The organism is Ensifer sp. EB106-03-01-XG145, from assembly GCF_058792075.1.
In genome coordinates this window covers 1-57,671 of sequence record NZ_JBYTEC010000022.1, presented here as the reverse complement: position 1 = coordinate 57,671, position 57,671 = coordinate 1, and the positions used below count along the sequence as shown (strand labels likewise).

Genomic DNA, 57,671 nt, shown 5'->3' with positions numbered 1-57,671 from the left:
GGCGGATCGGTCGGAACTATGCGGCCATACAGGCGACGGATTTCCTCCGAGTCCCAGTCCAGGAAGGTGGCGGATCGCTCGATTTCGGCTAGCACTTCGGCGTAGGTCCGACCGGATTCGGCCGTGAAGATTGGTGCGATGTCCTTTGCACGTGCCCGAACAAGCGCTGCCGCTCGGCGCATTACAGCGGCCCTCTCCGATGGAGGTGTTTTGCGCCAAACCTCGAAACCTCTTGCCGATGACGCCAATGCGTTCTGTAGATCTTGCGCGGTCGCCTTTGGCACCTGACCCAAGATGGACTCGTCACTCGGGTTCTCCACGTCGCAGAGGGGCTCTCGGTCGTAGATCCACTCGCCATCGATCAAAAGGCCGATCCGCGGGTAGGTGTATTGCTGTTTTTCAGTCATGTCGTCGGTCCTTAGAGGAACTTGGTCGATCCGTGTTCGATCGGCCCTGAACGGGTGTTTCAATGCGTTGTCGCGAGGAATGCGAGAACCTCGTCCTGTGCGATAACTGCTCCTCGAGCGCGTTGACCCCACGTCTGCCCCCCGATGTGGGGCGTCAAGATAACGTTGGGCAGCGCAGCCAGACGGGGTGGGATTACGGGCTCTGAATCCAGGACGTCGAGCGCTGCGCCAGCGATCGTATTGTTCTCGAGGGCCACTATAAGAGCTTCGGTGTCCACTAGATTGCCTCGGCCAACATTGATGAGGCGTCCCTTTGGCCCGAGTGCAGCCAGCTCTCGAGCCCCGATGACGTTCTTGAGGTCCGGGGTCCCGGGAACGGCCAGCACAAGCACATCACTTGCTGCTGCGAGCGCCTCCCAGCCGTCGTAAAGGGCCGCGCCGAGACCTTCGTTAGAGCCGCGCTTGAGACCCGCAATCTTCATCCTCGCAGCGGACGCCCGAGCGGCAATGGCTTGCCCGATACGGCCGCTGAGGCCGCCGATGCCCACTGTCATGCCAACCGGGCTATCGCCGACTTCAAATCGACCTTTCTGCCAATCACCGCTACGAGCGAACGCGTCTGCGCGGACAAGGTCTCGACACAGCATGACTGTCAGTGTCATGGCCAAATCCGCGACATCGTCAGTCAGTGCTTCTCCCACGCACCGGACCTTTACACCTCGAGCTTCCAGAGCGGAGATGTCGATCTTGTCGCTCCCCGCACCTTGAGAGATCACGAATCCGAGGTTGGGAAGAGCCGCGGCGAGATCGGCACTGCAGCCGCGCGTGGCGCTGGTCATCACCACGCGAACTTCTCGTCTGTCAGCTTCAGGAAGGCCGGACACCGCTTCGGGGGCGGGTACGATCCGAACGAGATCGGCCTCATCGAGCTTGGGGTAGGTCATGCCGGCGAGCGGTGGAAAAGCGAGGATTGGTTTCATCGTTTCAGACTGTTGCGAGGGGTTGAGTCATATTGACGCTAATGGCGGACGGGCAGGGCAGCAACGTCGTCGCAGCGCGTGCTATAACGTTGAGTTATTCCCCTTCCTGCCGAACCTCCTGTTAGAGATCCACATAGAAGACGGCACTGTTCCTGCTGCCTGCAGCCATGTCCGCATCCGTGCCCAAAAACGCAGTCATGAACAAACGCTGGCCCGTCTCGCCGCCCAGGGTGCAGGAGATCGCGGAGCCATCGAACTTTATACAGTCGGCAATCACCCCACCGTCGAGAACGCGAACGAACTCTCCGGTGTTATAAATACCGGCCCAAATGGCTCCCTCCTCGTCGGCGCAGATGCCGTCCGGTTGCCGGCCATCGAGGTCCGCGAATAACCTTCGGTTGCTCAGCACCCCGTTGGCATCGATATCGAACGCGCAAATCCGGGCTTTCCACGTCTCCGCCACCACCAACGTGCGCCCGCCGTTGATAATCACCGAGCCATTCGGAAAATCGACGTCTCGGGCCGCGACGGTGATCGATCCGTCCGGATCGACACGGTGGAGATTTGTCGTACGGGGAGGGGCGTTCGCAACGAAGTCATATCCAAAGTCGCCGACGTAAATTCGGTCTTTGGCGTCCACCGCGAAATCGTTCAGCCACCAGTCGGTATGCGCCGACAGGTCTGCATACTCGGTAAGAGTCGTCCCGCGATACCGAAGTAATCTACGGTCCTTCGCGGATACGATTATCAAAGAGCCATCGGATAGGAAGTTTAAGCCGGAGGGCCTGTTAGGCACCTCGAGGTATGTCGACCTCTCCCCGTCTGCTGTGAGCGAATGGACTTTGTGATCGAAGACATCCGAAAGCCAGAGTTGACCATCCCGCCACTTCGGAGCCTCGAGAAACATGAACCCGTCTGCAAGCATTGTGGGCGTCTTAACCGGCATCGCTATCTCCTCCTCCCGTTGCTGGACGGCCTACCAGCCACCGTCGCAGTGTATGTCCTGTCCACTGATAAGGTCAGCCTGTGAACTGGATAGGAAGACGGCGAGGTTCGCGATATCCACGGGCTCGATCCGGCGCTTGATGCTCTGACGCTCGAGAATCCACTGGTGATACGCTTCGCGCTTCTCACCGAAATGTCGCCACTCGGCGTCGGAGATGACAGCGCCGGGCGATATGCCGTTGACCGTGATGTTGTACTTGCCGAGTTCTCGGGCCATCGACTTGACCAAACCGTACATCGCGCCCTTAGAGGCCACATACGGCACAAAACCTTCCCAGTTGCCGTTGAGCGTCAATGAGGTGAGATTGATGATCTTACCGTACATCTTCTGCTTCATCTGCTTGCTACAAGCACGCGCCAGCACGAAGGCTGCCGTGGAATTGACACGGACTTCCTCCTCGTATTCCGGGATCGAAAACTCCTCATGGGGTTTATTGACTACGAACGCCGCATTGTTGACCAAGATGTCGATGCCACCGACTTCCTCAGCGAGCTTGATGGCCGAAGCTTCCAGTTCGTCGAGTTGGTTCAAGTCTACGCCGAAGTAGCGGACGCTTTGTCCCAGCCCCTCCAGAGCGTCGGGGTTGGCGTCGGGGCGATCGGAGGCGATGACTGTCGCCCCCTCCTGTATGAAGCGCTCGACCAGTGATTTGCCGATCGTGCCGAGCGCGCCGGTGATCAATACGGTCTTGCCTGTCAATGACGGCATTTTCTCCTCCTACTTTCCTCCCTAAGTACTTTCCATTTTGAGGACGGATTGAGAACCTCCATTCTTCTGGTTGGCGAACCAGATATAATAAAAAGTTATAACCCATATGGTCTTAGCGTTTGGGAGCGCAAGTTGAACGTGAGATCGATGCTGGTTCGTGCAAAATCAAACCCAGTTTCATCAAACCAGGTTTTTCGACATGACTGATGTCCAACGCGATCTCGTCCATATCTTCGGCACCCATGCGGCAATGATCGAATACGATCAGCTGGATGAGGACGCTCGTTGGGCAGCCAAGAAGAGTATTTTGGACACCCTTGGCGTCATTCTCGCAGCGAGCGGCATGGAACCTGCCGTTAAAGCTGTTGCCGAAATAGTTGCTGAGACCGGAGGGAACCCCGAGTGCACCGTGCTTGGGTTTGGGGGCAGGGCTCCCGCTATCATGGCTGCGATGGCAAACGGCGCGCTTGCACACTGCCTGGACTATGATGATCAAACGCCGTGGGGACAGCACACCGCCAGCTCTATCGTTCCGGCCGTCTTCGCCCTGGCTGAACGAAAAGGTGGCGTGCATGGACGGGATATGATCGCCGCCGTCGCGGTAGGTCAGGACATCTTCGGCCGCCTTCGCTGCAATGTCGGATGGAAGAAGGACTGGAACCTTTCGACGGTATTGGCAGTGTTCGCGGCGTCCGCGGCGGCCAGCCGAGTGATTGGGCTGTCTCCTGCGAAGACGGCAGCGGCGATGGGTATCGCTACCATGCAGTCGTCTGGAATCATGGAGATGGTCGCGGGTAGGGGGAGTGACCTACGCGGAATGTATGCCGGGTTCTCCGCTAAGGGGGCCGTGCTGGCCGCGATGATGGCCGAAAAGGGAGTGACGGGCATAGATAAGGCCTTCGAAGGCCAATACGGCTTCATGAACACCTATTTTGGCGGTCGCTATGACCGCGAGAAGATAGTTGCCGCACTTGGCAAGGAGTTCCTGGGGAGCGGCACGCTCTACAAGCGATGGCCCTGTGTCGGAACCGCGCACAGCCACATGAAAGCTGCGATCGATATCGTTAAGCGCAACAACCTACAGCCAGCTGAGATTGCAGAAATCCGTTTGCATGTGGGCGACTATCACGACCTGATGTGTCAGCCTTTGGAAGAGCGGCGTGCGCCCGCAACACTCGCCGACGCCAAGTTCAGCCTCCCGTATCTCGTATCGGTAGCCATCGTGCGCCGGGGAATGAGCGTGACGGACTTCACGGAGACCGCGCTCCAAGACGAGGACGTCCTGGCCATTGGTCGCAAGATGACGCTCGTCCGTGATGCGAGCCTGGACTGGAAGCTGGAACTGCCGCCCGGCCGCGTGGAAATCATCACACAGGATGGCGCACGCTGGCTGGAGGAGGGCCGGATGGTGCCGGGCAATGCAGACAATCCGATGAGTTGGGAGGATGTCGCCTCGAAGTTCTTCGAGTGTGCCGCAGTCTCTGCTCGTCCGGTTCCTGAAGAAGTTTCGGCGAGAGCCGTAGCCCTCGCCGAACGTTTGGAAACCCTTGAAGATGCGACTGAACTGGTCAGGTGCCTCGCCTGACCAGGCAGTTCGCCCGTTAGATGCCTGCTGTCTGGCCGCCGTCCACAATCATGGCATGTCCGGTGACAAATCCCGCAGCGTCGGAGCAAAGCCACAGAACGGTACCCGCGATCTCTTCCGGACGCCCCATGCGTCCGATCGGCTCTTGGGCGATCATGAAGGCTCGGCCTTCCTCCGTGTCGTTGGTGTAGCGGGAGATCATGGGAGTATCGATGATGCCAGGGCAGATCGCGTTAACGCGGATGCCTTTGTCCGCGTATTCCAGCGCAGCGACCTTGCTTGCGGCGACCACTCCGAACTTCGAAGCGCAGTAGCTGGATTGATTTCGGATGGCCAGGACGCCCGCCCCGGACGCGGTGTTCACGATCGCTCCGCTGCCCTGCTTGAGCATGATTTCGATCTGGTATTTCATGCAGAGGAAGACGCTTTTGAGGTTGACCGAGATGATGCGGTCCCAGAGTTCCTCGGAAATATCTCCGATCGGCTGTGCAGGCTGTTCGATGCCAGCGTTATTGTGAGCCGCATCGAGCCGCCCGAACGCTTCGATAGTCTTATCGAGCGCACCCTTGACCTGTTCGCCCTTCGTTACATCGCAGGTGATCGGGAGGACTTTTCCGCCAGCGTCGCGAATGTTGGCGACGGTTTCGTTTAGCGCTGCCTCGTTAATGTCGACGGCGGCGACCGAAGCGCCTGCCTTTGCGAAAGCCAGGGCGGTTGCCCGCCCAACGCCGCTTCCGGCTCCGGTAACGAAGGCAACCTTGCCGTTAAAGTCTACTCGTGGAATATCGGTCACGAAATGTCACTCCCAGTGTTTCAGGCATTGAAAGAGACCGCCCGTCGACAGACAGGCGGTCTGGACTTTGACGGATCAACCGCCGGTCTTGGATTTCGACTTGTTGCCGCCAACGGTGTAGATGGCCGCGGCAACAACGACCACGATCCCTTCGATCAGGCCCTGCCAGTTTGCCCCGAGGTTCAGGATGTTGAAGCCGTTCGTCAGCGAGAACAGGAGGAGCGCGCCTGCCAGAGTCTTGATCACGCTACCCGCGCCGCCGAACAGAGACGTCCCACCGAGAATGGCGGCCGCAATGACGGTAAGCTCCGCGCCTTGAAGACCCGCGGGATTGATCGACCGCAAACGGCTTGCGAAGAGGATGCCGGCAAACCCTGCTGCCCCGCTGCAGAACACGAAGGCCATGAGCTTGTAGAGCAGGACATTGATGCCGGAAAGCCGAGCTGCTTCCGAATTTCCGCCGACGGCGTACACCCGGCGGCCTACCATCGTGAAGGTCAACACAAACCAGACAACTGTGGTGAAGATGGCGAGGTAGATAACTGGGTTTCGCAAGGTCAGCTCACCGCCCGACGCCCAGGCCAAGAAGAGCATGGCAACGCCACCCAGTGTCATGCCGACAGAGGAGGGGCGAACCGGAGCTTTGGCGCTCAGCGTTCTGGCTAGACCAATTGCACCCAATGCCAGCAGCACGACGCCACCGACGAGGATCAGCCAAAAGCCTTCGTGGCGACCCCCTTCGAACGCCTTCATGGTGGCGATTACGTTGGGGTCGGACACGGAAAGCGAGCGGCCGTCTGTGTAGATAAGGACAAGGCCGCGTACGGCGGTCATCGTACCTAGAGTGACAATGAAGGCGTTGATGCCCAGAAATTGGACGATCGAGCCGTTGATCAGGCCGATGACCATAGCCACTGCCATAGCAAGGGCTGCGGCGGGAATGAAACCAATCGCATCGGCGTTGCCGATGAGGATTACCGCTGACAGCGCGGCGACGGAGGCAACGGAAAGGTCGAAGTTTCCGCTGATCAGTACAACAGTCATCGCCACCGCCATGATGGCCATCAATGATGATTGATAGACCACATTCGACAGGTTCAGCACGCTGAGGTAATTCGACTGGCCGAGGTAGCTTGTGAGCAGCGCTATCGACGTGATCAGCAGCAGCAAAGCGTAATAGACGCCCCGTTCGCGCAGACCAAAAAGGCGACGCCAATTGGTCGCAGGTGATACCGGGTGGATCTGCGGAGCCTCCGGGAGCTTCTCGACCGGATTGTGCGTAATCGTGTTCATGGTGTTTTCTCGCTTTTTCAACGATGCCGGTTAGTGGGCTGCCGCTTCGACCGAAGCAGCCTGCCCGCCGGCGAGCAGAAGCAATTCGTGCTCAGAAGTTTCGTGGGCGTCGCGAACGGCTACACATTTACCGTCTCTCAGAACGATGATGCGATCCGAAACTGCCAGGAGTTCCTCGAACTCGGACGAAACAATGATGACCGATAGGCCCTGACTGGCCAGCTTACGGACAAGCTTCAGAATGTCCGTCTTTGCCCCGATGTCGATGCCGGCCGTTGGCTCGTCGAGAAGGAACAGCTTTACGTCGCTGAACAGCCACTTGGCGATCGTTACCTTCTGGGCATTGCCGCCACTAAGTTCGTTAACGAGGATGTCGGGAGAACTCGCCTTGATCGACAGCATGCGGATGGCTTCCCACCCGCGCTCTCGTTCACGATCCTCGATGGGCATGGCGTTCATCACGGAAACGCCGCCAAGGGCTGGCAAGGTCGTGTTGCGCCAGATCTCGAACTCGGGAACCAGGCCTTGAGCCATGCGGTCCTCGGGCACCATCCCCATGCCGGCTTTGACTGCCGCTCCGGTATTCCGAGGGACAACTTCGCCATCTAGGAGAACCGTTCCGCTCGCGTTACGGTCAGAACCATAAATGGCATGCAGAAGCTCGCTTCGTCCCGATCCAAGGAGACCGGCCACGCCTATCACCTCTCCTCGAGCGACATCCAGCGATATCGGGCCAAACCTGCCCTTGGAAGCCAGGTTCTGCAACTGCAGGCGCGCGGTGCCGGTGGCTGGTGTCCGATCCTGGGCTTGGCGCTCAAGGGCGACAATCTGTTTGCCGACGATTGCTTCGGCAATGCGATCTTCATCGAGGTCCGCCGTGTTGGCGCGCAAGACAGCAGTCCCGTCGCGCAAAACAGTGACCTGGTCCGTCAGCGCCATCACCTCGTCTAGGAAGTGGCTTACGAACAGGATCGCTTTGTTCTCTCCCTTCGACAGCCGGCGAACGGTCGCATAGACCAGCTCACGCTCTTCCGCAGCCAAAGACGCGGTAGGCTCGTCCATAACGATCAGATCGGCTCCGGTACCGACCGCCGTCATGATGGACACCATTTGGCGTTCTCCGATGGAGAGGTCGCCGACCAGCGCGTCGGGATCGAGGCGATAGCCGATGCGCTGGCAGAGTTCTTCGTACTCTCGGCGGCTGCCCGCCGAGAGACGCCATAGTCCGCGGTTCCCGAGAAAGATGTTCTCGATGACCGATAGCGTGGGAACGAGTGGAATGTGCTGGTGGACGGTGGCAACCCCCATATCGTTGGCTGCCTTGGGGCTATCCCACCTCACCGGATTGCCGCGCCATATGATTTCCCCCACGGTCGCCCAATATGCGCCCGACAGGATTTTGATCAGCGTGGATTTGCCAGCGCCGTTCGCGCCAAGCAAGCCGTGAACCTTGCCCTGCTCGATGTCGAGATCGACACCGCGCAGGGCGAGTGTGCCATTGGGAAATCCCTTAACAACACCACGTAGTTGCATGATAGGGTTATCGTGTTGCAAAGGACACCTCCCATCCGTCAATCGAAAGATATCACCACTGCTCAGGGCAGGCGTCGATGGTTTCCTTCGTGATCGGCGGCATCTCGTAGGTCACGAACCGACCTTTGGGAGTATCGGGCTTGGTCGCAGCTTCATACATGGCTTCGAACATGAGCTTGCCAAGCAGCTTGGGCCGGGTGCAAACCGAGCCATACATTTCGCCGGCGAGTATCGCGGAGTAGCCGAGCTTTGAGCCGCCTCCAGTCGCGATCAGTGTGGGCTTGGAATTGGACGCATCGATAGCGCGTGCGCAGCCGATCGCCATATCGTCAGCATGGCTGTAGATGAGATCGATGTCGGGGTGAGCCGTCAGGAAGTTCTGGCAGACGGCCTCGCCTTCATCAGGCGTCCAGTTCGTCGGCTGTTCGGCAACGATTTCGTACTTAGCGCCCGCCTTGTCCAGGGCCGCTTTGAAGCCGTCGGTATCGAGCTTGACGATCGTGTAGGCCGGGTCACCCATAACGATGCCGATTTTGGCCGTCTTGTCCTTAGGCAGTAGGCCAGCCGCCATCTCGCCGGCAACAACACCGGACTGATAGTTGTCCGTGGCTACCAGGGCGGAAAGCCCCGGATACGGCTCCTGCAGCTTGCGCTTGGCGGAATCGCCGACCTGGAGAGCGATGGCGACGATAGGGATGTTGGCGTCATTCACCTTGTCGACGAAGCCTTCCGCGACAACGGAATCGAGCGGGAGGAAACCGATGGCATTCACCTTCTGAGACAACAGGTCGTCGAGGAAGTTGCCTTGCTTTTCGACGCTTCCACGAGGGTCGAGGACGACCGTCTTGACGCCCTTTTCCTTGGCCGCTTGTTCGAAGCCCTCGGCAGTCATGACGTTGTATGGGTACTCCAGGCTTGCCGGTACGTAACCGAACGTCAGGTCTTCCGCCATCGCCGAGCCAGCGAGGAGAAGGGTTGTAAGAGCCACCGCCGATGTCCGGAAGATCGATCCGGAGACGGACTTGGAGTGGGTGCGGTATCTGTTCAGCGTAGCGTGCATGGAATCCTCCCTCATGCGTGTTGGGTCGCTAGTAGACAAATAAAATCTTGGGTTTGACGAAGGCGGCGGATACTCCCGATTAACCGCGCTTCGTGCCTCCTGTTAAAATTGGGTAACACGCTAGAACCGTTCAAAACAGTGGGGCGACGGGGAGGGTATAAGCGCAGGTTATAACGGGCCGCATGAGGCAAAAGGACCGTTTAATTTTGACGCGGTCGGAGCCGTCGTGCCCCTTCGAGATATAACATCAAGCTATATCTCCCCGTGACGGAGTCTGTTTCGACCCAGATCGTCATTGTGCCGCTACTTCCGATCTGCGAGCACAAATCGAGCTGTTCTTGAGCGGCACTTGGCGAGTTTATTAAAGACCGGGTTTCGGCCTCGGTGAGGTGGAGGAAAAGATGAAAGGTCTCGTATTTCTGGGCGAAGGCAAGATGGAGTTTCGGGACTATCCCGATCCGGTTCCCGGTCCCGATGAAGTGGTCGTGAGGATCAAGGCTTCTGGAATGTGCGGAAGCGATCTCAATCACCTCAATGAGCCCAAGAGACGCGAAGACCAAATCGTCATCGAAGGCCACGAGCCGTGCGGCATTGTCGAAGAAGTCGGATCCGCCGTCCGGCCCTGGGAAGCGCGCGTGGGCGATCGCGTCATGGTCTACCACTACGACGGCTGCCGCACGTGCCCCAATTGCCGGACTGGATGGATGCAGAATTGCGATCACACTCGGATCGCTTTCGGAGGCAATAGCCACGGTGCACATGCGCCCTTCATGAAGGTGCCGGCGCATACGATCATCAAGCTTCCCGAGCAGCTTTCCTTCAACGCGGGAGCGGCGGTTGGATGTGGAAGCGGCACGGCATACGCCGCCTTGAAGAGGATCAACTTGCTGGCGGATGAGACCATCGCGATCTTCGGGCAGGGGCCTGTCGGGTTGAGCTGCACCGTGTTCGCAAAGGCGTTCGGCGCACGTGTTATCGCGCTGGACGTCGGCGAAGAGCGTCTGCAGATGGCGAAGGATTTCGGCGCAGATTTTGTCATCAACCCCATGAAGGACGACCCCGTGAAGGCCGTACGCGACCTCACGAAAGGTGGTTTGGGAGCCGACAAGGCAATCGAGTGCAGTTCAAACTCGGTAGCACGCCAGCAGGCGCTCCAGGCTATCAAGCGATGGGGAACCACTTGCCTGGTGGGCGTTCACGGCTCGATGCAGTTTGAATGCAACGAACTCATCAGCAACCAGAAGAACCTCGTTGGGTCGCTTACCTTCAACAAGAACCTGCAGGACGAGTGCGCGAGCTTCGTCGCCGAACGCGGCATCGATGTCGACGCGCTGTTCACCCACGAGTTCCAGCTCGATCAGGCCGTTGAAGCCTACGCTCTCTTCGAACAGCGAAAAATCGGGAAGGGCGTGTTCGTCTTCGACTGAAGCCATTGGCCTGGCAGGAGCAACTCCTCGCCCCGCGAGATTTAGCGCCTGAGCCGTAGCAACAAACAACTTCAACCACATAGCCGATGCTCGTCAGCATCGCGCGCTGACGCGCGTCCATACGCGTGAATTCAGGAAGAACCCATGAAAATCGGATCACCAAAGGAGACCGCCGACCTCGAGGCTCGGGTGGCGCTAACGCCGGAAAGCGCCGGTCAGCTTGTCAAGCTGGGCCACGAATGCGTGGTGGAGAGCGGTGCCGGCGAGAAATCAGGCTACACGGACGAGGCCTACCGCTTGGCTGGGGTCGATGTTGTTCACGACGCTGCGGCATTGTTCTCGACATCGGACGTGGTTGTTAAGGTGCGACCGCCGCAGCCCGAAGAGCTTGATCTTATGGCCCCGGGGCAAACGCTCATCTCGTTCTTCTACCCGGCCCAGAACCAAGCGCTCCTCGAGCACGCGGTTGCGAAGGGCGTAAACGCGGTCGCGATGGACATGGTGCCGCGTATATCCCGCGCTCAGAAAATGGATGCGCTGTCCTCGATGGCAAACATCGCCGGCTATCGCGCAGTAATTGAAGCCGGCAACAACTTCGGTCGCTTCTTCACCGGCCAGGTCACCGCGGCGGGTAAGGTTCCACCAGCGAAAGTGCTGGTGATCGGGGCGGGCGTGGCCGGTCTAGCGGCAATCGGCACGGCGACTTCGCTCGGTGCGGTCACCCTGGCTTTCGACGTTCGCCCCGAAGTCGCCGAACAGATCGAATCCATGGGGGCCGAGTTTGTCTATTTGGACTTTGCTGTGCAGCAGGATGGGGCGGCGACCGGAGGATATGCCGCGCCGTCGTCACCGGAGTTTCGCGAGAAGCAACTCGCAAAGTTTAGGGAGCTAGCGCCTGAAGTCGACATAGTGATCACGACTGCGCTCATCCCCGGTCGGGACGCTCCCAAGCTTTGGCTAGCCGATATGGTCGCGGCCATGAAGCCTGGGTCCGTAATCGTTGATTTGGCTGCCGAACGTGGCGGTAATTGTGAACTAACGCGTCCCGACCAGCGGATCGTCTCCGAAAACGGGGTGGTAGTGATCGGCTATTCCGACTTCCCGAGCCGAATGGCCGCCCAGGCATCATCGCTCTACGCCATGAACATCAGGCACATGCTGGCCGACCTGACGCCCGGAAAAGATGGGCAGCTAGTTCATAACATGGATGATGACGTTATCCGCGGCGCGACTGTCGCCCATCAAGGGGCACTTACGTTTCCGCCGCCGCCACCAAAAGTGAAGGCAATTGCAGCACAGAAGCCACGGGAAAAGGCGAAAGAGCCAACAGCCGAGGAGCGACGGCAGAGAGAGTTGGCGGCGTTCAAGACGCAAACCAGGAACCAGGGGCTTCTTCTAGCAGTTGGCACTGCCTTTTTGCTCGTCCTGGGCGCGTTTGCCCCGCAAAGCTTCATGGCGCATTTCGTCGTCTTCGCTCTGGCATGCTTTGTCGGCTTCCAGGTGATCTGGAACGTCTCCCATTCACTACATACCCCGCTGATGGCCGTCACCAATGCTGTCTCCGGGATCGTCATTCTCGGCGCACTGCTTCAGATCGGCTCCAGCGATTGGTTGGTCACGACACTGGCGGCCATCTCTGTGCTTATCGCCACCATTAACATCGTCGGGGGATTCCTGGTGACACGGCGCATGCTCGCCATGTTCCAGCGGTCTTGATCTGAGGGGAAATCATGGCAATCGGTGTTGTCTCCGCGGCTTACATCGCCGCGTCCGTTCTTTTCATCTTGTCGCTCGGCGGCCTTTCCGGACAGGAAAGCGCAAAACGTGCGGTGTGGTATGGTATCGTCGGGATGGCGCTCGCAGCTATCACCACCATACTAGGACCCGGGGTCGGGAATTGGTTGGTCATCGCAGGAATGATCGCCGGCGGTGCTGTACTGGGCTTTTTCGTAGCCAGCCGTGTCCAGATGACCGAAATGCCCCAACTGGTGGCGGCGCTTCATTCCTTTGTCGGACTGGCAGCCGTCTTCATTGGTTTCAACGCGCATCTGGAAGCAACTCGTATTGCCTTCATGGATGAAACCACGCGCGCGTCACTGGATGGATTTGCTGGCATCCTCGCCCACAAGACCGCCGTGGAGCTTTCGATAATGAAGGTCGAGGTCTTCCTCGGCGTATTCATTGGAGCTGTCACCTTCACGGGATCGGTGGTCGCGTTTGGCAAGCTGGCAGGTAAGGTCGATGGCAAAGCGAAGAAATTGCCGGGCGGCCACTTCCTCAACGTCGGAGCGGCCATTCTGTCGCTCGTTCTTCTGATGATCTACGCAAACCAAGGTGGCATCTGGCCGCTCGTAGCCATGACGCTGCTCGCTTTCTTTATCGGGTGCCATCTCATTATGGGGATCGGCGGCGCGGACATGCCGGTCGTCGTTTCGATGCTCAACAGTTACTCGGGTTGGGCCGCGGCTGCGATCGGGTTCACCCTCGGGAACGACCTGCTCATCGTTACGGGCGCACTGGTAGGGTCATCTGGCGCAATTCTCTCGTACATTATGTGCAAGGCGATGAACCGGTCTTTCGTCTCCGTCATTCTCGGAGGCTTTGGCGCGGTTAAAGGGCCGGCCATGGAAATAATCGGCGAGCAAATCGCAATCGACGCCGAAGGTGTCGCATCGGCTCTCAACGATGCAGAGAGCGTTGTCATCGTCCCTGGCTACGGAATGGCCGTTGCCCAGGCCCAGCTGGCAGTCTCTGAATTGACGCGAAAGCTTCGCGCTGCCGGAAAGACTGTCCGCTTCGCCATTCATCCGGTCGCCGGTCGCCTGCCGGGCCACATGAACGTCCTCCTTGCGGAGGCAAAGGTCCCATATGACATCGTTCTTGAGATGGACGAGATCAATGACGACTTTGCGAGCACAGACGTCGTCATCGTCATCGGTTCCAACGACATCGTGAATCCTGCGGCCCTCGAAGATCCGAACTCACCGATCGCCGGCATGCCCGTTTTGGAGGTCTGGAAGGCCAAGCACGTGTTCGTTTCGAAGCGTGGGCAGGGGACCGGCTATTCGGGCATCGAGAACCCGCTGTTCTTCAAGGAAAACACGCGGATGTTCTACGGGGACGCGAAAAAGTCGATCGACGGCTTGCTGCCGCTGATGGGGTAGCGGTCTCCTCCTATCGGCGATCTAGCCTTCCCGCTCCGTGAAGCTAAGTCGCCGGGTCAAAATCGCCTGCGGAACCCAAGAGATCGAACGCCGCCAGCCGCAAGCTGCGGCGTTCGATCGATGCATGTTCATGCTCGTCCGTTCTCAAGTCTCTGGAAAGCCGGGGCGTAAGGTGACGGGACCTCCCGTGCTGCGTTTTGCGTTGCAAAGGAAGTTGCTAACAACACAAGACCGATGACCGCCGGCAACGCGCCTTTGATACTCCGCGCACCAAGATGCGCCATCCCGGAGAGGATCAAGTGGTAGAAAAAGCCGGCATAAGCCAAGTCGCTAAGCGGCAAGTTCATCCGCGACAGAACCGCCAGCGGGCCGAGTATCTTCACGATGATCATGAACGCCATCAGATATGGCGCTCTGTACCCCAAATCGGCCTGAGCCTTCGCCACGAACTCTGCCTTGGTTAGGTACAAGAGAGCTGATGATAGATAGAGCAATGCCAGCAATGCTGTGCTGATCCAATAGGTGTAAAACAGATCCACTGATGCCTTCCTTTCGTGCAACAACTTCTCCGCTTCGGGGACATTTTGTGTCTCAGAAACGCTTGAACTGAATTTGTGGAGAAGGGTAGATTCTGGCAAGTAGGATGAAATCAAGACAGTAAGTATCAAAGGCCATACTAATGCCCGAGAATGACTTTTCGATGCAGGATGAGATGCGGCGCGCCTTCGCGATGCTGTCGGGTAAATGGAAGCTGGAGATCATGTGGCTCCTGCACCACCGGATCTACCGCTTCGGTGAGCTCCGCAAGGCCATCCCCGGTATCACGCAGCACATGCTGTCGGCGCAGCTTCGCGAACTAGAAGCCGATGGCTTGGTAACGCGCACCGTATTTGCTGAGGTGCCTCCGCGCGTCGAATACGAAATGACACAGAAGGCCCGCGGCCTCGGCCCAACCATGGATGCGCTGGCTAAGTGGTGGGAGGAATACGGCAAAACCATTCCCAAGAGGCCAGGCACGCGTGGGCGCACGCCAAACAAAATTGCCTACCCACCGAAATCGAAATAGGTAACTCTCATGAAGCCTTTCATTACATGCCTTATGTTGACGTCTCCGGATGGAAGCTTGCATCCAAGCCGATGGACAAAGTCACCCGATGGCGATCGATCAGACTTCGCGAGGGTCTGCGAAAAGCTTCGCGACGATTTGAACTGTGACGCTTGGATGGTCGGCCGCGTTACGATGGCCGAAATGTCGAAAGCCGGTCCCCATGCGCCGGGTGGCCCGTATAGTGTTGAAAGGCCTCATCACTTTGCCAATCGCGAAGCAAAGAGCTTCGGCATAGCGATCGATCGATCCGGAGCGGTTCACTATAAAGGCCCGGATTTGTTCGGTGATCACATTATCGCGTTGCTCGGAAATGATGTGCAGGACAGCTATCTCGCTGAGTTGATGGCAGATGGCATTTCGTATGTCGTGGCTGAGACTTCCGAACTCGATGTGGGGGAAATGCTGGGGGTCCTTCAGAAGGAACTCGGCATCCAGCGAATAGTCCTGGAAGGGGGGGCTGCCACGAACGGCGCTCTCTTGGCTAGCGGTCTGGTCGATGAACTGAACTTCGTTGTCGCACCTGCTTTGGAGGCGAGAACGGGCACCGACAGCGTCGTCGAGTATGGAACCGACGGCTTGGCTGGCAAAGTTGAGCTCTCGCTGGTCGAATGCCAGCAGCTCGGTCATGGGGTGGTCAACTTGCGGTACGCTGCAACGAAGCCAGCGACCTAAATCCCTTCCGCCGACGGCGGATGGAGCTAGACCCGTCCCTGAACGGCGACGGGTCTGCACGTGCGCAGCGACGTGGGTCGCATACTTCTCCGATTGGCACGAGTTGTCAGAAACGAAGCAGGGTTTTGATGGCGCGACGTTCATCCATCGCGCGATAGCCCTCTGCGACATCCGTGAGTGGAAGCTCAAGATCGAAGACCTTTCCCGGATTGATCTCCCGGCTAAGGACGAGATCCATCAAGTAGGGCAGGAAGCGGCGAACGGGAGCGGGCCCGCCCAGCAGGCTTTTTTGCTGAAAGAAGAGGCCTTGGCCGTCAAACTGGACGCCGTGGGGAACTCCCACAAAGCCGATTTTGCCGCCGGGGCGCGCGCAATTGATCGCCTGCGTCATGGATTCCTGGGTGCCCACACACTCCAGCACGGACTCCGCTCCAACGCCCTTAGTCAGCTCCTTGATGCGTTTCACGCCATCATCGCCACGCTCCGACACGATATCGGTTGCGCCGAATTCAAGTGCGAGGTCCTGGCGGGACTTGTGACGGCTCATCGCGATTATTCGGGACGCGCCCATCTGTTTGGCTGCAAGGACGCCTAGCAGCCCGACCGCGCCGTCGCCGACAACGACGGCCGTCGAGCCTTCTGTGACGCCGGCGGCGTCGGCGGCATACCATCCTGTGCCAAGAACGTCAGATGTCGCAAGAAGACTTGGGATGAGGTCGTCGGATGGCAGGTTGGCCGTAGGAACAAGGGTTCCATCGGCAAGTGGAATCCGGGCTAGGGGAGCCTGAGCGCCCGACATGAACTGCCGTTGCTCGCACGACGATTGGAATCCGAAGCGGCAGTGAGGGCATGTGTTGTCCGATAGGCAAAACGAGCCGACGACGAACTGGCCCGGTCGCACGTTTCTTACGGCACTTCCGACTTCTTCGACTATCCCGCAGTACTCGTGGCCCATGGCCATAGGCTCTTTGACTTCATTCGCGCCGCGGTAAGGCCAGAGGTCTGATCCACAGATACATGAAGCCGAGAGCCGGATGATGGCGTCGGTCGGCTCGAGAATCTTGGGTTCAGCGACCTCCTCGCATCGAACGTCCCCAGGCCCATGAAGAACTGTTGCAAGCATTGAACGCACCTCCTGTGAAACGGCGGCCCGGCTCCAAAAACGAGCCAGGACCGCCTACTTTGAGTCTGAGAATACCTTGTATGCGTGTCCTCCGATTAGAGGCGTGGACCCGCATGCACTTATGAGCCTCCCTCATGAATGGAAGGATATGGCGAAGGTTTACTCGGCGAGAGCCTGGTCTTTTTTTCGGCGTAGGGAAGGAAGCAGCATTGCCCCAAGAGCAAGTGCAGCGATGGCCAGGAGGACCGCGCTGACGGGGCGCTCGACGAACACGAGCGCGCTACCACGCGATACGACCATTGCTCGGCGCAAATACTCTTCCAGCATCGGTCCCAGGACGAAGCCGATCAGCAGGGGAGCCGGCTCAAGGGCAAGTTTGAAGAACAGGTATCCCAAGAAGCCGAACAAGACCGTCTCAAAGACGTTGAATGCCGAATAGTTCACCGAGTAGACGCCGATGGCGCAGAAGACGAGAATTGCCGGATAGAGGTATTTGTATGGAAGCCTCAGCAACGACACCCACATGCCAATCAGTGGCAGATTGATCACCAGCAGCATCAGATTGCCGACCCACATGCTGGCAATCAGCCCCCAAAACAGCGCTGGCTGAGCCTGCATGACGCCCGGGCCTGGCTGAATGCCATGAATCATCAGGCCGCCGATCATAAGAGCCATAACGGCGTTAGCGGGGATGCCGAGAGTGAGCATGGGAATGAACGAGGTCTGCGACGCGGCATTGTTCGCGCTCTCGGGTCCTGCTACGCCCTCAATCGCACCAGTGCCGAACTCGTGGCCGTACTTCGAGACCTTCCGCTCGAGCATATACGAAGCGAAGGTGGACAATGCCAATCCACCGCCCGGGAGGATGCCGAGGATTGAACCAACGGCGGTTCCGCGGAGAACTGACGGCGTCGCCCGCTTGAACTCTTCCTTGGTGAGCATCAAGCTGCCGACTTTGGCGACCGTACCGCTCCGGTTTTCCGGGTTCTCAAGGTTACGGATGATCTCGGCCACGCCGAAAATTCCCATCGCCACGGCAACGAAGTCGATCCCTTCGAAAAGTTCGAAGAAGCCGAGCGAGAACCTTACCTGTCCGCTCTGGACGTCGGTGCCGACAAGACCGAGCGCAACACCGAGCACGAGCATCGCGATCGATTTGAAGATACTGCCTTGCGCCAGAACCGTCGCGATAATGAGACCGAGAAGGATGAGCGAGAAGTACTCCGCTGGTCCAAAGGACAGCGCGAGGTCGGTCAGCAGAGGACCGGAAGCGGCGACCACAAGCGTTGCGACCGTGCCAGCGAAGAACGACCCGATTGCCGCCGAGGCCAACGCCGCTCCGGCCCGACCCCGCTTGGCCATCTTATGCCCCTCCAGCGTCGTCACGACGGCCGTGACTTCCCCTGGCAAGTTCAGGAGGATCGCCGATGTGGAGCCGCCATATTGAGCGCCGTAGTAGATACCTGACAGCATGATCAGTGCGGTTACCGGATCCAGGGTAAAGGTCAGCGGAAGAAGAAGGGCAATGGTCGCCAGCGGACCGATGCCGGGCAGAACCCCGATCGCCGTTCCGATCATACAGCCGATGAAGGCAAAGCCGAGGTTATGAAAGGTCATCGCGACCGATAGGCCGAGGGCAAGATTCTCGATCATGGCTCGTTTCCCTCAGAACTCGGTTAGCGAGGGCGGCAGGAACGAGACGTTCAGGCCGAGTCCAAGAGTGAAAATCGCCCAACAGATTGCGACGAGCGCCACCGTCAGGCAGATGATCCCCCGAATTGTCTGATCTCGGTCGGCTAGGCCGCTGATCACGACCACCACGGCGACGGAGACAGCCATCCCAACACGTTCAATTAGCACGCCGAAGGCGGCCATCGCCCCGAGAATGAGAGCCATCTCTCTCCATGCCCAGTTCTCCAGGGGATCGTGATCGCCCTTTAATCCAAGCACCGCGATGGCTGCGCCTAACGAACCCAGCAAACCGAAAACGAGCATCGGCATATAGCCGGGACCCATCTGTGCGGCTGAGCCGATTTCATATTCTTGATTGAGATAGAGGCCGACACCCGCGACGGCGACCAGGAAAGCGCCTGCCGTTACGTCCTTGGCTCCAAAAGGACGGCGTGGCGCTGGAGCGGATTGATCGTTCTGCATTTGAGTGTTCCCCTGTTCTTATGTTTGTCAGTGGAAGGAGCGGCCGCCATCTACCGCGAGCGCTGCGCCCGTGACGTAGGAAGACTCTGACGACGTGAGGAAAAGGAGCGCTTGCGCGATCTCCTCTGGCGCGGCGAGACGCTTGAGCGCGTAATTGCCCACGTTCGCGCGGTAGCCATCCGCCATCGGCGTGTCCACCATGCCCGGAGCGACGCTGTTGACGCGAATCTTTGGCGCGAGCTCAGCCGCGAGTGCGCGGGTCAAGTTCACGACACCGCCTTTGGACGCCGCATAGGCGGTGTGACCGGGTGCATTCGGAAGAAGGCCCTGCGCCGAAGCGATGTTCACGATCGTTGAATGGTCATGCAACTGCATGAAGGGAATGCAGCTTCGGGCGACGATGTAGGTGCCGGTCAAATTGACTTCTATGATCCGACGCCAGTCGTCCGCAGGCACTTCGGTCGCCAGGCCCTTGGACATGATGCCCGCCGCATTGACCAGCCCGTCGAGACCGCCCATGTCGGACGCTGCTTTCGCCACGGCTTTGGCCACTTCGGGTTCATTCGTGATATCTACGCTGCAAAAACCGGCTTGGATCTCGTCGGCGACTTTCCGTAGCGCTTCTGTGTTCCTGTCGAACAGCGTCACCTTGGCACCTTCCGCCGCGAACAGCGCGGCGGTGGTTCGGCCGATGCCGGAGGCGGCCCCGGTGACGATTATCTTGCGGCCGGCCAATCGCGCGGAACGTCCGTTTGCCTGACTTGAAAGAGGTGATGCAGTCATTGTTATTCGCTTTCTCGTATCAGTTTTCTTGGGTGTGGTTGCGCCCGCGCGTGCCGGAGCGCATCGGTCACCTCATGATGAAAGGATTGGTCGGGCCTTCGCTCGCAGTTGAAAGGAAGACGCTCTTGGTCTCGAGATACTCGTTGATCGCCTCGATACCGCTTTCGCGGCCCAGGCCGGATTTCTTCATTCCACCGAACGGCATCATGAAACTGTAGGCCCGGTAGGTGTTCACCCAGACGGTGCCAACCTTCAGCGCTTTGGTCATGCGCATCGCGCGACCGATGTCCTGCGTCCACACTCCAGCCACGAGCCCATAGGCGATATCGTTGCCGATCCGCGTGGCTTCTTCCTCCGTATCGAACTCGATGATGGACAGGATCGGACCGAATACTTCTTCCTGAGCGATCCTCATGTCGCTTGTGACATCTGCGAAGATCGTCGGCTCGACGAATTGACCTGCGCCAAGCCCTTCTCCAGTTGCCCTGTTGCCACCGAGGATGCAGCGAGCCCCGTCCTTTCGCGCCACTTCGATGTATTCGAGCACCTTCTGGAACTGCGGGGGCGTGGAAATCGGGCCGACGTTCGTGTTCGGATCCATCGGATCGCCCATGCGAATGTATTTGGCGAGATCGACGAGCTTCGCGGTGAAGATGTCCTTGATCGACCGCTGAACCAGCAGGCGTGAGCCCGCCGTGCACATCTGTCCGGCTGCTCCGAAAATTCCGGAGACGACACCGGCAGCTGCGAGGTCGAGATCGGCGTCTTCGAATACGATATTGGGCGATTTCCCGCCCAGCTCCAGCGAGACCCGCTTCATGTGCCTGGCAGCGGTCTCGTATATTTTGGCTCCGGTCAGATCCGAGCCGGTGAACGTGATTTTCGCGACGTCCGGATGTTCGACCAGGGCAGCACCGGCATCATGTCCATAGCCGGTGACGACGTTGAAGACACCGTCAGGCATCCCGGCCTCCTTGACCAGGGCCGCAAGTTCAAGTGTGCTGGCCGAAGCGAATTCTGATGGCTTCACAACGACCGTGCAGCCCGCGGCGAGGGCGGGTGCGCATTTGACGGTCGCAAACCAGATCGGCGAGTTCCAAGCCGTGAGAGCAGCAACGACGCCGATGGGCTCGCGCATCGTAAATGCCATCGTGTCCGGCTTTTCGACAGGCACCCATGCGCCTTCAATTTTGTCGGCCAGGCCGGCGTAGTAGTACCAGCACTCAGCGACGCCATTCAGCTGGCCACGTACCTCTGCGAGGAGTTTGCCGTTGTCCCTCGCTTCGATCTCGGCGATGCGCTCGGCATCTCGCACTACGAGATCGCCGATTTTCCGCATTATCCTACCGCGCGCGGTCGCGTTTAGCTTCGACCAGGGGCCAGTTTCGAGCGCATCACGTGCCGCCTTCACAGCGCGGTCGACGTCACCGCGGGTAGCCCGAGCCAATTCGGCCCACGGCTTGCCGTGGTAGGGATCGACACTCTGGATGCGCTCCCCGTGTTCTCCGTCGGTGAATTGCCCGTCTATGAAAAGTTGGTAGTTGCGCATCGTTACTCCTGTGATTTCGCATTCGGGGTACGGGATCGCGTTTCGCCGATGGGTGCCCGCCGCGAAAACGGGTCCCATCGGCGACTGCACAGCGATTCAGCCGTACGCCGTTAGTTTGCTGGTGGCTGACGCCGCCGCCTCAGTTGTTCAGTCGAATGTTGTTCTCGGTTATGACCTTGCGGAACTTGTCCTGCTCGCCCTTGAGAAATGCCGCGAGTTCATCGCCCGTCTTGATGTCGGTCTGGAAGGACAACGGCGTGAAGCGTTCCTGGAATTTGGGGTCGTTGACCCCTTTGATGATCGCTGCAGAGAACTTCTTCACCACATCGTCCGGCACACCCTTTGGTGCAGCATAGCTGTACCAGACGCGTGAATTGATCTGCGGGTAGCCGATCTCCGCTGTCGTTGGTACGTCGGGCAGGTTGACTGTCCTGGCCGGCGAGGTGACCGCAAGGACACGCAAGTTCGGATCGTCCTTGAGCAAGGCCGCTTCTCGCGCCGAAGCAAAGATCATCTGCGTGAAGCCGCCGGCGAGGGCCTGGATGCCCTCCGGATTGTTCTTGTAGGAAACGTGGACACCCTTCCCCTGGGCTTCCTTTAGGAACATCGTCCCGGTCAGGTGTCCCATCGTGCCGACGCCGCCACTGGCGAACGTGACACCATCGGCCGACTTTGCCGCGGCCATAAGCTCGTCGATATTCGTGATTCCGGCCTTGGCGGAAACGATCAGCGCCATCGGATATCCTCCGATCTCCACGATCGGCACGAAGTCGTCGAGAGTGTATTGGAGATTGTCTCGAAGGACGGTTTGAACGACGCCGGCGGTGATGAGGCAAAGGATGTTGTAGCCATCGGGCTTTGCGCCGGCGACGGCTCTTCCCGCAACCGTCGTCGATCCACCTGCGCGATTTTCGACGACGACCGGCTGTCCAAGTTCCTCGCTTGCTGTCTGCGCCAAGAAACGGCTGAGGGTGTCGTCGTCGCCGCCTGGGGCGTTACCGATATTGATCGTGATTGGGCGCGCGGGCCACTCGGCCGCAGCGCCTGCATCGGATACTCGAGACAGCAGTCCGGCCGAAAGACCGGCCGCCGTGCCAAGCAATACGTTTCTTCTCGAAATCATAAAAACCTCCCCTGATAGTCCATCCCAGCCGCGATCTTGCTGCGTCCGACCTCTGTCTGACGACCGCGACGCGCATAAGTCGAACCCGTCAAGCCAATTCTGTAAAGGTGAAAGCCGGGCCTGCGGGCAAACGTTATAATCTGGAGTTATATGGCGGTTTTTCCACGAGCCGGCCAAATGGGCTGGCGAAGCTTGTTCTTCGGTCGTCGTTTGCTTGTGATTTTTGGGCTGGCGTAGCTGTGGTTTCGCCCCTTATCGTGAGCGCGTGAACTCGCTATTTGGTGAGTTGCAGTTGAATTGTGCAGATAACCGAGGATGGAGTGGTAGTGACCGAGATGTCAGCGGAAGATGAGAAGTATCGAGCGCCGGCGCTCACCAAGGGCCTCGACATATTGGAACTGCTGGCATCCGCGAACGACGGGCTCACACAGGTTGAAATCGGGAAGATGCTCGGACGGACGACGTCAGAGATTTTTCGGATGCTGGTCGTTCTGATCCAGCGCGGCTATGTGGAGCTGAGTGGGGACGATCGCTATCAGTTGACGACGAAGCTGTTCGAAGTTGCTCATCGCCATCCTCCGATCCGCCGCCTTACCGCAATCGCCGGCGAGGCGATGCAAAAGCTCGCAAATCGGATTAACCAATCGATCCACCTATGCATCCTGCAAGGCGGGCGACTGCTGGTGATCGCGCAGGTCGATTGCCCCGACAACAACCTGAATTCTGTTCGGCTGGGGGCGCAAATTCCGATCTTCGATTCCGCGTCGGGCCGCGTGCTGGCAGCGTTCATGGACGACGCCGCTCTCGAACATTTATTGACGCTGGCCGGGCCCGAGCCGAAGGACCGTCGCGAGAAGTTTCTGGCTGACCTTCCGGGCATTCGCGCGGCTGGATACTGCGAGGGTCCATCGCTCACGCTTGCAGGCGTGACCAATCTCTCCGCGCCGGTTTTCGACTACACCGGGAAGGTGGTTGCCGCCGTCACCACTCCATTCATCCACCGACTTAACAGCCCACTCAACGTTCCCGTTCCCGAGGCACGTAACGTGCTGGTCGAGACATGTAAGGACCTCTCGAAAAGGATGGGCGCGGGGGCAGCCGCCAGCTAACGACTGGACATCGTCTGTTCGAATTGAAGGGCTCGGTTCATCTCCGGGCCCTTTTGTATTTGAAACTAGATTCCGCAAATAAAATGTTGACGAGAACTTCAGCATATGAAACCGTATTTCATATACAAAATTTCCCAGCATTGGAGGAGGCACAGGTGCGACGTTTTGAGGGTAAGGTTGTTGTGGTGACGGGAGCAGGCAGCGGAATAGGTGCTGCCACCGTTCGCCGTCTTCACTCCGAAGGAGCAACCGTCATTGCGGTCGATGTCACCGCGGAAAGCGTTTCGAAGGTCGTTGCGGAGCTTGGCGATCGGTCGAGGGTCGAGGCGATCGGTCTCGACGTCTGCGATCATGATGCAGCGACCAGGACAGTAGCCGACGTCCGTCAACGATACGGCGCATTGAACGGCCTCGTGAACTGCGCGGGTATCAAAGGGGTGGGAAGTATCGTGGATGTCGAGCCTGAGGGGTTCGGTCGCGTCATGGCGGTCAACCTCGAGGGTACTATCAACCTATGCCAAGCGTTCGTGAAGGCTGTTAAGGACGATTCCGGTGACCGTGCAATCGTGAATATCTCTTCTGGCGCGGGCGTCCTGGGTGTTGCCAACAGGTTGCCCTACGTGGCGTCGAAGTTCGCTGTATCGGGTATCACGCGCTCGATGTCGCCCGAACTGGGACCTCTGGGAATCCGTGTGAATGCGGTCGCGCCCGGAATGACCAAAACACCCTTCACCGAATACATGCTTCAAGACCCGGCGGCCGTTGAACGCGTTAACGCAAAGCATCCGATTGGCCGAATGGGAGAGCCGGAGGAGATAGCAGCCGTCATCGTCTTCCTTCTGACGAAGGACGCAAGCTTCATGACGGGCGCGATCGTTCCGGTCGACGGAGGGCAGACCGCCTGCCTTTGAAAGGCTGGCGGTTGACCAACGAGGGAGGATGCGTTGGCCGATATCCGACTTTTGGTGGACTGCAAAAACAATCTCGGCGAAGGCCCTGTTTGGGACGTTCGCGAACAACGTCTCTACTGGGTCGACAGCACGGCAGGAGAGATTTGGTCCTGCCGTGCCGACGGAAGCGACGTTCGGACGTTTTATGTGCCGACCTATATCGGCTCCATGGCCTTGCGTGAGAGTGGAGGGGCCGTGTTGGCGCTCGCCAGCGGCTTTGCTCTGTACGAATTCGATACCCAGAGGATCGAGATCGTCGGAAACCCCTTTGGCGATGACGCGGAATACCGTTTCAACGACGGTAAGGTCGATCGACACGGCAGGTTTTTCGCTGGCTGCATGGGCTACGACTTCGATCCGCTGGATGTAACGATTCCGAGGAAGCCGGCCGACAACGGCATGCTTTACCGACTCGATCGGGACCTTCTCATCACGCCGGTCGACTCGGGCTTCATCTGCTTCAACGCGCCGTGCTGGAGCCCCGACAACAAGACCTTCTACTGCGGAGACTCGGAGCACAAAGCTCTCTGGGCCTACGACTACGATGCGGAAACGGGCGACGTCAGCAGCAAGCGCCTCTTCGTATCGGATGCGGGCTACGTCGGCACGATCGACGGAGCGACGGTCGATGCCGAGGGCTTCATTTGGAACGCCAAAGTTCTAGCGGGCCGGATTGTCCGCTATCGGACCGATGGGAGCGTCGAACGGGTCATCGACGTGCCGGTCCGAAACATCACAAGCGTCATGTTCGGCGGACCCAATCTGGACGTTCTCTACTTCACAAGCATGGGACGCCCGATGCGTGGCGTCCCATCCAAGGAGCCCGGAGCAGGAGGGCTTTTCGCTATTCACGGTCTCGGGGTCCAAGGGCTTCCCGAGACGCGGTTCGCCGGCTGAACGGCACTGAGATCAACAAATGAGGATGAAGCTGAAATGACGAATACCGTCGATCTTTCGCGGGAACTTGCCGACTTCGCGGCCAACACGAGGTTCGCGGACTTGCCACCAGAAGCGGTTGAAGCTGCCAAGAAGAGTGTCCTGGACACGATTGGCGTCATGCTGGCGGCGAGCGGAATGGAGCCCGCGGTCAGGCCGATCATTGAACTGGTGCAGCAAAGCGGGGGCAATGGCGAGGCGACAATCCTCGGTTACGGCGATCGAGTTCCAGCGGGTTCCGCAGCTTTCGCGAACGGCGCTCTAGCACATGGACTGGATTTCGACAGCCAAACGCCTTGGGGAGCCCACGCCGATAGCTCGATCGTTCCGACGGTACTTGCTCTGGCCGAACTGCGCGGGAGTGTTTCGGGGGAGGAACTGATCGCCGCCGTCGCCATAGGGCAGGAGATATTCATTCGCCTCCGCTGCAACGTAGGTTGGCACATGGATTGGAACCTCTCGACCGTTGTCGGATGCTTCTCTGCGACCGCGGCCGGCGGATCGATGTTCAAGCTCGACGCAACGCAGCTTGCCAACGCGTTGGGGATCGCCAGCCTGCAGTCCAGCGGAACCATGGAGCAGATTTTTGGCCTCGGCAGCGATCTGAGAGGCATGTATGCCGGCTTCAGCTCTCAAGCCAGCGTGAATGCGGTGAGGCTGGCTGCTCGCGGGATGACGGGCATTCGAAATCTGTTCGAAGGTGAGGCCGGCGTCTTCAAGGTTTACTTCAAGGGCGAGTACGACCGCGAAAAGATGGTCGCAAACCTCGGCAAGGAATTCCTGAGCGGAGGGATGACTTACAAATACTGGCCGGCCGTAGGCAACGCCCACACGTATATCCATGCAGCGATCGAGTTGATGAAAGAGAACAGCGTCGACCTTGATCGGGTTGCCGAGGTCAAGGTCTACGTCGGTGACTTCCAACAAAGGATGTGCTCACCGCTTGAGGAGCGCCAGGTCCCCAACACGCTCGTCGACGCAAAGTTCAGCTTGCCTTTCCTCGTAGCGCTTGCGCTGGCGAAGGGTCGGATGGACGTCGGAGATTTCACGGGCGAGGCGCTGAAGGATCGCACGGTGCTCGCGTTGGCACGGAAAGTCTTGCCGGTCCCTGACAGCAGCTACAATTGGACTTCGAAGCTCCCAGACGGGAAGATCGAAGTCGTACTCGACGATGGAACGAGCATTTCCCGCTTGGGCTCGCGAGTGCCGGGCTCGGTCGAATTGCCGATGACCTGGGAGGAACTCTTCCAGAAGTTCGGTTCGTGTGCACGCGCAGCGATTTCGCCGCTGTCAGCGGAAGCAATCGATCACCTATGCGGTGCGCTCAAGGCGCTGGACCGCATCCAGGACGTTCGCGAAATCGTCGAGGCTGTCGCTGCAGTCAACAATTCCGCGCGGAGGAAGTCCGCTTAATCCGGGATCGGGGGCACGGCCCCCGGCACCAAACGAGCCATGTATCTCAATGGGAGGAGAGCAGCATGACAAACTTCGAAATTACAAGACGCAAATTCCTGATGACCGGAGTGGGGGCGGCAGCGACGCTGGCGGTATCGACCCCTGCCTGGGCAGCTTATCCCGATAAACCGGTCAAATGGATCGTGGGCTATCCGCCCGGAGGAGCAACAGACACCGTGGCGCGTCTGATCGGGCACCCGATGTCGGCGGCGTTGGGAAAACCGATCGTCGTCGACAACCGACCAGGGGCGGGTAGCTCGGTTGGGGCTGCGGCCCTGGCAAGCGCTCCTCCGGATGGATACACGGTCGGAAGTGCCGACAACGGGACCCTGATCATCAACCCGGTCGTCTATCCCAAAATCCAGTATGATCCCGATCGCGACTTCCGGCCCGTGGGCATGTACGCGGGCATCAATTTGCTGCTGTGCGTGCCCAGCAGCTCCCCCATCAAAACCGCGGCAGAATACCTGGACAAGGCTAAGGGGGCCCCGGAGCCAGTCCTATATGCCAGCCCCGGGATTGGCACACCGCTTCATCTCGCAATGGAGCGCCTTGCCCGCGATGCGAATGTTCACCTCAAGCACGTCGCGTACAAGGGCATGGCACCAGCGCTCAACGACGTTTTGGCCGGGGTCGTCGACAGTATCGTGATCGACTACACCACCGCCAATGCCCAGATAAAGGACGGAAAGATTCGAGCGCTGGCCGTCTTCTCGGAAAAACGTCTCGCGGTCCTTCCTGACGTTCCCACCATGGCTGAGCAGGGTGTTGCGGGGTTCTCCGCCGGGGCGTGGCATTCGCTGATCGTTCCCAAGGCAACGCCAGATGATGTGGTTGCCACACTGTCTCAGGCACTCGGTCAGGCGCTTCAGGACCCTCTCGTGAAGACCCGCTACGGTGAGCTTGGACTCGATATGCCTCCCAGCGATCCGCAAAGCATGGCTCAACGGTGGGAAAGCGACAAAGCCACATGGCAGCCGTTGATCCGTTCGTTGAACATCAAGCTCGACGGGTAGCCCTGAACTTGTCGTTGTCCGTCTGATGTAGACCCTCATGCGGACAACGATTTATGAAATTTCCTCATCACTACAAGCGGTCGTCGGCCCCTAATCCGCGACCTCGCACCCTGTTATTTGTGAACGGAGTACCTCCAGCGAATAAGCTTTGGCTGGGTGGTGCTGCGAACTCAATTCGTCGCTGATGGGAGGATCGGCGCTCAAAAAGGGATAGAGATGAAGCGCAGAATTTCCTCCAGCCTGGCCTATGCCTTCGCAGTCGGGTCAGCAGTTCTAGCCGGCGGCAATTTCCTGATGGCAACGACGGAACCCACCCCTGCCGTCGCGGCCGCAAATTCGGTTACATTCCCCCCGTTGGATCAACTGGTCCATTACACGACAGTTCGAAGGGGAGTAACCCGCGAGCACATGCTCACCACACCGGAGGCCCTGCGCGCGCTCAAGGCAAATCAGCCCGTCACTGTTGGAACACATGTGGTTCTCGTGGACTATCAGAGCGATGTTCTGCATCGATATCTAGTGGCTCAGAAAATCGGCGAGGGCTCCTCAGAGTGGGCATATCAGTGGTTCTGGCCCGACCAAACTATCAAAGCCGACGAAAACGTAGCCCAATGCCACTCCTGCCATCGCTCACGCGAGGATGAACAGTTCATGTTCACGTTCAACGATGCCCTTTCGTTCGAACAGTGACACATCAACTCGCGGAGATCGACACGATGCGGAATTTCGTCCTTCAACGCGCAGGCTTGCCGATGGCCATGCTCGCGCTTGTGCTGTTATCGCTCGCCTATTGGTGGCTCGGCAACATCCCTCACGAATTGTTCGGTACGGCGCTGTTCGCGCTGTTGTCGTGGCACATCAACCTCAATCGGGCGTGGTTCAGGAACCTGACGCGCGGTTCCTACGATGCGCGACGCGTCTTTATCGTACTTCTGCACGCAGGGCTTATCGTGAATATGGCATTGCTGCTGATCACAAGCGTGATGATATCGGAAACGGTGTTTGCCTGGGTACCTGGCCTCGACAGCAACGATCTACGAGAAATCCATCGGTTCTCCGCCTATTGGATCGTGATGGCGACTGGAGCCCACGTTGGTCTCCATTGGGAACGGGTGCGGGCAGGGCGGTTTGGCCGTTTAAGCCTCGCGGGTAGCAGGATTGCGACCATCGCTTCGTATGTGCTGGCAATCGTCGTTTTATGCCAGGGCGTGGCCAGCTTTCAGCATCTGGGGATGTGGACCAAGCTGACCTTCAACTACAGTCTCGAGTTCTGGGATTTCACATCCTCTGTCGCGCCGTTCTTTGGAAATTGGCTCATGGTTTTCATGCTGCCCGCTATCGTAACACACTTCTTTATGAAGGGCTGGCGTGGCTTGAGGAAGACGCGACGTCCGCGGGCTGCTGGTCTGCAATCGAGCTCAGGTCTAGCTATGCCCGATGCCTGAGCGCGTCGACGAGAGCCGCGAACGCCGGTGATGATTGGCGGCGGCTGGGGTAATAGAGATAGTAGCCGTCCCAAGGTGGAGAAAAACCTCGAAGGACATGCTCCAGTTGGCCGGCGTCGATGTAGGGTTGGACGATCTCCAGAGGAATGTATGCGAGGCCGAATCCGTCGAGCGCTGCTTGAAGACCGTTGAAGGTGTTGTTGAATGCAAGTTGTCCATCAACGCGGATTCTGATTTCCTGGCCGTTTTCTTCGAACTCCCAAGCATACAGACCACCAGAACTCGGTAGCCTGAAATTTATGCAGGTATGGCCGACCAAGTCTTTGGGGTGTGCAGGGACCCCGTTCGCCTTGAAGTATCCCGGCGACCCGATCACCGCGAGGCTGAAATCAGGTCCGATCCGAGCTGAAATCATGTCTTTCGCGAGATGTTCCCCCATTCGTACGCCAGCGTCGTATCGCTCGGTGACGATGTCGGTCAGTCCGTTGTCGAGGATCAGTTCCACCTTTATGTCCGGATATTGAGGTAGGAACTTCCGTAGCTTTGGCCAAAGGACGTGGCTTATCGCGTAGTCGGACGCAGAAATCCGAATCGTGCCAGCCGGCTTGTCCCGCAGGGCACTGAGGGCCTCGACCTGAGCGTCGATTTCGTCGAGATGCGGTCCGATCCCCTTCAACAATCGCTCGCCGGCTTCGGTCAGCGATACAGCACGGGTAGTTCTCGTGAGGAGCCGCAGGCCAAGTCGCGCCTCAAGCTGGCGGATTGTATGGCTTAGCGCCGACTGCGAGACTCCAACCTTTGCGGCGGCCCGGGTAAAGCTGCGTTCTCGGGCGACTTCAGCAAAGGCCGTCAGGTCACTTATCGACTCTCGTGCCACTGATGAATCCTGTTCATGTTGAAGGAGGTATTATTAGGTTCCTTCTCTTAAACGCTACTGAACTAAAATCACGGCTGCGTGATCCACCATCAGGCCTCGACCCGACACCAAATCTCAATCGGCTCCCTTCGCCCCCGAACGCGTCGCGACCGATCGGGATACAATCCGGGCATGAGACTGGTAGGCTCGATCCCTTGAGAACGTATGGCCGTGATGAGATCGCCGCTGATCATGACGTGTGACGCGGCCCCCCGAGTAAGCCTCTCCAGCCTACTTGCCACATTCACGGTGTCCCCGATGACCGTGTACTCCAGTCTTCTGGCATGTCCGGTGTTGCCGACGACAACTTCGCCGTAGTGCAAGCCGATCCCAATTTCGATGGGCTCCAGTCCCGCGTCTGTCCTTTCGCGGTTCCACGACGCGATTTCCGTAACCATCCCCTCCGCACAGGCCAGTGCCCGCATGGGGTCATCGTTTCTCGGATCAGGCGTTCCGAAATGCACCATGATTGAATCGCCTATGTACTTATCGACGGTGCCTCCATGGTCGAACGTGACCTTGGCGAGGCGGCTGTGAAACGCCCGAAGCAGGAGCATGATCTCGTCAGGAGATGATCGCTCGGAGATTGCCGTAAATCCAACCATGTCGGCGAAGAGCACGGCCGCGCAGTGTGTGCTCGATCGGTCTAGCCCGGATATGTCGGTAGAAAGAGCTTCAACGATATTGGGTGAGAAATATCTTGCAAGATTGGACCGCTCTTTCTCCGCCGCGACCTGTTTCCTGACCAACTGTCTGGATCGCCAGACGGTGACAGTGAGCATCAACGTCACCAAGAAGATAAAAAGGATTTGGGTGTACCAGAAAGTGAGACTAACGGTTTCGCGGCCGAGGAAACGTGCAATTACGGCCTCGGGCGACATCCCTGTATCGAGCGTATCGCGCGAACTGGAGAGCACGGAACCTGGTCGAGTCGCGACCCATGCGAATCCCACCGTCCAGGCTAATGCGGACATGAAGCCGGTCAGCAGCACGAGCCACGGTGAGTAACTCAAGGCCATGCTTACGATATAGATGCCGATATAAAGGAAGTTCGGCAGGCGCGAATTGATTTGCGGGGTCCAGCCTTCGACGTAGAACGGCGGGGGCACCACCAGCAAAAATGTGAGTACGCAGACATCCAGTAGAACGAAGAGTGCCAATATGAGCTTGCGCTGAACACCGCTCTTCACGAGAAGGCGCGGCAAAGCGCCGAGAACACCGAAGGCTAGTAACGCCGAAAGATAACCGCTGGATCTCTCGAACGGCAGGGTGAGAGCCCACAGCGACAGCACCACCAGGGCTGCCGTTCGCCCCCAGAAAATGGTTGTCAGCCCCCTCAGTTCTTCTTTGCCGAGTTCTTCCTCAACATGCCGGCTCGTGGGATCGCTCGACTTGGGCCATGGACGCCGGAACAACCGAAAGAGCGCTGAGACCGACAACGTTGCCGAAACACCCGTCATATTTATCGAACTCCTGCTAAGCCATCGGTGTCTGGTTTTCGTCTGCCAGATCGGAAGCGGAGATAGGCTTCCCTTCTGGAATAGCGGCCGCTTGGTTTATTTGGTCGGCTGACTGAAGCCTCAGTGGTCCCAAGAAGGGGCGATAGGCGCTCGCAAGGGATCAAGCCCACCGTGCTCTCTTCTCCTGGATTCCAGCGCCCCAGCGCAACGGTAGTCGATGTAGGACCAGTAATCGGCTCGAATTAGGGGGCTTCTTTCGATAACCGTAATCAGCGCCACTCATCAATTGGGGTGCGCAATGGCAGGTAGCCTACTTTCTGACGTGAGGACACCCGCACCCATTCGAAGTCTATCTCATTAATAGCGAAGCTTGCGCATGTTGCGGAGACGACCTGCGCGCGGGTTATAGGCTCTCGTTATGCCCCTGGTACGGCGTATCGGCAGAAGGCCATGCCGAGAGCGGGCCAAGGAGGCGGCTCTGTTCGATTGGGACGAATTCAGACTTGGCCGCCGCCGTCTGCCGCCCATGGCCTGCAATCGGACAACAGGAAAGGGCCAACGGGGTATAGCCGACGCCAGCACCGGTGAGATGGATCAATTGGGGCGAAACACTCGTGTTCCCGCAACTACGATCTTTGATATCTCAATGCGTCCACCACCACCTTGAATGCGGGGGAGTTTTGATGCCGGCTCGGATAGTAAATATAGTAGCCTGAGAAGGGAGGGGACCAGTCGGACAAAAGTGCGACCAGACGTCCAGCTTCAATATGTGCGGCAGCTAAATCTTCTGGCAAAAATGCAATTCCATACCCAGCCACTGCAGCATCCACCATGGGATAGGAAGTGTTGAACGTGAGTTGCCCGTCGACCCTGACGCGAAGCTCCTGTCCCTCCTTTTCGAATTCCCAGGTATAGAGCCCCCCGCCTGTTGCCTGCCGCATGTTGATGCAGTCATGTTGCATCAAGTCCTGCGGATGTTGGGGAGTAGGACGATCCGAAAGGTACTTGGGTGAGGCGACGGCCAACATGCGCCAGTCAGGTCCAATCCTGACCGCGATCATATCCTTTTCGATGCTCTCACCCAATCTAACGCCCGCGTCAAAGCCATCCTCCACGATATTGCGCAGGCCATTGTCACGGCTCAATTCGATCTTGATGTCGGGATACTTCGCCAGAACGGGCTGCAGTTTTGGCCAGACGATGGTCTCGAAAGCGTGATCAGAAAGCGTGATCCTGATCGTTCCTGCCGGGGTATCCCGTAGCGCCGTGAGAGCCGCCAGATCGCTCCGGATCGCCGATACCTTGGGGGATAGCGACTGAAAGACGCGATCCCCGGCTTCGGTCAACGCGACGCTTCGAGTTGTACGCGTGAGGAGCCTCAGCCCCATTCTGGTTTCAAGTCGCTTGATCGTGTGGCTTAGTGTGGACTGGGTTATGCCAAGTTTGGCGGCCGCCTTCGTAAAGTTTCGCTCCTCGGCGACGGCAAGGAACCATAGGAGGTCATTGAAGTCTTCTTTGGCCATCGCTTCCGCTTGATGCTACCGCAACTGATTTATGCCTCCCATCGATAGATGTAAGCGAAACACGCCAACTAATCCATAGCCGTGTCCTTTGATAGCGTTTGTTGTGAGACAGTTTGCCTTTGTCTCGAGGCCGTTACGCGCACCCAAGGAGACCGATATGGAACTCACCATCAATGGGACAAAACATCAGGTGGAGATCGAACCCGATACACCGCTGCTTTGGGTACTTCGAGACGAACTCGGGATGACGGGTACAAAATATGGTTGTGGGCTCGCCCAATGCGGTGCCTGCACGGTGCTTGTTGACGGGCAGGCAACGCGATCGTGCGTCACGCCCGTGGAAAGCGTCGCGGGCACTCAAATTATGACGATCGAAGCTGTTGCCGATGATCCGGTTGGCCAGAAGGTTGTCGAGGCTTGGGTCTCCAATCAGGTCGCTCAATGCGGCTACTGTCAGTCTGGCCAGGTCATGGCGGCCACCGCGCTTCTGAAGCAGACGCCCAAACCCAGTGACGACGACATTGCCGGCGCGATGGTCAACCTCTGTCGCTGTGGCACCTACAATGCGATTGCCGCGGCCGTCCGCGACGCCGCTCAAGCTTGATCGGAGGTGGACTATGAATGATATGACACCAATTCTCCGCGAGATTCTGGCCCATGAGGACGGCAAGCCTTTCAAGGTATCCCGTCGCGGCTTTCTTGGCGCGTCGTTAGGCGCGCTTGTTCTCGGCGTTTCGCTTCCGGCGAGCCGTACCCGTGCGTTGGCGGCAGCGCCTGCAGCTATCACACCCGGCTCTCGGGTTGCTGCGTTCCTGGAGATCCGGCCCGATAGCACGGTCCTTTTCCGCAGTGCCTTCATCGAAGGAGGGCAGGGGATCTTCACCGCTATGGCGCAGATCGTCGGTGAGGAGCTAGATGTCGACCCCGCGAACTTTGCCGTGGAGGGTGCACCACCTGGCCCCGACTATCTCTTGACCGGCGGCGGACGTTTCACGGGCGGCAGTATGTCCGTCCGCATGAGCTACGACACGATGCGCAAGCTCGGCGCTTCCGCACGGCATATGCTCCTTCAGGCGGCGTCAGCAAAGCTTGGCGTGCCTGTCTCCGAGCTCTCGACTGAGCCGGGCAAGGTAATCCACGCTGCATCAGGTCGCACGATCACCTACGGCGAAGTAGCTGATGACGCAGCCGCATTGCCCTTGCCTACCGACGTGCCACTTCGTGATCGGGCGGACTTCCGCTGGATCGGCAAGCCGTTCGCGCGGCTCGACGCACGGGACAAATCGACTGGAAAAGCGAAATATTCCATCGATCAGAAGGTAGAGGGGATGCTCTACGCCGCTGTCCAGCACAGCCCGCGACTGGGTGGTGAGCCGGAGGCAATGCAGAATGAAACCGACGTTCGCGACATGCCCGGCGTACATTCCATTCACACACTTCCGGGGGCAGTTGCCGTCGTCGCGACCAGTTGGTGGCGGGCTCGGCGCGCTGTCGAGACATTGCAGGTCACCTGGACCGAGACCGCTTCCGCTGCTTCGCACCCAATGCCGGCCGATTTCTCGTCGGAAGCGCATATGACGAAGTTGAAAGCGCTGTCTGGCGACGGCGTGGCATTCGAAACGGAGGGCGATGCGGCTGCCGCGCTCGCGGGTGCAACGCGTGTGGTCGAGGCAGTCTACGACGCGCCTTATCTCGTGCACGGACAACTCGAACCCCCTTCCGCGCTTGCGCGCTGGAACGAGGATGGGTCGCTCGAGTTATGGATTCCCAACCAAGCACCCGAGATGTTCCAAGCGGATGCCGCGAAGATCGCTGGCATCGCTCCGGAAAAGGTCATCATTCATTCGCCGATGCTGGGCGGCTTCTTCGGGCGGCATTTTCTCTATCAGACAGCGAATCCATACCCCCAGGCCATCCAAATTGCGAAGGCGGTGGGGCGACCGATCAAACTCCTTTGGAGCCGTGAGGAGGAGTTTCTGCGTGATGCGCTCCGGCCGATGGCGGCAGTCCGTTTCCGTGGCGGGCTTGATGCCAGCGGCAACCCGGTGGCACTCTCGGCGGTCGCGGTCGGAGAAGGGCCCACGGGCCGCTGGTTTGGTCGCCAGCCCGACAAGGTCGACAGTTCCTCCGTCGAGGGTATCGCTGGCAAAGTTTATGCCATCCCCAACCGGCGTGTCGGTCAGATCCACGTGGATGACCCGGCGATTATCGGTTTCTGGCGTTCCGTCGGCCATTCCATGAACGATTTCTTCTACGAGACGTTCCTCGATGAGTTGGCGGATGCAGGTCAGCAGGATCCTTACGAACTGCGCCTCCGTCTCCTGGCTGGCAGTCCGCGTCACAAGACGCTGCTGGAGGCTGTGGCCGATCTTGCTGGCGGGTGGAAACGAGGTCCGTTTGTTGCAGAAGACGGCACCCGGCGGGCGAGAGGGGTTGCCATGGCATCACCCTTTGGCAGCGAAGTTGCGACGATCGCCGAAGTATCGCTAAGGGACGGTGATATCGCCGTCCACGATGTGTGGGTGGCGATCGATCCGGGCAGCATCGTCAATCCCGCAATCATCGAAGCTCAAATGAACTCGGCCGTCGCCCTCGGGCTTTCGTCAGCCCTCTTTGAGGAGGTCGTCTACGTGGATGGCATGCCGCAAGCACGCAACTACGACGGCTATCAGATCCTGACGCCGGACCGCATGCCGCGTGTCCATGTCCGGATCGTAGAAAGCGGTGCGCCCATGGGCGGCATCGGAGAACCAGGCCTGCCCGGTGTGCCGCCGGCGGTGGCCAACGCCCTATCCGTGCTCGCCGGCAAGCGCATCAGAAGCCTGCCTCTATCCAAACTCGATCTCAAGGAAGTCGACGGTTGAAGACGCTGATCCTTGCCTCAATGGCCTCTCTCATCATCTCAGGCGTTTGTGCGCCTGCTTACGCCCAAGGACCGGACGTGTCGCCGGGCGAACGTCTTTTTCAGCAACGCTGCGGTGCCTGCCATCAACTTGCCACCACCCGAAACGGTGTTGGACCCCACCTTCAAGGTGTCGTCGGCCGGCCGGCAGGAAGCGTCGAGTCTTTCAAGTATTCGCCCGCCCTTAAAGCATCGGGAGTGACATGGACGCCGGAGACGTTGGAAACGTTCCTGACAAACCCTGGCGCAATGGTCCGCGGTACGCGAATGACGCAACGCTTCAGTAACGCGGAAGAGCGGCGTGCGATCGCTGAGTTCCTTGGCACGCACTAGGGTTTACCGCGCGATGGACGAACGCCCCGCGATCAAGGCACTGTTGCGAGTTTGAGACCGAACAAGGCAGCCGGGCGGGTAATCCGCCCGGATTGCTACCCGGCGCTGCGCGGGGAGATACGGAGGGGGCTTTTCCGCTAAACCTGGCACCGAAGAGCGGCCCGTCGACCATATGGATCTGATGTGAACGATAGCCAAATTCACGTTCTGCCAACACCTGTCAGAGCGCTTCTAACCGATGAACCCATTGATCTCCTTACGTTCGCCGCTCACTCGTTCAACGGGGGGAGGGTTGCCATCGCAACACTCGTCGAAATCCGTGGGGGGGCCGCGCGTGCACTCGGATCACACGTGATCGTCCTTGGAGACGGTCGCTTCGCTGGGTACGTGTCCGGAGGGTGCGTGGAAGCTGCCGTCGCCGCTGAAGCACTGCTCGCCATTGCCGACGATTGCGACCGTCTCGTGTTGTTCGGTGAAGGGTCTCCGTTCCTCGACGTCGTGCTGCCTTGCGGAGGCGGGATTACGATTGCAATCCACGTTTTGCGGCGCGTCGAAGAAATCGAAATAGTTCTCGAACGCTTGATGCAGCGTCAAGTTACGGCTCTTCGATACTCGCCGGAACAACAGTCGCTTGTGCTAGCCGAACAGGCACACCGATCGGGGTGGGTGGGGGACGACTTCTTGACTGTCTACCGTCCCCGAACAAAAGTTATTGTGGCCGGCCAAACGATCGAGGTGCGAAGCGTCTCACGGATCGCCGAATGTTCGGGATTCGAGGTTGCCGTTCTGGCTCCGGATAGTGGACCGCGTTTTATCCGGGCGGTCGCCGACCCATTTTCGGCCATTGTGCTTCTGCACCATGACTTGGAACAGGAAATTCCGATGCTGGAGGCGGCGCTGCAGACCACATGCTTTTACCTTGGCGCTCTGGGTAGCAGGCGGACGCACCGACGGCGTCTCGACCGATTGTTGAGACTGGGGCACAGCGAGATTGAGTTAGCACGCATCAAGGCTCCGATCGGCCTGTTCGGCCCCGCCCGAGACTCAGTCTCGCTCGCGCTTTCGGTACTTGCGGATGTGGCGGCGTCTCGCTCGCTAGCGGCCGGATGATGGAGGGAGTTTCAAGTGGAGACTGGATTTCGAACCACCGGGTACACCGGTTGGATAAGTATATAGTGCAGGCAAGGGTGAGGCGAGAATGCAACAGATAAGGTTGGGCGCGCTTAAAGAGCTTTCAAGTCGTTGACGTAAGATAAAACCCGGGCAACCCTTTCAATATGCAAGCACGAATGAAAGCCCGACATGACTGACTGTGTAATTCCGATTTCCGCGCAAGCCGATCTATTTCATTCAACTTTTCCCACCTATGTCGATATCTCCGATTTCGTTGATACGCCTAACCATTCGGAGGGCGAGTCCTCCGAGATAGTGCCCACGACAACGCTCGTCGGTCGAAGCCAAGTCCACCACGGTGATGCCGCAGACATTTTGCCGACGATCGAAGGTGAAAGCGTTGGTCTTGTAGTGACCAGTCCCCCTTACAATATCGGGAAGTCCTACGAAAAGCGGACCTCCCTGGCGCAATACATCGACTTTCAGAGGTCCATCATTCAGGAATGCCATCGTGTGCTGCGGTCGGACGGCGCAATGTGCTGGCAAGTCGGCAATTATGTCGGGGGCGGAGAAGTCCTGCCGATCGACAGCATGATCATTCCTATCTTTCGCGAACTCGGCATGAAGGTCAGAAACCGCATCGTCTGGACGTTCGGCCACGGTCTTCACTGCAAAAGCCGCCTTTCAGGACGCCACGAGACAGTCGTCTGGGCCACGAAGTCGGACGCTTACAAGTTCGACCTCGATCCAATCAGGGTCCCGCAGAAATACCCCCAAAAGAAGCACTATAAAGGCCCGAAAAAGGGAGAACTGAGCGGAAATCCCAAAGGGAAGAATCCGGGTGACGTTTGGGACGATATCTCCAACGTGAAGCATAACCATCCGGAAAAGCTGGATCATCCGTGCCAGTTCCCCGAGGCCCTGATCGATCGCCTGGTACTCGGACTTACCGCGCCCGGGGATTGCGTACTCGATCCGTTCGCTGGAACGGGTACCGTGGGCGCTGTGTGCAATCGTCTCGGGCGGCCGTCGATTCTGATAGAGCGGGAGGAGCGCTACGTGAAAATGGCCGCGCGCAGGCTTAGCCGTGGGCTAATGGTGAAGGCGTCATTGTAGTCATTACGCCTGCGACGGATCGCCCGATGTCGATCGGCCCGGAGTGTACCAGCGGCCCGTGATGCACGTGCAAGAAGGCAATCCAATCATCTGGCGGGCCTTTGAGTTTTCAGTGCTGGCGTGACGGGCGCGTCAAAAAAAGAAGCAATCGACCATCCGGTGGGAATTCATCGGCGTGTTGCGATTTCGCTGCAAGGGCAACTGAGGGCGCAACGAGGGGGCTTCGATCTCCTTGTGAACGGCATACGATGTGCAATGGACGGCCAGCACCGCAATCCAACGACGTCTCGATACCTTCATCGTTCAGGCTCAAGGGCAACGAAGGAGCATTGCGGCGCGAGTTCCAGGCCTTGCCTTCGCCACGCCGCGAAGCTTCCTACACGTCCTTGAACATGCTTTCCGCAGAATCGGAGTTTAAGCGGCTCCAAAACTCGACCGCATATCGATCGGTCATGCCGGCGATAAAATCGCATATGGTGCGGGCTTGAACGCCTTCATCACCGGCATCAAGATACCGCCGCCTGACGTCGTCCGGCATGAGCATATGCCCATCACACTTTTTGTCAGAAAGCGCGTCGAACAGATCCGAAACCAGCTGCGTGCCCCGATACTCGCCAAGTTTAACACGCGACGAGTTTATGATCGCGTTATACGTGTAGCGCTTCAACACTTCCACGCGCATGTGCGTGTCCTCGTCGAACCAAACCTTCGACAAGGCCGGGCAATCCTTGTTGAATTCGAACCGTACGCCCTTGATGAATTCGTGCACCAGCCAGGACGACAGCTTCGTGCGACGATAGGCGTCCGCGCTAAGTCTGTTCGACCGCTTCACCGCTTCGATAAAGGTGAGGAGCTCGTCGCCGTTGTTCTCTTCATTTTTAGGGACAATTCCCTCAAAGATATCAATGAGGGTGCTATGGACCTCGCCACTGGAAACAGTCTTCTTCAAGGCTTTCCCGACCCGTTTTGCAACCGTTTGCAGGACCGTATCATCACTCGCCAAAATTGTCGCCGGGGTGAGAAAACCGGCTTTCAGGCTATCCTCGAGGTCATACACTGAATAAGCGATGTCGTCCGCCAAATCCATGATGGCGCATTCTAGGGTCTTGAATTCCCCCTGTTTCGGCGCGGCCGTTCCTCGAAGGATTTTTGTCTTGATATCATCAACGATAAACTGCTCGGACTTGTAGTAACCCTTTGCAATGTCACTCTTTTCGTCGCGCTCCATGGGGATGGGTTCATCGTACTTCAGCACGGCCGCGAGCGTCCGGTAGCACAAGTTCATCCCGGCCCGGTCATCGCCTTCGATTGCCTTGGGATACCGCTCTTTTTTCTCAAGGCGGGCCAGTATTCGGAGCGTTTGGGCGTTGCCCTCGAACCCTCCGAACTTCTTCATCTTCTGATCGAGCGCTCGTTCGCCGTTGTGGCCGAAAGGCGGATGTCCGATATCGTGAACGAGCCCAGCTGCCGCACAGAGCCGACCGTCTATCCGGCCGCCCGCCATCTGATCCTTGTAATCGTGATTTAGCCGGTCTGCTATCCCTTCGGCTATCTGCGCGACTTCAAGGGAATGCGTCAGCCGATTTCGAAAGAAATCAGATTCATGGCCAGGGAAAACCTGGGTTTTCCCCTGCTGCCGGCGGAAGCTGGCGCTGTGGATGATTCTTCCGTAGTCCCGGACAAACGGCGGCCGGTAGTCAGCTGCCTGCGTATCTTGCGCGACTACCGGCCGTTCCTCGTCACCAGCTTCATACATCTGCATTATTGCTTGGAGCCTTCGTTGGATGCGGCCTTCTCTTTGGCATCTCTTGCAGCGGCCTTGGCGGCCGCGCGTTCCCTGCTAATTCGTACGCCTTCGCGCACCACATCCATTTCCTTTTTCACGTCGTCGCGGACATCCAGCATAACTGCATACATCATCGTCTTCCTCCGTTGCTGCGGCTCAAGGACGAGTGGCCCCGAATCCTGAGCTCATGAATATAACACATTTGTTTACGTTTCGTTCACGTTTGCCCGAATTTTGTTGGGAAAGCGTCGGGTGTCGTTTTGACCGTCCTTATACAAGGCTCGTGCGAAAAAATGCCTGCGACAATAGCGATTTTACGGGTTTTGATCTGAGGGGTCTAAAATTTTGGTGGGCACATTAGCTTTCCGAACAAGGTCGGCCATGTGACTCGACCGGCCGACCATGCCATCCAGTTCGATGCCAGTATCAACTGGCAAGCTTGCGACAAGCTGTCTAAGCGCTTCCAGGCCACGATGTACATCAAACCTGAGCCACGTAGCGGGGTCGCCAGGAACCAAGGTTAGACCGAGTGATTGGCTGACGCCGGTATGGAGTTGGACGACCCATGTTCGGGAGCCGTCATAGACCCACTCGAATCGAACACTGCCAAGCGCCGACTGCAGGCGTCGATGGACCCCCCGGACGCTGGCGAAGACCTCGTCGGGGAGTTCCTCGGGTCCGGTTGTGCCGAGCATGAACGTTTCGCCGGAGCCACGGGCTCCCTCGACAATCAAGACGCCGTCCGATTGCTCGATGGCCGCACCGGAAAACAGCGCATTGACGGACTGTTGAGCCAGCACCGATGCGAGATCCGTCCCACTTGGATCCTCCGCCTGAACAAGGCGGAAGGGGTCAAGCCACCCCTTCGCGGTCGTAAATTTGCCGGGAACTTGGACGGTCGGGCTTGTCCGTATCCATCGTTCCGCCGATCCAGTATCAGATCCAAAGCTGAACGGAGCTACGCGTCGAGAGACAACGGTGGTCTTGGGAACGGGCAGGCCGACCGCGTCGGCAACCAGCAGTCCATAGACCTTGTCCCCGACCATCCGGCTGAAGTCGTTTGGCCAACTGACCTGCCCTGTGTGGTCAAAGTTATTGACGTCGCCGTATTCCCAATAGATGACGTGCGACTGACGCCACCCCCGGCGTCTCGGGTGCAGGCTGAACTCGATGCGGGCGTTCTGGCTCGCGCCAAGGTCAGGATCGAAACCGTAGATGTGCTTGAATATGGATGTCGCCCAGGGAAGGGGAAGACTGGCGAAGCCCGGACGTTCCACGCCTCTGGGTGTAGTGTCCGGCCTGAATTCGACCAATCCCCCGACAGCAACGCCTGAGACACCGCCATCGGAAACGTCGATAGTTTCGTTCGCAATCGTGAACGCGCCCTCCGTCGCCATTCGACGGATCGCCGAAACGGCGTCGTCAACCGTCCGTAAGCCATACAAGAACTCGCGACTTTGCGCCTGCTCCTCGCTGAAACTGCGAATGTTGACCGTGCCCTCCGCGCTGCGCTCGAACAGGGCTTCGATGGCTGAAGGTAACGAGGAAAAGGCTTTGTTCGGCGTAAGGTCAGCCATCCGGCAAAATTGCTGGAGTGGTTCGCCGTTCGAGGGAGCGAAGCTGACAAATTGGGCAACGTTGAAATGTTGCGCCAGGTAGTCCAGTTTTTGGTCCTTGCGAAAAGCCGGGACGGTTTGATGGTTTCGGTCTCCGGGCACCGATCCAGTCATTCACTCGTCCTCTCAGGCATGCACACATCCTATTACTGGCACTAGGATTCCACGGTAGCGCCATCACCGACAAATAGCAAAATTGGGGAGACCTGCGGTCCCCAGAAAAGTTGAACCGAGTCCCGTCGGTTTCCGATGCGAGTCAAGTCGCCAGCGTCGGTCGCCAACTGGCAGCTGGGCGGCGGCGTTGCTACGACCTGCCACGGCGTCGGTCGGGCGCATTCAGATGGCGTTGCGGGCATTCTATCGGCGTCTGTTGGCCCGCGCCGATTGAAAAGGATGCCCCCAGCGTCAACTCCCGCCTGACGGTTTCTCAGACCTAGAGTGGGGCAAGGCATTACCGCTTGGGAGGATATCGGCTCAAGGCCCCATACGCCTAGTCTCGCCCGGCCAACGAACAAGGGGGGAATTCCGTCATGAAAATGACCCTGATCAATATGACTGCCATCGCGCTGAGTCCGCCGGCGATCTCGGGCGCGGTCGTGTGGGGCGTCGAGTGCGAAGCGGGCTGATGATAACGTTGGCTGGATACAGGGAGTACCCTAGAAGCTGAATGACAGCTGCTTGTTCGATATGGAGGACTCCCTGCGCCATACCCATGCGTCGAACTCTCGACGAGAGACGGACAGGAGGTCGGCCGCGTAGCAGAAAACAGACTTGAGAAAGTCGTAGTCGTCTTCCATGACCCCAACCCGTTTTGCGAACGTCCGGACATGCCGGTCAACGGCGACCGAGTCCATGCCGACGAGGCAACCAACGTAGTCGACGGTCTTGGGACCAATGCCCCGAACGTCGCGGAGAGACGTCACGAACGCCGCGTCTAGCAAGGAATCCTTGAGATCGACGACGTTTTCGACGGAACTGGCATTTAAGAAGGACACCAACGCGTCGAAACGCTCAATTTTTTCGGCATGCTTCCAGTTCAGAAAAGTCGCCGTTTCGCCCCTCTGCACCAATCCGAAAAGCGACGACACCCGATCATGGTCTGGAAAATTCTGCAAAATCAACGCAATGCGGGGAAGCACGACCGAGTTGTAGTTCAATCCTGCTTGCAAGATTGAGTCTGCGAGAAGCGCTCCCATGTGAACATATGAGGGGCGCACTTCCTGGTTCTCGAAATCCACTCCGAGTTCTTTTGCGTAATCGGCAACACGGCGTGCCGCGACGAGCATTTGTACTGTCGACGATTGCATCCTATCCGACCTTTGCCATGGGACCCGCGAGACCGGCGTCCTCTAACGCATGGAGGCGCTCAACGCAATTCGGACATGCGCCACATGGAAAGTCGCTTGCCGCCTGGCAGGAATAGGTTCGGCCGATCGGCACTCCATAGCGGATCGCTGCCTGGACGACTTCGGTCTTGGACGAATGGCGAAAGGGAGAAACAAACCGTACCGGGCCAATGCTGTCGATTAGACCGTCGAGGCTGTTCATGAACTCAGCGGTGCAATCGATCTCCTTCGCATGATTGCTGTCGATGAACCCGGTGAAGACCTCCAGAACGCCCATCGTCTGGGCGCGAGCCGCGGCCGCGGCAAAAAATAACATCGTGCGATACGGCACGTAGAGGTCGTCGTCGCTGACTTCGTCTTGCCAGAGGTCGGCTTCCTTGATCAAACGTGATGAAGAACCCCGGAAGATATCCGAGATATCAAAGCGTTCCGGTCTGCGCATTGTCTGCGGGAGAACTTCGTTCACCCGGTTCCACTCCATCTCTACGCAGTGTTGTCCATAATCGAAAAAGACCGGAAATACGTCCATCCCCTCGGCCAGAAGAGAATAGGCAACGGTGGTGGAGTCCAGCCCTCCTGATGCCAGCAAGATCACACTTCTCATCATGCGGCGCTCCACAGCTTCGCGATCGCGCTAAACAAACCGTTCAGGCAAATGTCCAAGTCGTCAGAGTAACTCGCACTTCCGCCGGCGACCATGGTGTTGTTGTTCTCTCTACGAGCGTCGAATGTAATGACCGGTTTCCCACGTGCCATGGCGAAGCCCATCTCCACCAAGGTGCCAGGGTCCCGTTCAAGCGGAACGGCAAATACCACCTGGCACTCCTCAAGCAGAGCCAGGTCGCTGGCGCACATGGCTTGAAGGAGGGCGGGAGGGCTTCCCAGTGGAAGTTCGCCATTTTCCTGAATTGGTCGGCGGACCACGAAGTTGTGGTAACGAAGCGCGGCTACCGCGCGGTCCACTTCCGGCTTGTCGATATAGGAGAAATCCGGAGCAGCCAGATAGATCCGAAACAGAGGCCGCACATGCCAGGGCAGGATCGTGCCGCCCAGATCGCGGAGTTCTTGGAGAGAGAGTTTTAGCTCGCGCCTAACATCGTCTCGAAAATCGTCAGGGTAGGTCGTTTGCGAATACGATGTGGCAGCTCTTGCACCGCGCCAGGCGGCCTCCTCCCACCCGAGGTCACGATATCCGACCAAGACGGCAGAATAAACGTCCCCGACGCCGACAGAGTTGACCGTCGAAGAGAGCAGTGCAGGGATCATCTCGACCGCACCAGTCCTTACGTCGAACAGGCGGCTTCCACCTCGATTTTCCTTGAGAAGGAACACCTCAGCATGCAGGCCAGCCACGGCCTCGAGCATGGGCTTTACATCTTTCGAACCGAGGCGCTCGAAGAGCGGTGAAGACGTGGAAATTATCATCGCCCTCAGGCGTCCCGCAAAAGTCTCAAACGCGGCAAAGTCTTCCGCGTCGTAGGCGATGTCGAAGCTGAAGCGCGCCGATTCGGCGAAGAAGCTCGCAATCTCGCTGAGATGAAAACTGCCAGGGAACACCAAGACCTCGGTATAGGGCACGAGTGCGGTGCCCACGTCCAGAATTTCGACGGATTTCTCCTCGCGAAGCAGGTCCTCGTATCCTTGATCGGACACCTCGGTGGCGTCGCCAATGACCATGACATTTGGGGACCCCGTCACTTCCCCCAACCAGATAAACTCGCTGCAGCCGTGCGCTATCAGAAAATCGCGCGCTTGCTGCATTATGTATCGTGGGCACACTGCGGCCACCGAATAGGGGATGCCACTGGCCCATAGGCCTCGAGCAGCGTGAACGATGCCACCAAGCCGAAGCTTGCATTCCGCGCCCGGGCGGGCTGTCGTGAAGTCGACGATGACTTCGCCGACCACCAGGAGAGGTACCGGGGCCGACACCTACTGGGCCGTAAAGTCTGCGGACACAAAGGGGACCGGCAGCACACGCGAGCCCGTGACGACTCCAATATAGGAGTTGCCATCCCTAATGCAGCCGGCAAGGTAGTTGTACTGCGTTGGCAGCGCCCCGACCTTGACGCCCTCGGCGGTCACCGCGAACAGGCGGCCGTCGAGTACCAGGAAGAGTTCGGTTCCGACCGCCGGGACGGTCGACGTCGCGACATAGAAATCGCACTGCGCTACCTCTTCAAGTACGCAGGAAAAGGCTTGGCGGCAACGGTCAACACCGCTTGCGCCACCCGTTCCATCAGAATTTCGAGCGCCAGAGTAGTCCGACAGGCGGCCCGATCTTCTGCTTCCCATTTGGTGATCCTCCGATGATTTTATGCGTGAAGTCTTTGGAGCAAGCTGGAACGATTCTGGTGTCTTTGCAACCTGTGCTGGCCGTCTCGAGGTGGGCGATCTGCAATCGCCGCGGACGGACCTCGATTTTGATTGGGCGGGAGGAAGGGCCACGTGTGCATGGCATCTCGCCGCCTTTGCGAAATTCGGGAGAGGGGCAGGAGTACGACATCGACACGGCGGCCCAGTGCCGCTCACTTGAGTGTTCGAATTCAAGGCTGTAAGAGCCGTTCATGCAGCAGACGAGAACAGAGCCGCTGAACTCGCCCCTTGTCGTGGCATTGGCCTACGAGGGCCTGTGCACCTTTGAATTCGGTATCGCGGTGGAGGTCTTCGGCCTGGAGCGGCCGGAGATGGGGCCGAACTGGTATCGTTTCGCCGTTGCATCCTCGGAAACCGGACCGATGCGAGCCGCCGGCGGTGTCCGGTTCGTTGCCGACGGCAATCTGGATCTGTTCGCCGAAGCGAGCACCATAGTTATTCCCGGGTGGAGAGGCGTCGATAGCGAAGTCCCCCTCGAAGTCATCGAGGCACTTCGACAAGCGAACAAGCGGGGCAGCCGCATCCTATCCATCTGCTCTGGTGTATTCGTGCTGGCCGCCGCTGGTTTGCTTGACGGCAAGAGAGCCACGACCCATTGGCGTTACACTGAGGCTCTAGCGGAGCGGTATCCGAAAATTGGTGTCACGCCGGATGTCCTCTACGTTGATGAGGGCGACATCCTGACTTCGGCAGGAAGCGCAGCCGGGCTTGACCTCTGCCTTCACCTCGTAAGACGTGATTTCGGCACGGCGGCTGCTAACAAGGTCGCACGACGGCTCGTGGTGCAGCCACACCGAGATGGTGGTCAGGCGCAATTCGTGGAGAGTCCGGTTCCGACGCTTTACGAAAGCGGACGGCTGGGACCGCTGCTAGACTACCTCCGACAGAACATTGCTGCCCGCCACTCCGTAGGTGACCTCGCGAACCGGGTAGGGATGAGTAAGCGGACTTTCCTACGGAGGTTCGAAGCGGCGACTGGAAAAACACCCGCCCGCTGGCTTCTCGACACACGATTGGCCAATGCCCGCGATCTCCTTGAGAACACCGACTTCCCGATCGACGGCGTGGCCGAAAAGGCCGGGTTCGGCTCCGGAGCGTTATTCAGGCACCACTTCCGGGAACAACTCGGTACAACTCCGATCGCGTACAAGCAGGCCTTCGGCAAGAAACTGCCTTCGACTCGATAGGTGAAGAGACCGCGACGTCTTGAATTTCTTCTTGGAGCCGAGGGGGAATTGCGGACCTCAGTTGGATCTCGTTCCGATCGGGCAGGGGTAATTATGGACCCCAACTGGGTTTACTCGTCCCGATAAACGGGGACGTCGTGTCCAGCAAGCCAATATCCCTCTTTGGGAATGTGGATGAAGTCGTCGCTTTCCCAGAGTGTCCTGCCGATGAAGCGAGCTGGATCGCTTGTGGTCACCTGAAAACCACTGGCGCGTATACGCTGCAACAGATCGCTTCGCTCGAGCGGACGACCAGCTTCTTTCAGAATGTTCTTAGACCTTGCGATGACTTCCGCGGTTTGGCTGCCTTTACGGAACCTCTTTTTCTTCCTGCCGTCCGCCTCGCTGTTACGTGGCCCCTCTGGCACGAGGGAAGGGGCATCGGTCAGGAACTGCCGAAGGGACTCCTGAGCTTCTTCGGCTTTCGCGAGTTTTGCGTCCAGAACCTGTCGGGCTTTCCTGAGTTGCTGCACTTGCCTGACGACGAGCCGGTACGCCTCCTGCATTCCAAGCTCGGATATGTGTTCGTCTTGGTCTGGGGATTGCTGTTCCATCTCACGTGTCCGGTATTGATCGCGTCCAATGTGGTGCTAACCTGAACCTGTCGGCTCACCCGAGTCGGACAGCCTAGCGACTTGTCTCCCCATCCCCATAGGCCAAGCCAGAGAAAATGAGGAAAGAGATGAATACCACGAAGTTAGAATAGCCAATAGCTAAGCGGGTCGTTGTCTACCGTTTTCTGAGGTCGGGTTCATTTGACGAACCCGAACGGAGCCTGCCTGATGGCGCGAACGTGTTGTGGGGAAGGAGTTGGGCGGCTTGCACTCGCAATGCAGCCGCCCCGCACACTCGGCCACGCAAATAGCGGAGTAAGATGCTCCGAATCAATACCACGCAATATGGTCGGGGGCCAGTGTCGCCGCGCGGGAACTGTCCGTTGTCCATGTCAGTGTAACGTAGAGGGCTGCTCCCTGTGACGTCGACGGGTGCATACGATCGAGACGTCGTTGCCAGGTTGGTGGATCTGATCGGGACGAGGTTGTCCGTCCCCATTCAACCGTATCCATGGGAGGGTCTCGCAGACGTTCTCTTCCGGGCAGCCTGCGCCAACGGTTACCAAGGGACATCTATACTGGGCCGGGCGTTAGGGCTCCAATCAACAAAGCGAATGACGCCCGAAGGTCTCGCCCGTGCTAACATCGAGCATCGGGCGGTCGCAGATCTCCTCGGAACCCAAAGGTCGACAGACGCAATTGGGCTCATGTCTCCCAAACTCGATGAGGCAGGGACGAGAATACTATTCTTTGGCCGGGAGGTTCGGGCGAAGGGTTTCTTTGTTTCACATCGGAGACTCGCGCCACGCTCATTGCGACTAGAACCGTATCAGCGCGCCGTTTGGAGCGTCGCCGGTCTGGGTTTCGATCCTGAAACCCGCGAAATGCTGTTATCCCGGTGCCCGATTTGCCGCGAGGGTATGGGCTTCGATATAGCGATCGAAATCGACATCTGCTCCTCATGCCATGCTCAGGGCAGGAAGGTGGACCTTTGCGAGTATCCGCAAGAGCGGGTGCGTGTCGACGATGAGGAGGCCCTGTCCTTTGCCGCGAACCTCATTGACCCCCGGGTTCCCGCAGACGACACCGAAGCTCGGAAAGTGGCTCCCGACCTTAGGCAGTTCGGACCAGGACAGTTGTTCCAGCTCATCGTCGGAATGGCGACGAGTCTTGAGCGCAATTCGGCAGGCGAGCTGCCGAGCGAGCCGCAGTCGCCACTCCCTAGTTCTCTAGCAGCTGCCGCGCGTGCCGTCCTCGACTGGCCCCGTGGCTTTCAGATGTTCGCGGAAAACCTCAGGCTCTTATATCTGAAACGCCCAGCGCCAGCGCGACAAAGGGGCTACCATCCAATGAGAGGCGCATCTTTGTCAGTTGGCCCCGACCTCAGGAAGATGGTTTTGGACTGTGCTCAAGAGGCTCGACATTCTGCTTTGTACAGTGGCGTCGCGAGCATTGCCGCGCCATCGGCTGGAAACGGTTTGAACGGAACATGCCGGATCGAGGAAGAGGGGCTGTGGCAGGCTCGGAGGGGTAAGCCGGGGCTGCCCGGTTTGGAACGTGTTCTCTCGCATTGCCTCGAGCACGACCAGCAGATTGGACAAGTGGAAGCCGCCTACATGTTCCTCATCGGTTCGCCACAGGTCCAGGCGTTGTCGAGCAGGTGGGGTATACCTTTGCCCTTCGTGCAGGACTTGTTCGGCGTAACGACCCTGGAACACGCATCTACATCGGCTCTGATGGCTCTGACGCATGCCAGCGGGCCGGCTAATACGTTGGAGCCGAGCATAGTCGAGGTGGGCCTCCCAGGATCGCCGCCTACCGGAGCTATTCCGTTGTGGGAGGCCGTATCGGCGCTTTGCGCCAGACCGATCAACCCGTGGCCTGACGTGTTCGTCGCCTTGAAAAATCGGCGCGTTGCCTGCTGGATGGATCCAAGAAGTGAGCTGTCATTAGTCGACCGGGTATATGTCAGCGATTTCGACGCGCTCAGAGATATCCTAAGAGGCGTGGCGGAGGGCGATCACATTCCACGGAGAAAGGCCGATCTCCACGCCGTTGCGTCGGTTTTGGGCTTGTCGACGTTGAGGTGTGCGAGTTGGCAGCGTAGGGGGATTGTTTCAACTCATCCAACGTTTGCAGACCTTTGGGTGGCCCGGGAAAGCTTCATCACCACCAGCGAAGTTCACCGCCGGCTCGTCATGAACGGTGCGGCCGCCGCGAAACTACTGGAAATCAGTCGTGAGATCAGTGGGGCGGGATGCGTGACGGTCGGCCCGAAGGCCCGAAAAGCCGTGATAACGCTTCATCGTCGCGCGGAAGTGGAAGCCCATTACGGGGCTCGGCTATCCAAACGGGCGGTGGCCGAAGCGGATCACGGGTCTCCTCGAGTGGGTTGATGCGAGGGTGGTGAGCCGGCGCGCGATCGGTTCAACTCCCGACGGTCCTGCGGCTGTAGAGGGCAGTTGGAAACATGGTGCGTCCGTGTATGTGTACTTGAATGGTCTATGTGCCGTGTTAACATCCAATTGCCGACAGTGAGTCGGTGGATGGCTCGCAACCATCCGAAACGGCCACGCAACATTCAGGTCTCAATGACGCACGCATAGCGCCTCGAAGCAAACAGAACGCAATCGCTGTCCAACGGACTGCTGCTCCGCAAGCACGTCTGCAACCCGTTCTATGTCGCTGATTATACAGCCCCTCCGTCGACCTATCGACGGAGGGGAGAGGCTCTACTCGTCGCCTGAAGACCGTCTCAGGAGGAGTAGGAATGAGAAATTCAAATCGTCCGACGTGGAGTTCTGTAGGCGTCACGGGTTCGTTGACCACTGACGGGATCAGGTGCAACGGCAACAGGTACTATGAACCGTCAACTGTCTTTGCGTTGATTGAGGATTATTGCTTTTTTCGTACCCGCCCGAAGAAGAGAATGGAGCAGGCGGCATTTCCGGTTGAGGTTCTGTTATGTGTTCGCGTTTTGGATGACGGCACCGAAGTAGTCGATGCGTCTGAAATACTTGTCGCTAACCCATATTCCAGAGCATGGATCACCCTTCCTAAGGTTGGGGCGAACTGATGGACAAGAGGATCGAGAAGGTAGGATTTAACCTCGGCAACGGAGTGACGCTGGACCGGGCCGCCGATGGTGGGCCTGTCCGTTTTTCAGTCAACGGTCGTAGTAAAAATACGACGCACATCTACCCGTCAACCAAGGTGCCCAATCACATATTGCCACTCGATTCCGACGCCGAGTTGCAAGTTGCGATCCTGCTGGATGTGTCGACATCGGTTCTGACCTATATGGCGCAACCTCACACGCTTGAATTTGATCGCCCAAATGGAGGGCGAAGGTGGAGCTACACTCCGGATTTCGAGATCATCGTTCCGCGCTGGTTCATCCGAGAACTTGAAAAGGGAACGCCGTTTGCGGTGGCTGCGCTAAAGCTGCCGCAAGCACGAGCGGCAGCAGACGATCTGGTGAACCTGGTCCTCGAGGTGAAGGGCGCGTCCAAGTATCAGGAATTCGGCAAAGCCGATCGGACCGACGAGGAGAAGGCGAAAAGCAAGAAAAAAAGGGAGGATTACGAAGCGAAGCTCGGGGAAGCGGCACGTATCTACGCCGAGCAGGGTCTCCATTTCTATCTCGTCCAAGACAAACGAGACTTGCAGTGCATCAATCTATCGCATCTTCCCAGCATTCTCGTCGATGATGAAGCAAACATAAGTACAACGCTGAAGAACCTCGCCGTGACCCACCTCCGGGCCTGCAACGGTCTCTCCACATATGGGCGCTTGATTGAAGTTCTCGGCGGCCACCCCTATGGACGCGAAGCAGCGAACTTCCTCCACGTTCAGGGCCTGATCTGGATCGATCTCTCGCAAAATCCGGGACCGGCTGCGAAAGTGGCTATGCCGCCGCTGCTCGGAAACAGACGCAACATGATTTCACTGTCCTCTATCGAAGAGGCAGCCTGAGCATGTTGCCCCCGATCGACGCAAGCCGAGGCGATAAATTTCTGATCAAAGATCAGGGTGCGAGCTTCGTGGCGACTTACGTTAAGCCGAAGTCAAACGGAGAGCTCGTATTCGAGCGCGCCGATCGCAGGGAGCGATGGTACATCGAGCGTAAGCGATACATTTTCATGCGCGCCCGGGGGCACGCCGTTCGGCTTGACCCCGGGCATGAGGACGTCGAGCGATTTGCAGTGGAGCCTGGGGCCTTCGAGCCGGAACTCCCGGGAGATAGTCCCAAAGTCAAAGCCCGGAAAAAGCGGTATTTGAAGGCTGTTATCAAGCAATACTACGTCATGTGCATCGACGAGTATGATATTCCATGTTCCAACGAACCTATCCGAAAGTTCATCGAAGACCACGCAAGCACGCACAAACAACTTTTCGGCAAAGAATACAAGGCTCCGGGAGCAAGCAGCTTAATCCGTTACACACGAGAGTACGGCAGTAAGCACTACCGTCCTTTTGCATTTTTCCTCAACAACAGTGGTGGCGATCAAAAATCTGGCCTTTGGGCAGACGTCGTCAAGCTGTTGAAATGGACAATGCTCGAATGGTATTGGAGCCCGCTCAGGCCGTCAGACAGAGCGGCAAAAGCCTGGTTCAACGGTGAGATAGCAAAGGAGCGCAAGCGCAGGCTGGCCCTCGTTGAAGCTGGCGATCAAACGCTCCAGATCGCCGGTGCCACATCGCGGTCCGCCACAGATATCGTCGCGAATACACCGCAGATCGATGTAGCCAAGTTTTTGGCCCATAACGAAAACCAATCGGCCGATTTCGCAAGTCCGTGCGATGCCACCTTGCAGAACTGGATCGACCGCGCGGCGACCCTTGCGAACATTGCAAGACGAGAAGGTCGGACGGTCGCGAACCGCCAGATCGAAGGGGTGCATGCGTCCGTTGTAACCCACAGACCGCTTCAATGCGTAGTTATGGACCACACGCAGATCGACATGCACGTCGTTGTTTACAACGACAAAGGCACGATCGTCGAGGAAACGTCTCGACCATGGTTGATAGTAGTGATGGACGTGCACACGCGGATGGTTTTAGCGGCGAGATTGTCAATCCGGTCGCCGTCGCTTGAAACATTGAATGCGGGTTTGAAACAGACCCTGAAGCCCAAGGATTTCCTACAGCATCTGAACACTGGCGACGCTTATGCTTGGTCGCTTGATTGCTTTGGCAAATTCAAGCGCATGCTGGTCGACAACGACCTCGCGAACATCGGACGCTCGTTGAGAGCCTCAGCCTCTTTTGTCGGCTTGCATGTGTCCTTCGCCCCCGTCAAGACACCACCCTACAAGGCCATCGTCGAGAGATTTTTCAAGACCCTGAATACGAACATTTGGCATGAGGCAGACGGTGGCGTTGCCGAGAAACCCGGAGTTTCCGACCAAGATCCCAGGAAAAGTGCGCGGTTCACACTCCCGGAAGCACAAGAGAAGCTCTGGAACTGGATCATAACCGTCTACCATCTCGCTGTGCACGACGAGTTGGGCGTGCCCCCCGCATTCATGTGGAAAGAGTCATTTGAGAGTTACACGCGTCCGCTTGTCGCAGACATGAGCGCAATCGACCAAGTTTTTGGCAAGGCCGTCGTGCGAACGCTCACAACCTCGGGCATTGAGTATCGCAAAGAGGTCTTCCATCACCCCGACGTCGTCACTTCGCTCCTAGACGACCTTTGCCATCTGGTCAGAAACCCCCGTGGGACGAAGCGTAAGAACAACACTCGTTCGGTCGAAATCGAACTGACCGAGCAGGAAACAGTTGCTGCCATTGCGGTATACAACCCTGCACGTGGGATTTGGGTCGAAATCCCAAACGAAGATACGACGAGGACCTCGACATACGAAGATGCGGTTGTGGAACGCGGGAAGCGGAATGATGCAATCGAGAACTTCTTTTCGAGGAACGACCTCGCCATCAACAAAGCCAATCACTTCAGTAGTCTAACGTCATATGTGCCACCGGCAATCGACTTGCCCTCTTCGAGCGAACCCGTCGATACCGCGCTTTCCGATGGACGGAGTTCGGGGCATCGCCTTGCCGCGCAAAGGCGGAACCAGGTGGTGGTCCAAAGGCCTTGCGCACGTCGCGGCGGCAAAGCTGCCACTGCTAAGGGAAGCAATACGCGTGCGGAGAACGAGGCACGTAAGGACAGTGCGGTTCGAGATCGCGTGAAGCTGACCAAAGCGCCCAAGGTCGCGTCAGTAGTGGAGCCATCTCGCTCGATCGAGCCCGATCCCATGGAGGCGGCCGAAAATCTAAAGACCCTCGTGACAGCGAATCCGTTCAAGATAGTCGATGGAAACGCGTATTTGGAGCGAATGAAATCGGAAATCAAAGTCTCACGTGAGTGAAAAAGTTACGAGATGGGGATTTGAACGATGACTGGTAGAGTGTCGAGAGGAATAATACGTTCAGTTTTCAAGGAGTGGATCGTTCCATACTCAAAGGCATATAGCGTTATGGAGTATTTTAATGATCTGCGGGAAGCGAGGAGAAATTCACGTTGGGATACTGAGCAAACCGGCGCTTATATTCTTGCGCCGTCCCATTGCGGTAAATCTCACACTTGCAACAAGATCTATTTCTCCAGTTTCGTCATTCCTGAGATACGAGCAACGGCGACGTTCCGCGACGACGTGCCTGACGGAGACATCAAGAAACTGCAAAAGAGGGTGGTATGCGCGAGAGTCCCCGCCAAACCTACCTCCGGTGATTTTGCGACAATGCTTTTGACAGCTTTCGATCAACCTAAATGGGCGCATTCCAGGGAAACGGTACAACAAAAAATAGACAGAGCCAGGGACAGAGCCGACGATTTGGGCAACGAGCTACTGATACTCGACAGGTTCGATCAGCTGACCAAACAACATGACCGGGAAACGATGAAACAGGCCTCGGTTATTCAGGAGATCATCAAGAACATGATCGAAGACGGATGGCCGTTGGTGTTGGTTGGCTTGCCAAACGCGAAAAAGGTCATCGACAATATGCAACTAAAGAACCGCATCAAAAAACTAGACTTGATGCCGATGAAATTCGTCGAGGACGCGGAAGAATTTTCAAGATTTCTGGCCGGCTTGGAGATGTTGATGCTTCAACACCGAATGTTTGACGAGCCCAGTGGGCTGTGCGACGGTCCGATCACCCTAAGGCTTTACTACGCCTCGCAGGGGCGGCTTGGCATACTCTGCAACATTGTGAGGGACGCGGCGATCCTTGCCTCGTCGGAGTGCGCTGTGCGGATCGGTATTAAACACCTGAAAGCTGCAGTCGACGGATATTCTTTAGAAAATGGCATTTGCGTCTACAATCCCTTCGAGGAGGAAGACGAAGATGGCATTGCCGCGGACTGCATGATCAGGGTCGCTGAAGACGAGAAGTACTACGGTCCTGAATACCATGATTACTTCAAGCCCAAGAAACCGCGCAAACGGAGTTTCATTCCCGCAGCCATCCACTGACAAATGACGTTGTTAGGTGCGGGGTCGGAAGTCGATTGCTGCCGAGGTGATTCTGCTTGCACTGCGTCTTGATCTACATATTTGACGGAGTTTAATCATGTACGAAGCGGCCGAAATAGCGATCACGCCTGTGATCGCTCGACGCCTGGTCGCTCTCATCGGCACCAGAATTGCCATTCCCGTTGTGCCCCTACCGGGCGAGGGACTCGCGGATTTGATCTATCGGGCGGCCTGCATTAACCGCTTTAACTCGGTCTGGGAATTGCTCCAAGAAAGGGGAAGATACAACCACACAACCTTTGCCCTAAAGCAGCCCGTAATATCAGGTTTGGCGGATCGCCTTGGTACCCCAACCGGGGACGCTGATATTAGTCCGCTCCGATATGAGCGTTGGCGCGACGACGCCCAAAGAATTGATTTCTTCGGAGTATCATTGCCTAGCAGCCAGTTTTTTCCCGGAAGGCGCGTTTCGCCCCTCGCGCTTCGATCGTCCCTGCATTCGAAGGCGATTTGGCATCTTCAAGCGATCGACTTCGATCCGCAAAATTATGAGTTTCTGTTCAGTCGGTGTCCCGAGTGCGGAACCGAGCTAAATTTTCACAACACGATCGGGATACACCGTTGTCATCGTTGTGGTCCTGCATTTGATTTTCGTGACGCTGAAGGCTCTAAAGTACCAATTGAAGATTTGGATGCCCTAAAATTTGTCACCGGATTGGTCAATCCAGAACGTCCGGAAGGCAGGTGCGCGGTCTTGCGGTTGCATGAAGACTTGCGGAGCGAGAACCCCGGTCAGATATTCATGCTTTGCGTGCTCATCGCTTCGGCATTTGAGAACCAGCAAAGGCAATCGGGGAGACGGATAATAGCTGCGGCAAAGGTCAAGGCCGAAAGTCTGGCGACGGCAGCCCGCGCTGTGTTAGCTTGGCCTGACGGATTGGCCAATATAATTTCCCAGTTCGGACAATTTAAAGGAATGTCGGAAAAAAGTGAGCCGCACTCATTTGCAGTTTTTTGCAAGCAGGCAGGGATACTCAGCGTTTCTCTGATGACCGCAGTGAAAAAGGTCGTCACGCTCTCGCGATTGGGAGAGAAACAGCCTCGATGCCTAAGACGTCTCGAGGTTATGATTGGTGATGCCGGGAAACGTCATTTGTCCGAAATCGCTGGTTTCGCATCTGTTACCAACAGCAACCCTTTCGTCAAGGCAGTCTCAAAAGCCAAGCTTCCTCCCATAGTGTTGTATAATTGCTATCTGAGCGGATCGTGCGGCCCCTTCTCCCAACGCCCTGAAGCAATCGGAGAGCAAATCTTCGTATGGGCCTCAAGGTTGCAATTCCGTCATGTCAAGCCCGGGCGACTGGGTAGGGCGGGCGCGACGCCACTTCGCAAATTTGTCAACGTGTTCTTTCAGGGCCGCGGCGATGTTTGGCCGCGCGTCCTAACCTCTATACAAGAGCGCGTTCTGCCAATTAAACGTAACCCAGAAATCGGTGTTGGCCTTGATTCTCTATACGTGGCAGACATCACTATCTGGCGGAAATTCTTGGACAATATCGACGGAGTAATGGACTGTGCTGAGTTCCCTCTCACCAGTACCGAAGTCGCCTTTTATCTCAATATGAGCGCGGGTGCCGCGCAGACGTTGTTCGATTTCAAGAAAAAAATTACGCTCAATGACCTTCATGCTTTCAAGCAGGAATTTGTACTCATCGATCATTTGGTATGCATGGCTGCCGCGCAGAAAAAAGCTCTCAGCCGCGACTTGATATGGCGAAGATTAAATAAGTCTGGCCTTCGATCTACGGGTGATAGGGTCGTTCGTCGAGCGGAAGCTCTTCAGTTTCTAGGGCTGGATCGAGCTTAGATCGTGGAGAAATTTACAAGTACAAGAATCAAATTCCTGAGAAAGACTGAATCATAATTTTGAACGTGCCAATAAATTCAATGGTTGAGTGAATCAGTTTGAATTGAGCCTATACGCTCGTCGTGGCGCTCGCCTATGACGGGCTGTGCACCTTCGAGTTCGGCGTCGCCGTCGAGATGTTCGGCCTGCCACGGCCGGAAATGGGCGAGGACTGGTATCGCTTCGCCGTCGCCTCGGTCGATCCCGGCGAGCTGAGGGCAACCGGCGGCGTGCGCTTTGTGGCCGATGGCGGCATCGAGCTTCTGGCCGAGGCCGGCACGATCATCGTGCCCGGTTGGCGCGGAGCGGACCAACCTGTGCCGGAGGCAGTCTGCCAGGCGCTGCGGGATGCGCATGATCGTGGCGCGCGCGTCCTTTCCATCTGTTCCGGCGTCTTCGTGCTGGCGGCGGCAGGCCTGCTTTCGGGCCGGAGGGCGACGACCCACTGGCGCTATACCGTAAGCGCCGTCTCCGCCCCATTGGATAGGCTGTATTTTGAGGCTGGCCGGGCGTGCGAGAAGGTTTCCAGGACTATCTGGAGATTTGCATGGCAGATGGAGACCTCGAATTACCGCTGATTTGGTGATCGGCGGCGCGGCCTGATGGCTGTTGGCGTCTTTCGCCTGCGATTT

50 protein-coding genes and 1 pseudogene (1 of these 51 running past the window's edge) are annotated in these 57,671 nt (G+C 57.9%); 25 read left to right on the top strand and 26 right to left on the bottom strand.

The window, feature by feature from the left end; all coding sequences use genetic code 11:
• The 4 genes from AC3WWH_RS29940 to AC3WWH_RS29925 all read right to left on the bottom strand — a co-directional run.
• On the bottom strand, window positions 1–407 hold the beginning of the coding sequence (locus AC3WWH_RS29940) for an NAD-dependent succinate-semialdehyde dehydrogenase (protein ID WP_492377410.1). It extends 1,048 nt beyond the left edge of the window; the window shows 407 of its 1,455 coding nt (coding positions 1–407); the start codon lies at window positions 405–407; the stop codon falls past the left edge of the window.
• Window positions 408–466: 59 nt separating this feature from the next.
• Complete coding sequence (locus AC3WWH_RS29935) at window positions 467–1,387, bottom strand: NAD(P)-dependent oxidoreductase (protein WP_492377409.1); 921 nt, start codon at window positions 1,385–1,387, stop codon at window positions 467–469.
• A gap of 121 nt (window positions 1,388–1,508) precedes the next feature.
• On the bottom strand, window positions 1,509–2,333 hold the full coding sequence (locus tag AC3WWH_RS29930) for an SMP-30/gluconolactonase/LRE family protein (RefSeq protein WP_492377408.1): 825 nt from the start codon (window positions 2,331–2,333) through the stop codon (window positions 1,509–1,511).
• A gap of 30 nt (window positions 2,334–2,363) precedes the next feature.
• The gene (locus AC3WWH_RS29925) at window positions 2,364–3,101 is read right to left on the bottom strand and encodes an SDR family oxidoreductase (protein ID WP_492377407.1); all 738 of its coding nucleotides are present in this window, start codon (window positions 3,099–3,101) and stop codon (window positions 2,364–2,366) included.
• A gap of 157 nt (window positions 3,102–3,258) precedes the next feature.
• Between AC3WWH_RS29925 and AC3WWH_RS29920 the strand changes: the two genes are divergently transcribed.
• Window positions 3,259–4,686, top strand: coding sequence for an MmgE/PrpD family protein (locus AC3WWH_RS29920; protein ID WP_492377406.1), 1,428 nt, complete (start codon window positions 3,259–3,261; stop codon window positions 4,684–4,686).
• A 16-nt stretch (window positions 4,687–4,702) separates the two neighbouring features.
• Here AC3WWH_RS29920 and AC3WWH_RS29915 read toward each other — a convergent pair whose 3' ends face one another.
• The 4 genes from AC3WWH_RS29915 to AC3WWH_RS29900 form a co-directional block, all read right to left on the bottom strand.
• On the bottom strand, window positions 4,703–5,479 hold the full coding sequence (locus AC3WWH_RS29915) for a glucose 1-dehydrogenase (protein ID WP_492377405.1): 777 nt from the start codon (window positions 5,477–5,479) through the stop codon (window positions 4,703–4,705).
• A 75-nt stretch (window positions 5,480–5,554) separates the two neighbouring features.
• Window positions 5,555–6,772, bottom strand: coding sequence for an ABC transporter permease subunit (locus AC3WWH_RS29910; protein WP_492377404.1), 1,218 nt, complete (start codon window positions 6,770–6,772; stop codon window positions 5,555–5,557).
• 30 nt (window positions 6,773–6,802) lie between these two features.
• The gene (locus AC3WWH_RS29905; protein WP_492377403.1) at window positions 6,803–8,326 is read right to left on the bottom strand and encodes a sugar ABC transporter ATP-binding protein; all 1,524 of its coding nucleotides are present in this window, start codon (window positions 8,324–8,326) and stop codon (window positions 6,803–6,805) included.
• A 31-nt stretch (window positions 8,327–8,357) separates the two neighbouring features.
• Complete coding sequence (locus AC3WWH_RS29900) at window positions 8,358–9,257, bottom strand: sugar ABC transporter substrate-binding protein (protein ID WP_492377402.1); 900 nt, start codon at window positions 9,255–9,257, stop codon at window positions 8,358–8,360.
• A gap of 509 nt (window positions 9,258–9,766) precedes the next feature.
• On the opposite strand from AC3WWH_RS29900, the gene AC3WWH_RS29895 reads away from it, so the two are divergent.
• The 3 genes from AC3WWH_RS29895 to AC3WWH_RS29885 all read left to right on the top strand — a co-directional run bounded on the left by AC3WWH_RS29895 (window position 9,767) and on the right by AC3WWH_RS29885 (window position 13,956).
• Window positions 9,767–10,792, top strand: coding sequence for a zinc-dependent alcohol dehydrogenase family protein (locus AC3WWH_RS29895; RefSeq protein ID WP_492377401.1), 1,026 nt, complete (start codon window positions 9,767–9,769; stop codon window positions 10,790–10,792).
• A 144-nt stretch (window positions 10,793–10,936) separates the two neighbouring features.
• Window positions 10,937–12,508, top strand: coding sequence for a Re/Si-specific NAD(P)(+) transhydrogenase subunit alpha (locus tag AC3WWH_RS29890; RefSeq protein WP_492377400.1), 1,572 nt, complete (start codon window positions 10,937–10,939; stop codon window positions 12,506–12,508).
• Window positions 12,509–12,522: 14 nt separating this feature from the next.
• Window positions 12,523–13,956: an NAD(P)(+) transhydrogenase (Re/Si-specific) subunit beta gene (locus AC3WWH_RS29885; protein WP_492377399.1), complete on the top strand. Its 1,434-nt coding sequence runs from the start codon at window positions 12,523–12,525 to the stop codon at window positions 13,954–13,956.
• A gap of 128 nt (window positions 13,957–14,084) precedes the next feature.
• Here AC3WWH_RS29885 and AC3WWH_RS29880 read toward each other — a convergent pair whose 3' ends face one another.
• A complete protein-coding gene (locus AC3WWH_RS29880) occupies window positions 14,085–14,489 on the bottom strand; it encodes a DoxX family protein (protein ID WP_492377418.1) in 405 nt (134 codons plus the stop codon).
• Window positions 14,490–14,635: 146 nt separating this feature from the next.
• Here AC3WWH_RS29880 and AC3WWH_RS29875 point away from each other — a divergent pair, with 146 nt between their 5' ends.
• Both AC3WWH_RS29875 and AC3WWH_RS29870 read left to right on the top strand, forming a co-directional pair.
• Window positions 14,636–15,022, top strand: a complete 387-nt coding sequence (locus tag AC3WWH_RS29875; protein WP_492377398.1) for a winged helix-turn-helix transcriptional regulator — start codon at window positions 14,636–14,638, stop codon at window positions 15,020–15,022.
• 9 nt (window positions 15,023–15,031) lie between these two features.
• Window positions 15,032–15,736: a dihydrofolate reductase family protein gene (locus AC3WWH_RS29870; protein ID WP_492377397.1), complete on the top strand. Its 705-nt coding sequence runs from the start codon at window positions 15,032–15,034 to the stop codon at window positions 15,734–15,736.
• Between the two features lie 106 nt (window positions 15,737–15,842).
• On the opposite strand, the gene AC3WWH_RS29865 is transcribed toward AC3WWH_RS29870, so the two are convergent.
• The 6 genes from AC3WWH_RS29865 to AC3WWH_RS29840 form a co-directional block, all read right to left on the bottom strand.
• On the bottom strand, window positions 15,843–16,859 hold the full coding sequence (locus AC3WWH_RS29865; protein WP_492377396.1) for a zinc-dependent alcohol dehydrogenase family protein: 1,017 nt from the start codon (window positions 16,857–16,859) through the stop codon (window positions 15,843–15,845).
• 159 nt (window positions 16,860–17,018) lie between these two features.
• On the bottom strand, window positions 17,019–18,512 hold the full coding sequence (locus tag AC3WWH_RS29860) for a tripartite tricarboxylate transporter permease (RefSeq protein ID WP_492377395.1): 1,494 nt from the start codon (window positions 18,510–18,512) through the stop codon (window positions 17,019–17,021).
• 12 nt (window positions 18,513–18,524) lie between these two features.
• Entirely contained in the window at window positions 18,525–19,013 is a 489-nt protein-coding gene (locus tag AC3WWH_RS29855; protein WP_492377394.1) for a tripartite tricarboxylate transporter TctB family protein, read from the bottom strand.
• Window positions 19,014–19,040: 27 nt separating this feature from the next.
• Window positions 19,041–19,796 carry an SDR family NAD(P)-dependent oxidoreductase gene (locus AC3WWH_RS29850; RefSeq protein WP_492377393.1) on the bottom strand — a complete coding sequence of 252 codons (756 nt, stop codon included), beginning with the start codon at window positions 19,794–19,796 and terminating at the stop codon, window positions 19,041–19,043.
• 67 nt (window positions 19,797–19,863) lie between these two features.
• The gene (locus AC3WWH_RS29845) at window positions 19,864–21,345 is read right to left on the bottom strand and encodes an aldehyde dehydrogenase (RefSeq protein WP_492377392.1); all 1,482 of its coding nucleotides are present in this window, start codon (window positions 21,343–21,345) and stop codon (window positions 19,864–19,866) included.
• A 139-nt stretch (window positions 21,346–21,484) separates the two neighbouring features.
• A complete protein-coding gene (locus tag AC3WWH_RS29840; protein ID WP_492377391.1) occupies window positions 21,485–22,468 on the bottom strand; it encodes a Bug family tripartite tricarboxylate transporter substrate binding protein in 984 nt (327 codons plus the stop codon).
• A gap of 335 nt (window positions 22,469–22,803) precedes the next feature.
• Between AC3WWH_RS29840 and AC3WWH_RS29835 the strand changes: the two genes are divergently transcribed.
• The 7 genes from AC3WWH_RS29835 (at window position 22,804) to AC3WWH_RS29805 (ending at window position 29,379) form a co-directional block, all read left to right on the top strand.
• Window positions 22,804–23,577 carry an IclR family transcriptional regulator gene (locus AC3WWH_RS29835; protein ID WP_492377417.1) on the top strand — a complete coding sequence of 258 codons (774 nt, stop codon included), beginning with the start codon at window positions 22,804–22,806 and terminating at the stop codon, window positions 23,575–23,577.
• 155 nt (window positions 23,578–23,732) lie between these two features.
• The gene (locus tag AC3WWH_RS29830; RefSeq protein ID WP_492377390.1) at window positions 23,733–24,488 is read left to right on the top strand and encodes an SDR family NAD(P)-dependent oxidoreductase; all 756 of its coding nucleotides are present in this window, start codon (window positions 23,733–23,735) and stop codon (window positions 24,486–24,488) included.
• Between the two features lie 33 nt (window positions 24,489–24,521).
• Window positions 24,522–25,424, top strand: coding sequence for an SMP-30/gluconolactonase/LRE family protein (locus AC3WWH_RS29825; protein ID WP_492377389.1), 903 nt, complete (start codon window positions 24,522–24,524; stop codon window positions 25,422–25,424).
• 36 nt (window positions 25,425–25,460) lie between these two features.
• Entirely contained in the window at window positions 25,461–26,876 is a 1,416-nt protein-coding gene (locus AC3WWH_RS29820) for an MmgE/PrpD family protein (protein WP_492377388.1), read from the top strand.
• A gap of 65 nt (window positions 26,877–26,941) precedes the next feature.
• A complete protein-coding gene (locus AC3WWH_RS29815; protein ID WP_492377387.1) occupies window positions 26,942–27,934 on the top strand; it encodes a Bug family tripartite tricarboxylate transporter substrate binding protein in 993 nt (330 codons plus the stop codon).
• Between the two features lie 216 nt (window positions 27,935–28,150).
• On the top strand, window positions 28,151–28,624 hold the full coding sequence (locus tag AC3WWH_RS29810; RefSeq protein ID WP_492377386.1) for a hypothetical protein: 474 nt from the start codon (window positions 28,151–28,153) through the stop codon (window positions 28,622–28,624).
• A 26-nt stretch (window positions 28,625–28,650) separates the two neighbouring features.
• Window positions 28,651–29,379, top strand: a complete 729-nt coding sequence (locus AC3WWH_RS29805) for a DUF4405 domain-containing protein (RefSeq protein WP_492377385.1) — start codon at window positions 28,651–28,653, stop codon at window positions 29,377–29,379.
• On the opposite strand, the gene AC3WWH_RS29800 is transcribed toward AC3WWH_RS29805, so the two are convergent.
• The 3 genes from AC3WWH_RS29800 to AC3WWH_RS29790 form a co-directional block, all read right to left on the bottom strand.
• Window positions 29,363–30,256: a LysR family transcriptional regulator gene (locus tag AC3WWH_RS29800; protein WP_492377384.1), complete on the bottom strand. Its 894-nt coding sequence runs from the start codon at window positions 30,254–30,256 to the stop codon at window positions 29,363–29,365. The two genes, AC3WWH_RS29805 and AC3WWH_RS29800, sit on opposite strands and share 17 nt — an antisense overlap.
• Before the next feature lie 89 nt (window positions 30,257–30,345).
• Window positions 30,346–31,755 carry an adenylate/guanylate cyclase domain-containing protein gene (locus AC3WWH_RS29795; RefSeq protein WP_492377383.1) on the bottom strand — a complete coding sequence of 470 codons (1,410 nt, stop codon included), beginning with the start codon at window positions 31,753–31,755 and terminating at the stop codon, window positions 30,346–30,348.
• A 626-nt stretch (window positions 31,756–32,381) separates the two neighbouring features.
• Window positions 32,382–33,278 (bottom strand): LysR family transcriptional regulator, encoded by an 897-nt coding sequence (locus AC3WWH_RS29790; protein ID WP_492377382.1) that lies wholly within the window; start codon window positions 33,276–33,278, stop codon window positions 32,382–32,384.
• Between the two features lie 157 nt (window positions 33,279–33,435).
• Between AC3WWH_RS29790 and AC3WWH_RS29785 the strand changes: the two genes are divergently transcribed.
• The 5 genes from AC3WWH_RS29785 (at window position 33,436) to AC3WWH_RS29765 (ending at window position 38,742) form a co-directional block, all read left to right on the top strand.
• Window positions 33,436–33,882, top strand: a complete 447-nt coding sequence (locus tag AC3WWH_RS29785) for a (2Fe-2S)-binding protein (protein WP_492377381.1) — start codon at window positions 33,436–33,438, stop codon at window positions 33,880–33,882.
• 13 nt (window positions 33,883–33,895) lie between these two features.
• Window positions 33,896–36,142 (top strand): xanthine dehydrogenase family protein molybdopterin-binding subunit, encoded by a 2,247-nt coding sequence (locus AC3WWH_RS29780; RefSeq protein WP_492377416.1) that lies wholly within the window; start codon window positions 33,896–33,898, stop codon window positions 36,140–36,142.
• Window positions 36,139–36,513, top strand: a complete 375-nt coding sequence (locus AC3WWH_RS29775) for a c-type cytochrome (protein ID WP_492377380.1) — start codon at window positions 36,139–36,141, stop codon at window positions 36,511–36,513. The genes AC3WWH_RS29780 and AC3WWH_RS29775 overlap by 4 nt, the downstream gene beginning before the upstream one ends.
• Before the next feature lie 183 nt (window positions 36,514–36,696).
• Window positions 36,697–37,623 (top strand): XdhC family protein, encoded by a 927-nt coding sequence (locus AC3WWH_RS29770; RefSeq protein ID WP_492377379.1) that lies wholly within the window; start codon window positions 36,697–36,699, stop codon window positions 37,621–37,623.
• Between the two features lie 192 nt (window positions 37,624–37,815).
• Window positions 37,816–38,742 carry a DNA-methyltransferase gene (locus AC3WWH_RS29765; RefSeq protein ID WP_492377378.1) on the top strand — a complete coding sequence of 309 codons (927 nt, stop codon included), beginning with the start codon at window positions 37,816–37,818 and terminating at the stop codon, window positions 38,740–38,742.
• A gap of 376 nt (window positions 38,743–39,118) precedes the next feature.
• Here the strand turns inward: AC3WWH_RS29765 and AC3WWH_RS29760 are convergent, their stop codons facing one another.
• From AC3WWH_RS29760 to AC3WWH_RS29730, 7 genes are all read right to left on the bottom strand, one after another.
• Window positions 39,119–40,504, bottom strand: coding sequence for an anti-phage deoxyguanosine triphosphatase (locus AC3WWH_RS29760; RefSeq protein ID WP_492377377.1), 1,386 nt, complete (start codon window positions 40,502–40,504; stop codon window positions 39,119–39,121).
• Window positions 40,504–40,662: a hypothetical protein gene (locus tag AC3WWH_RS29755; RefSeq protein ID WP_492377376.1), complete on the bottom strand. Its 159-nt coding sequence runs from the start codon at window positions 40,660–40,662 to the stop codon at window positions 40,504–40,506. Before AC3WWH_RS29755 ends, AC3WWH_RS29760 begins: the two co-directional genes overlap by 1 nt.
• 180 nt (window positions 40,663–40,842) lie before the next feature.
• A complete protein-coding gene (locus AC3WWH_RS29750) occupies window positions 40,843–42,258 on the bottom strand; it encodes a hypothetical protein (RefSeq protein WP_492377375.1) in 1,416 nt (471 codons plus the stop codon).
• A 542-nt stretch (window positions 42,259–42,800) separates the two neighbouring features.
• Complete coding sequence (locus AC3WWH_RS29745; protein ID WP_492377374.1) at window positions 42,801–43,430, bottom strand: hypothetical protein; 630 nt, start codon at window positions 43,428–43,430, stop codon at window positions 42,801–42,803.
• A gap of 22 nt (window positions 43,431–43,452) precedes the next feature.
• On the bottom strand, window positions 43,453–44,097 hold the full coding sequence (locus AC3WWH_RS29740; protein ID WP_492377373.1) for a 7-cyano-7-deazaguanine synthase: 645 nt from the start codon (window positions 44,095–44,097) through the stop codon (window positions 43,453–43,455).
• A complete protein-coding gene (locus tag AC3WWH_RS29735; protein ID WP_492377372.1) occupies window positions 44,094–45,251 on the bottom strand; it encodes a nucleoside 2-deoxyribosyltransferase in 1,158 nt (385 codons plus the stop codon). Before AC3WWH_RS29735 ends, AC3WWH_RS29740 begins: the two co-directional genes overlap by 4 nt.
• A gap of 171 nt (window positions 45,252–45,422) precedes the next feature.
• A complete protein-coding gene (locus AC3WWH_RS29730; RefSeq protein WP_492377371.1) occupies window positions 45,423–45,785 on the bottom strand; it encodes a hypothetical protein in 363 nt (120 codons plus the stop codon).
• A gap of 272 nt (window positions 45,786–46,057) precedes the next feature.
• Between AC3WWH_RS29730 and ftrA the strand changes: the two genes are divergently transcribed.
• Window positions 46,058–47,053 (top strand): transcriptional regulator FtrA, encoded by a 996-nt coding sequence (gene ftrA / locus AC3WWH_RS29725; protein ID WP_492377370.1) that lies wholly within the window; start codon window positions 46,058–46,060, stop codon window positions 47,051–47,053.
• Between the two features lie 110 nt (window positions 47,054–47,163).
• Here ftrA and AC3WWH_RS29720 read toward each other — a convergent pair whose 3' ends face one another.
• Window positions 47,164–47,646, bottom strand: a complete 483-nt coding sequence (locus tag AC3WWH_RS29720) for a hypothetical protein (protein ID WP_492377369.1) — start codon at window positions 47,644–47,646, stop codon at window positions 47,164–47,166.
• 920 nt (window positions 47,647–48,566) lie between these two features.
• Between AC3WWH_RS29720 and AC3WWH_RS29715 the strand changes: the two genes are divergently transcribed.
• The 6 genes and pseudogenes from AC3WWH_RS29715 to AC3WWH_RS29690 all read left to right on the top strand — a co-directional run.
• A complete protein-coding gene (locus tag AC3WWH_RS29715) occupies window positions 48,567–50,042 on the top strand; it encodes a hypothetical protein (protein ID WP_492377368.1) in 1,476 nt (491 codons plus the stop codon).
• 679 nt (window positions 50,043–50,721) lie between these two features.
• Complete coding sequence (locus AC3WWH_RS29710) at window positions 50,722–51,621, top strand: hypothetical protein (protein ID WP_492377367.1); 900 nt, start codon at window positions 50,722–50,724, stop codon at window positions 51,619–51,621.
• 2 nt (window positions 51,622–51,623) lie between these two features.
• Window positions 51,624–54,023, top strand: coding sequence for a TnsB C-terminal domain-containing protein (locus AC3WWH_RS29705; protein WP_492377366.1), 2,400 nt, complete (start codon window positions 51,624–51,626; stop codon window positions 54,021–54,023).
• Between the two features lie 27 nt (window positions 54,024–54,050).
• Window positions 54,051–55,133 (top strand): TniB family NTP-binding protein, encoded by a 1,083-nt coding sequence (locus AC3WWH_RS29700; protein ID WP_492377365.1) that lies wholly within the window; start codon window positions 54,051–54,053, stop codon window positions 55,131–55,133.
• A 97-nt stretch (window positions 55,134–55,230) separates the two neighbouring features.
• Window positions 55,231–57,000 (top strand): hypothetical protein, encoded by a 1,770-nt coding sequence (locus AC3WWH_RS29695; RefSeq protein ID WP_492377364.1) that lies wholly within the window; start codon window positions 55,231–55,233, stop codon window positions 56,998–57,000.
• Between the two features lie 122 nt (window positions 57,001–57,122).
• Window positions 57,123–57,545: pseudogene (locus AC3WWH_RS29690) on the top strand (DJ-1/PfpI family protein); the annotation flags it as partial.
• Between the last annotated feature and the right edge of the window lie 126 nt (window positions 57,546–57,671).

Excerpts from the sequence above, each read along its gene's own strand:
- AC3WWH_RS29865 (WP_492377396.1), bottom strand. The coding sequence starts at position 16,859 with ATGCTTGCAACAGTTCTTCATGGGCCTGGGGACGTTCGATGCGAGGAG.
- AC3WWH_RS29740 (WP_492377373.1), bottom strand. The coding sequence starts at position 44,097 with ATGATGAGAAGTGTGATCTTGCTGGCATCAGGAGGGCTGGACTCCACC.
- AC3WWH_RS29835 (WP_492377417.1), top strand. The coding sequence starts at position 22,804 with ATGTCAGCGGAAGATGAGAAGTATCGAGCGCCGGCGCTCACCAAGGGC.
- AC3WWH_RS29765 (WP_492377378.1), top strand. The coding sequence starts at position 37,816 with ATGACTGACTGTGTAATTCCGATTTCCGCGCAAGCCGATCTATTTCAT.
- AC3WWH_RS29720 (WP_492377369.1), bottom strand. The coding sequence starts at position 47,646 with ATGGAACAGCAATCCCCAGACCAAGACGAACACATATCCGAGCTTGGA.
- AC3WWH_RS29935 (WP_492377409.1), bottom strand. The coding sequence starts at position 1,387 with ATGAAACCAATCCTCGCTTTTCCACCGCTCGCCGGCATGACCTACCCC.
- AC3WWH_RS29840 (WP_492377391.1), bottom strand. The coding sequence starts at position 22,468 with ATGATTTCGAGAAGAAACGTATTGCTTGGCACGGCGGCCGGTCTTTCG.
- AC3WWH_RS29710 (WP_492377367.1), top strand. The coding sequence starts at position 50,722 with ATGGACAAGAGGATCGAGAAGGTAGGATTTAACCTCGGCAACGGAGTG.
- AC3WWH_RS29715 (WP_492377368.1), top strand. The coding sequence starts at position 48,567 with ATGGGCTTCGATATAGCGATCGAAATCGACATCTGCTCCTCATGCCAT.
- AC3WWH_RS29870 (WP_492377397.1), top strand. The coding sequence starts at position 15,032 with ATGAAGCCTTTCATTACATGCCTTATGTTGACGTCTCCGGATGGAAGC.
- AC3WWH_RS29745 (WP_492377374.1), bottom strand. The coding sequence starts at position 43,430 with ATGCTCGTCGCGGCACGCCGTGTTGCCGATTACGCAAAAGAACTCGGA.
- AC3WWH_RS29760 (WP_492377377.1), bottom strand. The coding sequence starts at position 40,504 with ATGCAGATGTATGAAGCTGGTGACGAGGAACGGCCGGTAGTCGCGCAA.
- AC3WWH_RS29755 (WP_492377376.1), bottom strand. The coding sequence starts at position 40,662 with ATGATGTATGCAGTTATGCTGGATGTCCGCGACGACGTGAAAAAGGAA.
- AC3WWH_RS29750 (WP_492377375.1), bottom strand. The coding sequence starts at position 42,258 with ATGACTGGATCGGTGCCCGGAGACCGAAACCATCAAACCGTCCCGGCT.
- AC3WWH_RS29890 (WP_492377400.1), top strand. The coding sequence starts at position 10,937 with ATGAAAATCGGATCACCAAAGGAGACCGCCGACCTCGAGGCTCGGGTG.
- AC3WWH_RS29910 (WP_492377404.1), bottom strand. The coding sequence starts at position 6,772 with ATGAACACGATTACGCACAATCCGGTCGAGAAGCTCCCGGAGGCTCCG.
- AC3WWH_RS29795 (WP_492377383.1), bottom strand. The coding sequence starts at position 31,755 with ATGACGGGTGTTTCGGCAACGTTGTCGGTCTCAGCGCTCTTTCGGTTG.
- AC3WWH_RS29895 (WP_492377401.1), top strand. The coding sequence starts at position 9,767 with ATGAAAGGTCTCGTATTTCTGGGCGAAGGCAAGATGGAGTTTCGGGAC.
- AC3WWH_RS29730 (WP_492377371.1), bottom strand. The coding sequence starts at position 45,785 with ATGGGAAGCAGAAGATCGGGCCGCCTGTCGGACTACTCTGGCGCTCGA.
- AC3WWH_RS29805 (WP_492377385.1), top strand. The coding sequence starts at position 28,651 with ATGCGGAATTTCGTCCTTCAACGCGCAGGCTTGCCGATGGCCATGCTC.
- AC3WWH_RS29860 (WP_492377395.1), bottom strand. The coding sequence starts at position 18,512 with ATGATCGAGAATCTTGCCCTCGGCCTATCGGTCGCGATGACCTTTCAT.
- AC3WWH_RS29700 (WP_492377365.1), top strand. The coding sequence starts at position 54,051 with ATGACTGGTAGAGTGTCGAGAGGAATAATACGTTCAGTTTTCAAGGAG.
- AC3WWH_RS29705 (WP_492377366.1), top strand. The coding sequence starts at position 51,624 with ATGTTGCCCCCGATCGACGCAAGCCGAGGCGATAAATTTCTGATCAAA.
- AC3WWH_RS29875 (WP_492377398.1), top strand. The coding sequence starts at position 14,636 with ATGCCCGAGAATGACTTTTCGATGCAGGATGAGATGCGGCGCGCCTTC.
- AC3WWH_RS29925 (WP_492377407.1), bottom strand. The coding sequence starts at position 3,101 with ATGCCGTCATTGACAGGCAAGACCGTATTGATCACCGGCGCGCTCGGC.
- AC3WWH_RS29810 (WP_492377386.1), top strand. The coding sequence starts at position 28,151 with ATGAAGCGCAGAATTTCCTCCAGCCTGGCCTATGCCTTCGCAGTCGGG.
- AC3WWH_RS29785 (WP_492377381.1), top strand. The coding sequence starts at position 33,436 with ATGGAACTCACCATCAATGGGACAAAACATCAGGTGGAGATCGAACCC.
- AC3WWH_RS29735 (WP_492377372.1), bottom strand. The coding sequence starts at position 45,251 with ATGCAGCAAGCGCGCGATTTTCTGATAGCGCACGGCTGCAGCGAGTTT.
- AC3WWH_RS29855 (WP_492377394.1), bottom strand. The coding sequence starts at position 19,013 with ATGCAGAACGATCAATCCGCTCCAGCGCCACGCCGTCCTTTTGGAGCC.
- AC3WWH_RS29820 (WP_492377388.1), top strand. The coding sequence starts at position 25,461 with ATGACGAATACCGTCGATCTTTCGCGGGAACTTGCCGACTTCGCGGCC.
- AC3WWH_RS29780 (WP_492377416.1), top strand. The coding sequence starts at position 33,896 with ATGAATGATATGACACCAATTCTCCGCGAGATTCTGGCCCATGAGGAC.
- AC3WWH_RS29815 (WP_492377387.1), top strand. The coding sequence starts at position 26,942 with ATGACAAACTTCGAAATTACAAGACGCAAATTCCTGATGACCGGAGTG.
- AC3WWH_RS29900 (WP_492377402.1), bottom strand. The coding sequence starts at position 9,257 with ATGGCGGAAGACCTGACGTTCGGTTACGTACCGGCAAGCCTGGAGTAC.
- ftrA (WP_492377370.1), top strand. The coding sequence starts at position 46,058 with ATGCAGCAGACGAGAACAGAGCCGCTGAACTCGCCCCTTGTCGTGGCA.
- AC3WWH_RS29695 (WP_492377364.1), top strand. The coding sequence starts at position 55,231 with ATGTACGAAGCGGCCGAAATAGCGATCACGCCTGTGATCGCTCGACGC.
- AC3WWH_RS29930 (WP_492377408.1), bottom strand. The coding sequence starts at position 2,333 with ATGCCGGTTAAGACGCCCACAATGCTTGCAGACGGGTTCATGTTTCTC.
- AC3WWH_RS29845 (WP_492377392.1), bottom strand. The coding sequence starts at position 21,345 with ATGCGCAACTACCAACTTTTCATAGACGGGCAATTCACCGACGGAGAA.
- AC3WWH_RS29790 (WP_492377382.1), bottom strand. The coding sequence starts at position 33,278 with ATGGCCAAAGAAGACTTCAATGACCTCCTATGGTTCCTTGCCGTCGCC.
- AC3WWH_RS29885 (WP_492377399.1), top strand. The coding sequence starts at position 12,523 with ATGGCAATCGGTGTTGTCTCCGCGGCTTACATCGCCGCGTCCGTTCTT.
- AC3WWH_RS29850 (WP_492377393.1), bottom strand. The coding sequence starts at position 19,796 with ATGACTGCATCACCTCTTTCAAGTCAGGCAAACGGACGTTCCGCGCGA.